Consider the following 57,671-nt stretch of genomic DNA (forward strand, 5'->3'; position numbering starts at 1 on the left):
GAGAAGGTCAGTTTTTCAGGTACCATTTTGGATAGCGGCTGTTGGTGCTTGGTGAACGGTGTAAGGTCCTGAAACTATAGCACTTTCAGCCGCTTTCTTTTATCCCCTCATGAGAAATCCGGGCTAGGCTACGGCTGCGTACTGCTGGAAGACTGCTGCGCCACGCTGTCTCCCGACTTTTGTACCCAGGCCACCATCTGGAATGTGAAGAAGTGCTTTGGTTTCGTCACCGACTCAAAACGCCTGATCAGCGCCATGCAGGCGACTGTTTCGGTATGAACATCTCGCGCTCTGAACCATCGATCTCGGCCAGCCGCTCGCGCGCATTTGTACCGGGCGCCTCCTGCCGGGTTGCCGCAACCGGGAGCGGCAAACTGAACGGACTGCGTTTTGCGGTAAAGGACCTGATTGATGTGGCGGGATACATTACCGGCGGCGGCAACCCGCACTGGCTCGCCGAGCAGGTGCAGTCGACACGGCATGCCAGCGCCGTTGCCAGACTACTAGCGGCGGGTGCCAGCGTGCGTGGCAAGACGGTCACCGATGAGCTGGCCTTCAGTCTGGAGGGCGAAAACTGGCACTACGGTACACCTGTCAACCCACGCTGCCCCGACTGCCTGCCCGGAGGCTCCTCAAGCGGTTCGGCGGCTGCGGTCGCCGCCAGGCTGGTGGACTTTGCTCTGGGTACCGACACCGGCGGATCAGTACGCATACCCGCGTCATTCTGCGGACTGTTCGGCATGCGCCCCAGCCAGGGTGCCGTTGCAATGGACGGCGTCATTCCATTTGCTCCCAGCTATGACACCATCGGCTGGTTTACCCGCAGCGCCGAGATGCTGGCCAGCGTGGGCGAGGTACTATTGGACAACGGCGAGGTAGCCACGTCCCACTCTGCGCCAACCCTGCTGATCGCCAGTGACGCCTTTGCCCTCTGCGATCCGGCGGTCGCCACGTATCTGCAAGGCGCTGCTACGGCACTGGGTGCAACACAGCAGATCGAGGTGTTCAACGGCGACTGGCAAGCCTGGCTAAGCAGCTACCAGATACTGCAGGGCGCAGATATTCGCATGACACTGGGTCCCTGGCTGGAACGCGTGCAACCCCAGTTCGGTCCCGCCATTGCGCCGCGTTTTGCCCAGCTAAGCGACATCAGCGATCAGCAAATACGTGAGGCTGGTGCACGACGCACGAAGTATCGCCAGCAACTACAACAGCAACTGACGAACAACCAGATCTTGCTGCTGCCAACCTCCCCCACCACGGCACTGGCCAAAGCATCGAGTGCCGAGCAGCGCGGCGACTTCTACGCCCGCTCGTTGAGTATCAGTGCTATCGCCGGTCATGCCGGGCTACCGCAGGTCAGCGTACCGCTTGGACTGCTGCACGGTAAACCGACCGGCCTGTCGTTCATTGGCGCACAGGGCGCTGACAGCCAACTGCTGCAAGCGCTGCCTGCCTGGGTCAGAGTACTGGAGGACAGCGGATTCGGCGCCAACTTACCTGCCGCGGAAACACTGGCATGACCCTTGCTGGATAATTTTGTGCGTCTACCCATGGCTGTCTCTCCAGCGCGCACATGAACTAACCGGACTTCATGCCAGATGACCCCGCAGTTGACCATCATGCCCAGAGCCAACGCCGGCCGCCCTCACCGCTCAGCTTGGCAGGTGAGCTACGTGCCTCATTGGCAAGAGTCTGCCTTTCCCTTTCAGCTCAACTGAGCTGCATCGTCGTACCGAAAAAACCTTGCACTGCCACCGCCTGAAGCGGTGACCAATACGACTGCATGCCAGCCGCACCGGCTGGCACTGAACAAGGCATAGCCATGAGCATTCAATTACTCGACCATATCGATTACCTCGCCACCTTTGATGATCAGCGCCGCGAGATCCGCGATGCAGCCATACTGATCGACGGCAACAAGATCCTCTGGGTTGGCGCCAGCGCCGACAAGCCGGATGTCGTCGCTTGCCAGACCCACAACCTGCGTGGCCACGTGGTGATGCCAGGCATGGTCAATACACACCACCACATGTACCAGAACCTGACGCGCGTGATGGCGCAGGACGACGAGCTGTTCACGTGGCTGAATACTCTCTATCCCATCTGGGCCAAGCTGGATGACGATGCCATCCACGTCAGCAGCAAGGTCGCCATGGCCGAACTCATGCTATCCGGTTGTACTACCGCTGCAGACCACCTGTATATGCTGCCCAATGGCTCGACGCTCGATAGCCAGATCGCTGCGGCAGAGGAAATGGGCATTCGCTTTCACGCCTCGCGTGGCGCCATGTCGCGCGGACAAAGCGAGGGCGGTCTGCCTCCGGACAATTGCGTCGAAAAGGAAGAAGACATACTACGCGACGCCGAGCGGCTGATTCAGCGCTATCACGACCCGGCAGCGCAATCGATGCTGCGCATTACGCTGGCGCCATGCTCACCATTTTCAGTCACCCCCGGCCTGATGAAGGACGCCGCGCAGTTGGCGCGCAGCTATCCCGGTGTGCGCCTGCACTCACATCTGGCAGAGGAACTGGACGAGGAGGAGTACTGCCAGCAGATCTACGGTATGCGCTCCGTCGCCTTCGCCGAATCGGTCGATTGGATCGGCGACGACGTCTGGTTTGCCCATGGCATTTTTCTAGATGATGCCGAGATCGCGCTGTTCGCCCAGACCGGCACCGGCGTCACTCACTGCCCCAGCGCCAACATGCGCTGCGGCCAGGGCATCGCCAAGGTACGCCAGATGCTGGATGCCGGCGTTCCAGTTGGGCTGGGGGTAGATGGCTCGGCCTCCAATGACTCCAGCAACCTGTTTCTTGAAGCGCGCCTGGCGCAGCTGCTGCAGCGGGTGGCGCCGGCACGTTATCGCTCGGAAGCACCCGGCGGACGCGGTGGCTTTGGCGGAGATCCGGGCGCGCTGTCGGCCCGTGAAGCACTGGAGATGGCAACTCGCGGCGGCGCTCGTCTGCTCGGGCGCGACGATATCGGCCACCTGGCCACCGGCATGAGCGCAGACATCATCGCCGTGAGTACCGAACACTTGTCCTTCGCCGGCACCCAGCGAGACCCGCTCGCAGCACTCATCATGTGTGGTCCTTTTACCACCAGCCACAGCTGGATAAATGGGCGTTTACGGGTAACCGACGGACGCCTGATCGATCACCAGACCCCCATCCTCCTGCGTGAACACGAGAGGGTAATGCAACGAATTTATCTGTAACAGCAACAGAGCCCAGACAGAGCTGCGTATACTACTAAGCTGGAACAGGGGCACGTGTCTGTGTGCCCAGCATGACGTTAAAATCCCGCAGAGGAATGCTCAATGAAGATGTTTGCCCGTTTCATACTGTGCGCGCTGGCGCTCAGTACTGTTATTGCCGCACCCACTTACGCCGATACCGCCGTTGCCCCGGGCTACGAAGAAGAAGCTGCTCGCGCTTCCGCCTTGTTGCAAAAGGCCGTAGCCATGTACAAAGAAGAGGGTAATGCCGCATTCGCCAAGTTCAGTCGTCAGGGCGAGTTTACTGATGGCGACCTGTACGTTTACGTACTGGACCGTAACGGCTACATGCTAGCCGCCGGTGGCCCGTCTGCCGCACTGATTGGCCGGGACGTTTCGCCCCTGCTGGATGAGGAATTGAAAGAACACCTGGCGACCGCCCTGCAGCAGCCGGATTCAGATCAGATCCACAGTGACGAATACCGCTGGAAGAACTGGCGTGACGGCAAGGTAGAACGCAAGCGCGTTTACTATCAACTCTATGACGACAAATCCTTTGCCGTAGGCTATTTCGTCAACCGCTCCAGCCCCGCCGCCGCAGAGCAGCTGCTGGACGATGCGGCGCAGGCTATGCAAGCTGACGCCGAGGGCACGATAGAGCGTATCAATCGCCTGGACCCCGAGTTCAATCGTGATGACCTTTACGTTTTCGTAGCCGACCTGGACAGCCAAACCATGGTTGCCCACGGCTACAACCGTCGCCTGGTCGGCATTCATTTCCCGGATATGAAAAATCGTGAAGGGATGCTCGTGGGGCAAAAGCTGATTGACGCCGCTAACGCGGGCGAGACCTCAGTTAGCTATGTATGGCCCAACCCGGTCACCGGCAACAATGAAGAGAAAGAAACGCATATCCGCAAAGTAGGCAACTATCTGGTCGCGGTTGGTTACTACCAAGAGATCAGGTCTGCTGGGGAGTAAAGCTCAACAGAACTAAGCCACTAGGCTAAAGACAGAACCGGCCCCAAGCATTTGGGCGCCGGTTTTTTATTGTCTTTTATTCGTGCTTGGCAATACCTCGAACCTACAGCCAGGAAACAGGTCAGATGCTACAGCACAGCAGAAAAGAGGTGCGTCAAAACGCTCGCGCTGCCGACTGTGCAATCGATAACAAGAAGAGGCAATTATGATTACGCACTTTATGCACGACGGAAAACTTGCCTGTGGCCGTGAAGGCGACCTGACCAGCACAACGCTGCTAAAAAAGGTTAAATGCCGCAACTGCCGTAATACCGAAGTATTCAAACAGGCTCGCCGCGATCAACGCAACGCTGCAAGACGTGCCTCACGAAGCGCCAGTACCGCACACAGCGCCATCGCCTGGCGTGCTGGCTGGAGCAAACAGCTGGCAGAGCTCAAAGGGCCTCAACGCCTGCCCCGCGGCTTTGGCAACCAGCCTTTCGTTTGAATCAGTCAGCCAGGTGGCAGCGCTATTTGCCACCTGCCTTGGCTGTATTGAACGCCTCGCGCAACAGTTCTGGTAATACCTGCCCAGCCAGCCCGGGCAACACCCACTCTCGGCCTATACCCAGCGCCTTCGGCTCAGGATTAACATGAACCACCCCCGCCCCGCTACGTAAGGCGATCTCTGGAATCTGCGCAGCGGGATGCACCACGCCGGAGGTGCCGACCGACAAGAGCAGGTCGCAGTTGGCCGCTGCGGCAAAGGCAGCGTCCATCACCGGCACCGGCAAGCTTTCACCAAACCAGACCACACCAGGCCGCACCGCGCCACCGCACAGGCTGCACCGGGGCGGCGCCAGGCGACGTCCTTCTGCTGGCTCCTGCGGCGCTGCATCAGGCAGCGAATAGTCTTCATTACAGTCAAAACAACGCGGCTGTTGCAGACTGCCGTGCAGGTGCAAAACCTTAGTGCTGCCAGCCCGCTCATGCAGATCATCCACGTTCTGGGTAATCAGCGTCAGCTTAGGAACATGCTGAGCCAGCTGCGCGATCGCCCAGTGCGCCAGGTTGGGTTGGCTGGCCAATAGCTGCATACGGCGCCATTCATACCAGCCCCACACCAGCTCAGGATCATCAATGAACGCGTCTGGCGTAGCCAAACGGGCTGCGTCAAAACGCGACCAGAGTCCGGTCAAGGCATCGCGAAAAGTAGGGATGCCACTTTCTGCCGACACACCGGCGCCGGTGAACACAACGACCCGTTGAGCTGCACGCAGCTGCGCTGGTAATGCCTGGTCAAATTTCATCTAATGCGCCTGAATTGAGCCTTTGACGCATACTGACAGAGCGCGAATTAGCCGGCAAATACATAGCCTGCCAGCGGCACGCCCATGGCAACATCGCGAAAGGCACACACACCCAGGTCACGGCCAGCGGCGCCAGCTACCACATGCAAAGGCAACAGATGCTCTGCATCAGGGTGCGCCAAACGCGCTCCAGGCGCCTGGCGCCAGTGCGTTAGCGCCTGGTTGCGCTGTGCCTCGGGCAACACCACAATCTCTGCCAACCATTGATCAAACGCCAGAGCGGCCGGGCTTGAGTGAGCCAAATTGGAGCGCATCAGCGGAATGTTATGAAAGCTCATGCCGCTGCCGACAATCAGCACGCCCTGTTCCCGCAGGGGAGCAAGTGCCTTACCTAGAGCAATGTGACCGGCCGCGTCCATATCAGCCTGCAGCGATAATTGCAGGACGGGAATATCCGCTTGCGGGCAAACCAGCTTCAACGGCACAAATACGCCATGGTCCAGTCCGCGCTGATTATCAGTCGCTACTGCCATGCCCGCCTGATCAAGCAACGCGGCCACTTCAACGGCCAACTCGGGCGCGCCAGGTGCTGGCCATTGCAACTCGTAGGTGTGCGGTGGGAAGCCGTAATAATCAAACAACAGCCCAGGGGCTGCATTAGTGTTCAGAGTAAATACCGCTTCTTCCCAATGGGCGGAAACCACCAACAGTGCTCGCGGCGCTACACCCAAAGTAGGCAGTAGCTCGCGAAGCCAGGCCTCCATCCTCTTCCATGTGTCGGCCGGCTCCCACTCCATAAAGAAGCAGGGACCGGCGCCGTGGGGAAGGAAGACGGTCGGCATCATCACATTAGACATGCTCGACTCCTCGTATACAGGATCAGATAGGTAGACGCAGGCGGGCATCCAGCGAGAAGCGATCACCGCCGCGCAGGAAGATGCCGAAAGCCGTCAAGGCCCAGAACAGCGGGTATTCAACGCCACCGTTAGTCCAGAAAAAGCCATTAGCCATGTGCACCGTAAGCGCCACACCCAGCATAAAGGTGATTGCCAGTGCCGCCGGACGAGTCAGCAGGCCAAGGACCAGCGCCAGGCCACCGAAGAACTCGACCAGGCCAGCCAACAAGGCAAACAGTACACCCGGCTGCATGCCCAGGGTTTCACCGAAAAACTGGCCGGTGCCTTGCAAACCATAACCACCAAACCAGCCAAACAGCTTCTGCGCACCGTGGGGCATCAGCATCAAACCCGCAGTAATACGAATCAGCGGGTAGCCCAGGGGCGCTAAGCGCGCGATGAAGGCTGGACCGGGGGTAGCAGTACTGCCTGTATTCTGATTATTCATGAGCGTTCTCCATCGGCACTTTGCCGAAAAACAGGTTGTTTGTGTTACTGGAAAACATCCTATAATCGTTTCCAATTTCACGTAAGACAGCTGAAAAGGAACTCATGGTTGATAAATCGGAAACCCTAGGCGGCGCACTGGAAGATCTGCAGGCATTCTGCGCCGTCATTGAGTTCGGCAGTATTTCCGCTGCAGCGCGCCAGCTGCAGGAAACCAAGGGTGGCGTCAGTCGCCGTATATCTCGTCTCGAGAAGCGTCTGGGCGCTGCGCTGCTGGCACGTACCTCGAGGGCGGTGAGTGCGACTGAAGAAGGTACCGCCTTTTACCTGAAAGCACGCGACGCCCTATCGCTATTGAGCGAAGCAACCCACGATGCACGTCAATCCGGCTCGGTGCCACAGGGGCATTTGCGTATCACGGCGCCTATGGACCTGGGGATCGACGTACTCCCCCCCATACTGGTCCGCTTTCGCGCGCAACACCCGCAAATCAGCATTGAGCTGCTATTGACTGATAGCACGCTAGACCTTGCCGCCAACCGCATAGACCTCGCACTGCGGGCAACACCTGGCAATCTGCCCAGCATGAACTATCGCGCATCCATCCTCTGCGCCTTCACCATGAACCTTTACGCCGCACCCAGCTATCTCAGCGAAAACGGCTCACCGCAAAGCCCGCAGCAACTGCCTGAACACGCCCTGGTCGCAGGCCGCGAGCTGGCGGGTGTGACCAGTCTGGCAATGCAAGACCAGCGCGGTCGCAACACCGAGTTGTTAGTGCAGCCCAGTGTTCGTACCAGCGACTATGCCAGTGCGCAACGCCTGCTACTAGCCGGCGCGGGTATTGGCTCACTGCCTGACCTGGTCGCTGCCAGTAGCCTTGCCAGTGGCGGATTAGAGCAGGTCTTACCTGACTGGCATCTTAGCCGGGGAACGCTCTACGCCATCAGTCTGGGCGGCGCCGAAGCACCCGCGAGGGTTCGCGTGTTCCGTGAGTTTCTACGCAGTGAACTAGTGCAGCTCCAAGGGAAAAGTCAGGCGTAAACCTGACCAAAGGAAAGATAGCCATTACACTGACCTCATACACTCAAGGCTGGAACCCGCATGCAGATTGAGCTGATCGAAATACGCGACCACTTGAGTCGCTTTCCGCCATTCGATGAACTGCCCGAAGAGCAGCTCAACGATATTGCTCGTCAGGTAGAGATCGCCTACTTCAAGGCAGGTACAGAGATTCTCACCTTCAACCAGGAGATTCACGAGCTGCACTATGTGCGCAGTGGCGCGGTTGATATTTTCCGCCGCAACGGGGATCTGTATAACCGGCTGACGGAGGGCGGCATTTTCGGCCACTTCGGTCTGCTAAGGCATAACCGCGTGCGCTTTCCGGCACGCGCTATCGAAGATACCCTGCTCTACTACATTCCCGGCGTACTCTTCGACCAGCTCTGCGAGCAATATGAAAACTTCGCCGACTTTGTCGAGGCCGAAGGTCAGTCACGGCTCAAGGCAGCGGTCGATAATGGCCGCGCCAGTGAGCTGATGAAGATCAAGGTGCGCAAGCTGATCTCGCGGCTGCCGGTCACCGTACCGCTGACTACGACGGTCCAACAGGCCGCACAAGTGATGACCGAACAAAGCGTTTCATCGCTGGTCGTAGTCGACCCGCAGACCAGCTGGCCCAATGCCGAGCGCGTGCCTGTCGCCGAGCCACATCACGCCGTCATGGTCGGCATCATGACCGACCGCGACTTCCGCACACGCGTATTGGCCGAGGGCCTGCCACTGGATACACCAGTAGCCAACATCATGTCGCCCAATCCCATTACCGTGCAGGGCGACGATACCGTGTTTGAGGCCATGCTCAGCATGCTGCGCAATAACATTCACCACCTACCCGTGGTGCAACGCCGGCGCCCTATCGGCCTGATTAATCTCAGCGACATCATCAAGTACGAATCACAGAGCAGCCTGTATCTGGTCAGCAGTATCTACAACAAGCAGTCGGTCAAAGAGCTGCAAAGCCTGCTGCCGGATGTACGCGCCACCTTTGTGCGTATGGCCCGTGACGAAGCCAGCGCACACATGATTGGCAGTGCGATGTCGGGCATTGGCCGCAGCTTCAGCCAACGCCTGCTCGAGCTCGCCGAGGATCAGTTCGGGCCACCGCCGGTGCCCTACTCTTACATGGCACTGGGTTCCATGGCCCGCGATGAACAGCTTGTAGTGACGGACCAGGATAACGCACTGGTGCTGGATGACAGCTTTGATCCCAAGCTGCACGATGAGTACTTCCTCAAGCTGGCTACTTTCGTCAGCGATGGCCTGGCGGCATGCGGTTACACCTACTGTAAGGGTGGAATCATGGCGACCAATCCCAAGTGGCGCCAGCCGCTCAAAGTATGGCGCCGGTACTTCACTGACTGGATCAACAACCCCAAGCCCGAGGCCTTGCTCAACAGCTGCATTTTCTTCGACCTGGATAGCGTCTACGGTGAGTCCGCAATGGTAGAAGAGCTGCAGGAGCTGCTCGCCGAGAAAGCCAGCCGCAACGAAGCCTTTCTCGGTGCCTTGTCGCGCAACGCCCTGAATCGCACACCGCCACTGGGTTTTTTCCGCACCTTTGTGATGGAAAAAGACGGCGAGCATAAAAACGTGATCAATCTGAAGCGTCGCGGCACCGCGCCGCTGACCGACCTGATACGCGTACACGCGCTGGCCTGCGGCTCACGTGCGCAGAACTCATTCGAGCGCCTGGACGCGATCGCCGCGACTAAACTGATGCCACCCGAGGCGCTGGAGCGTTTGCGTTACGCACTGGAGTTTCTCTCGCTGGTGCGAATCAAGCATCAAGCCCTGGCTATCGAGGAATCGGTCGAACCTGATAACGACATCGAGCCGGAAAATATCTCTGCCGCCGAGCGACAAGCGTTGAAGGACGCCTTCCAGGTGCTAAGCAATGCGCAAAAATTTCTGCGCTTCCGCTACCCACACATGCCGGCCACCCGCCCACTATGATCCGCTTTACGCCAGGCTCGCCCGAGCCAGGACAAGCCCCGCCGGACTGGCAAGGTCAGTTGGCGCAACTGGCAGAGCACGCGCAACATCCAGCCCTGCAGGCCTTCTATCAGGCGGGTTGCCCCGCAGCTGACTGCGCTCTGGATGACGCGCCACTGATCGCACTGGATATCGAAACCACCGGCCTCAATACCCGTCACGACGCCATTGTAAGCCTGGGCATGGTGCCGTTTAGCCTGGAACGGATTCGATGTCGTGATGCGCTCTACCAAGTAGTCAAACCCACCAGCGAGCTAAGCGACGAATCCATCACCTTCCACCGCATCACTCACTCGGATATTCATCAGGCGCCGCGTGTGGCCAGCGTCATTGAAACCGTGCTGGAAGCACTCGCTGGCAAACTGGTAGTCGTACATTACCAGGCAATTGAGCGCGGCTTCCTGGATCAGGCCTGCCGGCAAGCACTAGGGGAAGGCCTGCAGTTTCCGGTGATTGATACCATGGAGCTGGAAGCCCGCTTGCATCGCGGTGATAGCGAACCCAATGTATTTCAGCGCATGTTCGGCAAACGCAAACAGTCCATCCGCCTGGCCGACAGCCGCCTGCGCTACAACCTGCCGCTCTATCAAGCGCACCACGCGCTGACCGACGCGATTGCTACGGCGGAGTTGCTGCAGGCTCAGGCGCTAACCCATTACAGCCCGCAGGTGGCGGTCAGTCGGCTGTGGAGTTGATTTCGCAAGCACGGGTAACACCTGACGCAGGCCATATCATCTGCGGCTCACCAGCATACGGCCACAAAAAAGCCGGACCCAAATGGCCCGGCTTTTTCTGCACCGCGTTAATCTTACTTGCGCGGCTCGCTCATCAAACCTTTGACGATCGCGATACAGCCAACCAGTAACACCACGGTAAACGGCAGACCGGTAGACACCGACATTGCCTGCAGCGCGGCAAGACCACCGCCCAACAGCAATGCGATGGCAATCACGCCTTCACTGATTACCCAGAACACACGCTGTGGTACAGGTGCGTTGACCTTGCCGCCAGCGGTGATGGTGTCGATGACCAATGACCCCGAGTCAGATGACGTAACGAAGAACACAATCACCAGCACGATGCCGACAAAAGACGTGATTTCCGTCAATGGCAGCTCACCCAGCATGGCAAACAACTTAAGTTCCAGTGCTGCTTCCTGCACACCGGTGAAGCCATCAGTCACGAACTGGCCAATAGCAGTGCCACCGAACGCGGTCATCCAGAGCACGGATACCAGTGAGGGCACCAGCAATACGGCAATCAGGAACTCACGCACGGTACGGCCACGGCTAACCCGCGCAATGAACATGCCGACGAAAGGTGACCAGCTGATCCACCAGGCCCAATAAAACGCAGTCCAGCCCTGAGTAAAGTTAGCGTCCTCACGACCGATCGGATTAGACAAAGCAGGCAAGTTGGTAACATAGGCCAGCAGGTTATCGAAGAAACCGGTGGCAATCGCCAGTGTCGGCCCAACAACAATAACAAAGCCCAGCAACACGATAGCCAGCACCATGTTGATCTCGGACAGACGTTTGACGCCTTTATCCAGACCAGCCAACACCGATAACAGTGCCAGACCGGTAATACCGGTAATCAACAACACCTTGGTCACGTTGCCAGAGCTAAAGCCAAACAGGTAATGCAAGCCCGCTGTTGCCTGCTCAGCCCCCATACCAAGCGAAGTAGCCAGACCGAACAAGGTCGCAAAAACGGCCAGGATATCGATGATATGCCCCGGCCATCCCCAAATACGCTCACCCAGAATGGGATAAAAGATAGAGCGAATAGTCAGTGGCAGACCCTTGTTAAAGGAGAACAGGGCAAGCGCCAGCGCGACGACCGCATAGATCGCCCACGGATGCAGGCCCCAGTGAAAGATAGTTGCGGCCATACCCAGGCGCGCCGCTGCATCGCTATCACCCACGGCACCGGCAAGCGGGGCCCAGTCAGTGCGCAAGCCGTCTTCACCCACTGCTACACCGCCAAGAGACGAAGAGAAGTGCGACATGGGCTCGGAGACCCCATAAAACATCAAGCCAATGCCCATGCCCGCAGCAAAGAGCATGGAGAACCAGCCCAGATAGTTATAGTCCGGCTTGGCATCCATACCACCAAGGCGCACTTTACCCAACGGCGATACAATCAAAAACAGACACAACAAAACGAATATGTTGGCAGCACCGATAAAGAACCACGCCATGTGCCCAGTAAGCCAACCACGCAGAGCGGTAAACAGCGGAGCGACTTCACTCTGCAGCGCCAGGGTCAACACCACAAACAAAACGACCACCAAAGAAGAAATGGTGAACACCTTGCCGTGGATATCGAGATTGAAGATGAAGTTGCCAGAAATATTGTCCTGGCCGATGACATAATCGGTGTCAATCAGGTTGGAATCGCCGCTAGGCGCTGGGATGCCATCTTGAAGAGGTGGCTCCTTTGATGGGTCGTGATCATTCAATGGTTCTTTTGCCATTTGAAGTGCTCCGATGTGCTAATGGCGCGGTAAAAACAACCGCGTTCTGATTACTACTCCCAGCGCACAGGCGACAGGGCAGCAACAATTGACAGCCCCACAAGGGACCTATGAAGTGTAAAACACGTATTGGCATTGCAGCGTTTTCCGCATACCGGAAAGCCTCACTGCACGCTATTCCTAATGTAATACTGCGCACATAATAGCCATTGGTTAGCCATTAGGGAAATCGCGCTGCAGCCAATAGCCTACCTTTTCGCCGCTATTGGCCTGCTATTCACGACCTTATCCCGCTTTATCCTGCAGCACAGAGGCGCCAGCAAAAAGCATGATGATCTGCTCATGGGCCAGTTCCAGAATATTATCGCGACGCTCCGGCTCGGCTATAAAGTCGAGCGAAAGGTGGAACAGGTTGCGGCTGAGCAGCGCGGCAATCTGGTTGATTCGTGCTGCGCTAATACTTGACGGCGCCAACCCCAGCTCCTGAATATCGGCCGCCATATCCTCGGCAAAACCGTTCATCTGCTCACGTAACTCAGCACGCAGCAGCTCCGATGGGCCATGCAGCTCACGCCCGGCAATAACGACCGAATCGCGGTGTTCAAGGACGTAATCGAAATAGAGCTTAACCGTCTGTTGCGCCACCCGCCGACCACGCAGTGCGGCCTCCTGCGTCGAGTCTGTCGTGTTATCAGCGATGCTCTGCTGCGCCGCCTGCCGACGCAAAGCCCGCAGCGGACCACGCAACCTGTCGTTGCCTTCGCGCAGCAATTGCAGACCCAAATCATCCATATTGCGGAAGTGGCGGTAAAACGTGTTGGGATTCAGGGCGGCTTCACGGGCTAACTCGCGTAGCCCAAGGCTGGAAATACAGCGGCTGCTCGCCGCCAAACGTATTGCTGCATCCATCAGGGCACGCTTGCCCGGAGCCTCCGTGGATTGGCGGCGCCTCTTTTGACTATCTGTCATGCGACTCCAGTTTCATCCTGGCTTTCAGCGTGACTGCGATTCAAGTATCTGCAACACCAAGTTCGCATTGAAACCATACTCTTTCATGAGCGCCTTCAACTCATCGTTGAAGGCGAGCTCCTCCTTTAAGCCGGCATCCTGCTTCAGGCTTTCCAGCTGCGCCAGCTGGTCGGCAAGCAAGCGCTCAGCCGCACGAAATTCGGACAATTTGCTCATAAGCTACCTGTTAAAGGTGATTAAAAAGAAGGGGTACATGGACTTCACTGAATTCTACACCAAGTCGCCGCAATTGCAGTTGTCATCAGTACTGCGGGTGCGCATGCCGATGAACTGCATGTTAGTCTTGTTTGATTAACCACAGAAGTGGAGAGATTCCGATGCCGTCAAAGCCCACCGCGCTTAACCTGCCACCGCTGACCAAAACTGCCGAGGGTGCGCAGCGGCGAGTCGGGGTAGAGCTGGAAATGAACGGCCTGGAGCTCGGTCAACTAAGTGCGCTGGTTGCCGAGCATTGCGGATGCACTATAGAGCAAACCAGTCGTTACGAACGCACTCTCAAGGGTGACCCGGCCGGTGACTGGATTGTCGAGCTGGATTCTGCCCTGTTGAAGAAAATGGGACGTACCGAGCGCCCTGAAGATCCGACCTCTGCCGAACTTGTCAGCTCCGCAGAAGACGCCATCATGTGGGTTGCCGAGTCTCTGGTCCCCTATGAACTGGTCAGCCCGCCACTGCCGCTGGATCGCTTGAACATTATCAACGAGTTGATTGCGCTGCTACGCGACGCTGGAGCCAAAGGCACCGCCGACCGCCTGACCAACGCCTTTGGCATGCAGTTCAATCCTGAGGTTCCGGCCACCGACGCTCGCACGCTGACCGCTTATCTGAAAGCCTTTCTATGCCTGTACGACTGGATTAACCAGCGCGCCAGCATCAACTTTGCCCGCCGCGTCACCACCTACGTAGACCCTTTCCCCGGCGCTTACGTGCGCAAGGTTACCGCAACCGACTACTGGCCGGACTTGCCTACACTGATCGATGATTACCTGCTGCACAACCCAACCCGCAACCGCGCGCTAGACATGCTGCCGCTGTTCCGCCACCTCGACGAGCCCCGCGTGCTAGCGCGCACCCAGGACGAACTGATAAAGCCACGCCCCACCTTTCACTATCGCCTGCCCGATTGCCTGATCGACCAGCCTGGCTGGGACCTGACTCCGGCCTGGAACGATTGGCTTGAAGTAGAGAAACTGGCTAACGATCACGAACGCCTGCAAGGCTGCTGCGGTGCCTATCAAACCTATCTGGGACAGGGTATCGGGCGACTGCTCGACAGCTGGCCCGAACACTTGACCCGCAACTGGCTACCAGACGTCCGATGAGTAAACCGGTCATTGCCATTACCGGCCCGAGCAAAGGCGCCGCGGGCCCTCGTTTTCTGGTTGCCCAGGCTATTCGGTATTACGGCGGCGAGCCACTGCAGCTTAAACCCGGGGACGAGAAGCGAAACCAGTCCTATCAGGGCGTCGTGGTCACCGGTGGTCACGACATCGATCCTGTGCTCTACGCGGCAGAACCCGAGGTAAAGCCCAAATACGATGCGGCGCGCGATACCTTGGAGTCAGCCATTATCGATGATGCGCTCGCCCGGGAACTGCCGCTACTCGGCATCTGTCGCGGCGCGCAACTACTCAATGTGCGCTGTGGCGGCGATTTATTTCAAGATCTCAAATCACGCCGCAAGCTGACCTCCAACCGCCGCACACTGCTGCCGCTGAAGACCCTATGCCTGGAGACCGACAGTCACCTGGCGCGATTGCTGGGTGTTGAACGTGGCAAGATCAACAGCCTGCACAATCAGGCCATCGACAAGGTGGGTGAAGGATTGGTGATCAGCGCACGCGACCTGGACCATATCACTCAGGCCATCGAAGCGCCGGGGCGACGCTTCGTGATCGGAGTGCAGTGGCACCCGGAGTTTCTGCTCTTCATGCGCCGTCAGCGGCGGCTGTTTCAGGCCTTGGTGACGGCTGCGCGGGAAGTGGGATAGCAGAGCGATACCAAACCAGTTAGTGGCGCTTCTTTTAGCCCTACAAAACTTGGCAGAATTGCCCCTCTTCGGCGTAAATACACTCACCGACACCGTGTATTGAATGCCTGCCCAGCCCCAGCAGTACGCAACCTTGAACACAACTGTGTCGGTGACCTACCTGACATTCCGTCCCAACCAATTCAAGTCGGAGTAGCCCATGCCAACCGATCCGTTGAAAACCCTTTCCGACCTGGTCAGCGATGCCCATGCGCAAATTCAAGCGGCGCATCAGCACATCAACCCGGTGGTAGAAGTGCGCCAGAGCATGCGTGATGCCGGCATACCCGCAGATGTGCTCACCCTGGACTGCTTAAGCACCCAGCGTCGCATAACCCTGATACTGCACGACCAGCAGCCCGGCGTGGTGTTCTACCAGTTCGTGACGCGGGAAGAGGAGGTCGGCGGTGAATTCAAGCAAATTCTTCTGGCGGACATGAGCAGCGCCACACTATTTGATTGGGTGCAGGATTATTTCGGCTGAATTTAGCCGATCTTTCACCGCAAGATCGTATGTAAATAGGTGTGGCGGTCAACTTCTGGCGCCGGCAAGCCCGGCAAAAAACCCTTGCGACCCTCGGCGTGCGTAACGTCCACCATCAAATCCGTCATCACCGAATTCATACCAGAGGCGCAAGCGGTACATTCATCTTGTAGTAGCCGCTCTACCGCATCGGCATAGTCAAACTAACCGATCCAAAAGCCTGCGCTATAGCGCTACCGTCCAACGCTTGCGCGCATGCAAGTAAGCATGCTGTATCGCTATAACCCAGTTGTTCAGATATCTGCGCGCGGGTGAGGCCTTGCATCTCCAGATAGCCATCCAGCTCGGCGCGCACGGTATCCAGCAACTGACGAAAGGTCAGCCCCTGCTCCTGCATGCGCCGCCGCAAGGTTCGCGCCGTTTGATGCAGGCTGGCCGCCAACACCTCCAGCGTCGGCGTTTCGCCTTGTAGCATCTTCTGCCGGGCCAATACCGCCACCTTGCCAGCAACACCGCCAAAGCGCTCCTGCTGAGCCAGACGGCGGTCCAACTCAACGCAGACCACCTCGAACAAGGTCTGATTGCGCCCCAGCATAGGCAGCGCCAGGCTAGCCTGGTCAAACCAGAGCTGGTTGGCGCTCGCAGCAAAGTCCACCTGATCTCCGAACAGCGCGACATACTCCTGCGCGTAATCCGGCCGCGGGTGGCGCAAGCTCACCCGCAACGGCATGAGGTTATGGCCACAGGCTTCGCGCAACTGGGTAATCGCCATGGTCATGTAATGTTCGACCAGATAGCGCTCCAGCGACGGCGGCACGTCCAGGCTGATCTGCACGCCAAGCTGCTCGCCCGACTGCACATACTTAACCCTGTCCATTGACGACGCCAGACCGGCGTAGCGCACCCAACTATCCAGCGACTGCCGCACATTAGCGGCAAAAAGGCCCACATAGGCCAGTACGTGCCAGTCCTGTCGGGTGAAGAAAGAAAACAGGTGCAGACCGATGGCCGGGTCGTGTTGAGCGGCGCAATGCCAAAGCTGCTCCAGCTCAACCAGGCTGAAGTCCTCCTGCACAGCCCCTTGCTGATCAAGAAAGCGCTGCAGCACCTGACCAACAGGCCCGTGGTGATAACGCTGCACAGGGCTTTTGGCCGTTTCGACGCGATTTTTGTCCTTACCACGCATGTTGGATAAATCCGATTTGGCTTTTCATTGTTATGTCCTGACTACAGCCAATGCTTAACGAGGTTAGCATGCAAACAACAATAACAAACTTGAATCCCACGGTGATCGTCGCTGGTATCTTCTTCGCCTTCATCTTGCTTGAGCTGGTGCTTGGCCGCTTTTTTCAGCCTAAAGGCGAGCGCCGTGACGCACTGTTGGAAACCATAGGGTCGACTCTGCTGCTAGGCGTCACTGTTCCAGCTATCACCTTCGCCTCTGCAGCACTCATGGGTCTGTTTCTGCCCCAGTGGAAAGATAGCCTGGCGGGTATCCCGTGGATCGCCGGCTTCGCCCTGTTTCTGTTGCTCGATGACATGACGCAATATTGGTGGCACCGCCTGGCCCACCGCGTGCCTTGGCTCTACGATCTGCACCGCGCGCACCATTCAGCCAAGTACATGAGCATCCGCATCGTGTATCGCAATAACAGCTTCTACTACCTGCTGATGCCTGGCATCTGGCTTTCTGGCATGTTGATCTACATGGGCTTGGCGCATGTGTACTTCGCTTACCTGATAATCAAACTGAGCGTGATCTTTGGTGCCCACAGTAGCGTTCCCTGGGACGCCAAGCTGTATAAGATCAAGGCCTTGCGACCGCTGATGTGGATTGTCGAACGCACTATCTCTACGCCCGCCACCCACTCGGCACATCACGGCCTCAACGCTGACGATGGCGTAACCAACTACAAGGGCAATTTCGGCAATCTGCTGTTCTTCTGGGATGTATTGTTCGGCACCGCGAAGATTACGCGTCGCCGCCCGACCGAGTACGGCATCGAAAACATCCGCCCGGCCAGTTGGCAGCAGGAGCTGTTCTGGCCGCTGGTTCGCAAACCTGCTCGCAGCAAAAAGCCGGCAGCCCAGCCAAGCAAGGTTTCTTCATGAGCACGCGCATTGTCCTGATTGCCGGCTCCAATCGCCCGGACGCCCAGAGCAGCCGGGTAGCACTTTACCTGGCGGGACGTCTGCAGCACCTTGGCGCTGAAACCGACATAATTGACCTGGCTACCACGCCGCTGCCGCTATGGCCCGCAGAGTCGACAAATAACCCCTGGCAGGGTTTGGCCAACAGGTTACGCGCAGCGCAGGCAGTGGTGGTGATTACCCCGGAATGGCACGGTATGGCCTGCCCGGCGGTCAAGAACCTGTTCCTTTACGCAGGCCGCCGCGAGCTGGCACACAAACCGGCACTGTTAGTGGCTGTCTCCGGCGGTCAGGGCGGCGCCTACCCGATTGCCGAGATGCGCAGCTCAAGCTACAAGAACTGCCGTCTGTGCTATCTGCCTTAGCATCTGATCGTGCGCCACGTGGAACGGGTCATGAACCCGGGAAACCCCGCCAACGAAGACGACCAGCGTATTCGCGCCCGCGCCGACTGGGCCATGGGGCTGCTGCTGGACTACGCCGAGGCGCTCGCGCCACTGCACGAGCGCCATCGGAGGCCACCGGAAGACTGGCTGAACGGTATGTAACCAACTAAAAAAGCGTCAGCAGCCGGATCGCTCTCGAAGATAAACGCCGCTATGATGGCACGCGACTATCCGAGGAGATGGAACACCGTGCTGTTCAAGGAAAAACTGCTGCTGGCCAACTGTGACTCGGTGCACGCCCACGGCCACGAAGAGTTGCGCAAACGCTTTCTGACCGGCCTGGCCTTTGCTGACGGTGTGGTGTTGCCACCCAACACCCTGATCGACAACCTTGAACTGGCCAACACCCTCGGCCAGATGAACGTGATCAAGTACCTCAACGAAGAGGGCAAGGGCAAATTTGTCATCCGTGGCTTCGGCCTCTCGCGCTTCGCTACACTGCAGGAGTACTACGACGCCCTGCCGGACAACTTTATCCTCTCCAGCCTGCCGGGTCGCCCGCGCAAGGGCGAGCTGGATCTGCATCAGCGCACCCTGATGCAGGACCGCCTGCGCAAGCTGCAGGGCGCGCTGAGCGAATTGCAGCCAGTGCTCGACGACGTCAGTGTGCCCCGTGATGCATTGCAGCAGGAAGTGATGCGTCGTCTCGACGATCTACCCGGCTTCGGCGGCTACTTTGAGCATGACGGCGACTACCAGCTGTTCCGACTCGGCGGGCTGAGCAAGTATTCGCGCTCCGACTGGTACCTGTACGCAGAACAGTTTTTCAGCCAGCGTGGTCAGACCGGACTTGAGGCACTGCGCTTCGAATTGATCGACCCGGCCTACAACTCGCTGTTCGCCAATGCGTCTGAGGGCTTTCTGCAGGATAATATTCGCTTTCTTCAGGGCGTTCCCGAGCAGATTCTGGATTCCAGCATTACCTTCAAGGCTCTGCGCAGGGAAATTGAACTGGTTCAGTACCCGATCAAGGTGTTTAACTTCATCTCAAGTCTGGGCGCAGGCGAGGTACTCAAGTTCCTCACCGACGAGGCACTCGGCTATCTTGAGGACAAGATGATGGAAAACGGCGAATCCTACATGACCCGCCGCAACTGGTTTGGCCTGTATCCGCGCATGCGCAGCTTCATGGGATTGGAGATCAAATGAGCACGGTTTACGAAAACCCCTGGTTCAAGGTTGTCCGTGAGAACGGCTTTCACTGGGTTGAGGAAAACGGCGCCAGCAACGGCGCGGCCATTCTCGCCGTACTCGATGGCCACAGCGCACTGCTGGTATGGGTGCAACGTCCCGCCCAAGGCGAGCGCATGCTGGAAATCCCCCGTGGCTACGGCGAACCCGGCGAAAGCAGCCTGCAGTGCGCCTGCCGGGAACTGCAGGAAGAAACCGGTTACCGAGCCGCACCTGAGCAACTCACGCGGCTTGGCCGCTATCGCCCTAATTCTGCCATTCTGACTAGTTGCGTCGACCTCTATCTGGCCGAGCTGACCTCCAGCGATCAAGTCGGCCGCCCCGACAGAGAGGTGCTCGCAGTCGAGGAGGTGCCGTTGGGCTCGCTGCCCGCAAAACTTCAGGACGGCATCCTCGACGATGGCTTCACCTTGGCTGCGCTGGCGCACTATTACGCGCGCGCGCAGGCCTGAGGCGGTTAACTGCCCAGATCCAGTCCGCTGATCCGCCGTACCGGCGTTTGCACGGCTGCCTCGAACACACCGGGGCGGCTTTCCAGCAAGGTAAACTGACGGCTGGCTCGGGTAATCGCGGTGTAAACCAGCTCCTTGGTCAGTACCGGATTGCGCGCCTCCGGCAATACCAGTACCGCATGTTCGAACTCCGACCCCTGGCTTTTATGTACCGTCATCGCAAACACGGTTTCAACCTCGGGCAGACGACTGGGCAGAACAAAGCGAATGTTGCCGCTCCCACCGTTACGCGCAAACGCCACGCGCAATGCATCGGTTTCAGCCTGCCCCGCGATCAGTGCCGGCTCGCGAATCCGCAGGGCGATACCTATGTCGCCGTTCATCAAACCCAGACTGTAATCGTTGCGCGTCACCAGTACCGGACGACCTTCATACCAGAGCTGCTCGCTGCGCAGCAGGCCGCGCCGCTGCAATAACGCAGCAACCCGCTGATTGACCGCTTCTACCCCCCACTCGCCACGCCGCACGGCGCAGAGCAACTGAAAGCGATCAAATGTCTTAAGCACCGCGCGCGCCCAGTCTTGCCAGAGCGGATCAAGGGCAGCGGTCGATGAAGCCGGACGCTGCTGATCAAGCACCTGCAGGTATGCAGCGTAGCCCGGCAATCCAGCGTCATTGTTACTGTCACTACCCAGCGCCAGTGCGGCAAAGCCAGGATCACTGGGGCCAGACAAGCGCTGATTGCGGATATCAGTGAAATGCCCTCGAGTAAGCAGCTCGCGTGCCTGCTCGGCAGCGCAGCGATTGACTGCGCGCGCCAGCTCACCAATACCGCTATCCGCACCAAAGCGATGCGAGTGACGCAACATCGCGGTTTGCTGCGCCAGCGCGTGCTGCCTGTCGTCCCCGAGGTGCAACTGCGCCGCTGCCAGCGACTGGCCACTGACTTGTTCCAGCCAATCACGGGTCTGCTCGCTGTAATAACCGGCATCCGCATCGCGGCATAGATCGCCCAGCACGGCGCCAGCCTCTACCGAGGCCAGCTGGTCCTTGTCGCCCAGCATGATCAGACGCGCGCCGGGCGGCAATGCGTCCAGTACTCTGGCCATCATCTCTAAATCAATCATCGAAGCTTCATCGACTACCAGCACATCCAGCGCCAGCGGATTACCGGCGTGATGACGAAAGTGACGGCTATTGGGCAGACTGCCGAGCAGTCGATGCAGAGTACCAACCTCGGTCGGAATGGCGTCTTTCACCGCGTCATCGACCGGCAACTGCCCCACTTGCTTGCCGATGGACTCGGTCAGGCGCGCAGCGGCCTTGCCCGTAGGCGCGGCGAGGCGAATACGCAGCGCTTGGCCAAGCTCCACGGCTGGCGTCTGCAACAGTGCCAGCAGCCGCACAACGGTGGTGGTTTTACCGGTACCGGGGCCACCGGTAATAATGCTGAAGCGGCCGCGCGCCGCCAGCGCGCAGGCGATGCGCTGCCAGTCCGGATGCTGCTGACTATCGGCAAACAGCGCCTGTAGTCGTGAGGGCAAGTCATCCGATACGGGCATCGGCTGCAGGCGTGCGCGCAGCCCTTCAACTACCTGCCGCTCGTATTGCCAATAGCGTCGTAGATACAGCCGCGAGCCAATCAGCACCAGTGGCCGGCTGCCCTGTTGCGCCGCCACGGCAGTATCGACAACCTGGCTCTGCTCCAACTGCTGCTGCCACTGCTCTAGGCTCAGCCCAGCCAGTAACTGCGAAGGCAGCATAAAGCTACCGGCGGCATCACCCTCAGGCGGTAACGACAGGGCAAAATCCGGCGCCTGCAAGGTTGTCGGTAGATCCAGACAAACGTGACCATGACCCAACTGATGACTCACTAGGGCGGCGGCCAGCAGTGCGCTAGCCGGAGTATCCGGCACCTGCTCCAGTAGAAAGCCGGCAAACGCCATATCCAGCGCACGCAACCAACCATTACCCTGCCAGGCATGCAACAGGGGTAACAGCGTTTGGCTGTCTGCCAACGGATCATCATCCGGCGCCGAGCCGAGCAAGTCGAGTTGGTCATTCATCATGCGCTAGCCTCCCGTTCAGGCTGACCGGCAAACAACCGGTCCAGCGCTTCGATCAATGCTCGCGGCGGGCGATCCTGCCAGAGCCCGCCCGTGTCTGATTCGATGCCGCGCACAAACCAATAAAGCGCGCCGCCGATATGCTGGTCGTAATCGTAGTCTGGCAAACGCGCGCGCAACTGACGATGCAGCGCCAGAATATAGAACACGTACTGCAGGTCGTAGCGGTGTTCTGCCATGACCCGGCGCATGGCATCTTCGGTATAGTCCAGCGCGCCTTGGCCCAGCCAGTTGGATTTGTAATCGACTACGTAATACTGGCCCTGATGCTCGAACACCAGGTCGATAAAGCCCTTGAACAGGCCGTTAAGACGATCACGCTGCAGCGGCGGCCGGCTCATACCGTCCAATGTATGGGCGCAGACCAGTTGATCTATCTGCTGCACATCTACCCGCGTCGCACTGAACATGAATTCCATCTCACTCTGATACTGCCCGCGTTGCACATCAGCCAGCGCCAGCGCGGTACCCGGGATTACCCCCGGGCGGCGCAGTAGTTGCGACAGCCACTCGGCAAGACAGGGCGTCCACTCGCCCCACCCCCGGCGCTGGCAACGTGGATACAGCCAGTCAAGTGCTGCTGGCGGCTCAGCCAACGCGGCAAAGCCTTCGGCGGCAGCCAGCTCCAGCAAGCCATGAATAAAGGTACCGGGCTGAGGCCCGCGCGGAAAACGATGAATTGTCGCCGGCTCACCCGCACGCAAGGGCACAAAGCGTGAGTGCCGTTCATCATCTGTCATGCGCTCGGCCAACGCGCTATCGGTTGGCACGACAGCTTGCTCGGAGCTGATGGTGAGCGCGCTGTAGGAGCCTATCCACCAGGAAGCAAAACGGGCGTGCGCAGGCATACGCGCACTCAGTTCAGCACTCTCTGCGCGCAGCGGCTGATAACGCTGTAGCTGCGCTTCCGGCGCCGGGGTTACTGTCACTACCTTGCCGTCTGGTTGCCAGGCTTGCAGCCAGGTCGGCAATGACTCACTGCTCGGCAAGGACGCACCACCGGCCAACAGGTAGGCAACCGCACTGCGATGCAATACCGACTGCTTACTCTGGCCGCTCTTTAGATCGGCAAGCCCAAGCCAGCAGGCGTGCCGGGCACGCGTCAATGCAACGTAAAGCAGGCGCAGGTCTTCACCCAGACGCTCCTGATCCGCCTGGCGCAGGGTATCGTCATCGGGTTCCAGCTCCAGCCGCGAGCGCTCGCCATCGTGCACCCGCACCGGCTCGCCTTTCTTCGCCGGACGGCTATGGCTGATAAAGGGCAGGAACACCAGCGGATATTCCAGCCCCTTGGATTTGTGAATGGTCACCACCTTGACCAGCTCTGCGTCACTTTCCAGCCTGAGCACTTGGTCTTCTCCGGCGCCCTCACCGGCCTGCTGAATCAGCTCGTGCAAATGGCGAATCAAGGCTTGCTCGCCATCCAGTTCACGCGCCGCACGCTGCAGCAATTCAGCCAGGTGCAGCAGGTTGGTGAGGCTGCGCTCGCCATCAGCCAGCAGCAGCAAGCGGGCCGGCAGCTGAAAGTCGTGCAGCAAACCATGCAGCATCGGCAGGACGCCCTGGCGCTGCCAGCGGCGACGATAATCACGGAACTGATCGACGCGCTGCTCCCAGAGTCGCTCGTCCTGATTGAGCAATTCCAGGTCAGACCAACCCAGGCCCAGGGTGGTGCTGGCCAGGGCGGCGCGCAGCAGACGGTCATTGCCCGGCTCAGCACAGGCTCGTAGCCAGCGCAGCAAGTCCTGCGCTTCCTGGGTAGTGAGCACCGAGTCCTTGTCTGACAGGTACACACTCCGCACGCCCCGTGCCGCGAGTGCCTGCCGAATCGCCTGCGCCTCGCGCCCAGTACGTACCAACACCGCCATGTCGGCGGGACGCACTGTCTGCATGCCGTGCTCTGGGTGCACAAAGCCTGCTTCGCCACGCTGTCCAGCCTGCAATAATTCAGTCATGGCGCTGGCGCAACGTTCGGCCATCAGCTGCCGATATAGCTCAGCACTAACCGGCTCTTCGCTCGGCAGATACCAGGCGGTAAGCGCGGCCGCAGGCTGACCAGCCAGGCTCCAGACCTCTTTGCGGCCCCGCGCCTTGACCGGCTGAAACGGCAACGGGTTGGCACCATCACGCTGAAACAGAAACGCGGCGCGGGGAAATTGCGACTCGGCATGCATGAAGACGCGGTTTACCGCCGCCACCATGGCGTCACTGGAGCGAAAGTTGGTATCCAGATTCTCGTGTCGCCCTGCGGTGGCAGTACGGGCACTCAAGTAAGTAAAAATATCCGCACCACGGAAGGCATAGATCGCCTGCTTGGGGTCGCCGATCAACAGCAATGCGCTGTCCTGATCGTTATCTGCCACGCGATAAATACGATCAAAAATACGGTACTGCAGCGGATCGGTATCCTGAAATTCGTCGATCAGCGCGACCGGAAACTGCTGACGAATGACCTGCGCCAGGCGCTCACCGTTGCTGCCCTGCAGCGCGGCGTCGAGCCGCGTGAGCATATCGTCGAAGCCCATCTGTGCGCGGCGGCGTTTTTCCGCCTCGAAACGCAGTTTGATCCAGGCTGCAGCATGGCGCAGCGCTGCCTGCTCTGGCCCACGAATGGCGTCCAGTGACGCTTTTAGCTCAACCATGGCATCCAGTGCCGGGTGCTGCGGCGGCGACCCGGTTTTCCATATTTCCGCCAGGCCATCAGGTGTCAGCCGCTCAAAGCCCTTGCCGATATCCAGCGCGAGCTGATCTTCATCGCTAGCCCAGCTACGCAGCTTATCCAGCCAGCCAGCCAGATGACCGCGATTCATTTTGGTGCCATTAAACGCCTTGGCCTCACGCGCCTGCTCCAGCAACGGCGCCAGCTCCTCCAGCCAAGGTAGCCAGGGCGCCTTTAGCTCTGCCAATTGGCGCGCAGCCTGCTGCAGGCCGGTTTCGATCAGGTCTTGCAGCGGTTGCGTGGAATCCGGCAGCGGCTGATCCAACAGGATTCGCGCCTTGCCCAGTAACAGGTCTGGCTGTTGCCAATGACTATCCACCCAACCCAGAGCCGCGCCACTGAGGTGATAGCAGTGCAGCCGCCAGTAATCACGCGCCACCTCGGCAAGGAGTTCGCGCTGGTCGGTTTCCAGTGTCTGGGTAAACAGGCTGCCGCTATCAAACGCGTGCTCACGCAGCATACGCTGACACCAACTGTGGATGGTCGAGACTGCAGCCTGATCCATCCACTGCGCAGCGATATCCAGCTTGCGCGCACTACCCGGCCACTGCTCTCGCGGTGTCTGCGCCAGCAGTGCAGCTAAAATCGGGTCAGGCGCTACCAGCTCATCGCGAAACGCCTGCGCCGCCTCAACCAGGCGTGCGCGAATCCGATCACGCAGTTCCTGGGTGGCGGCATCGGTGAAGGTCACTACCAGAATATCGGGGGGCAACAGTTCACGACCAAAGGCCGTCTGCTCATCGCCGTGCCCCAGCACCAGACGCAGGTAAAGTGCGGAGATGGTAAAGGTTTTGCCGGTACCGGCGCTGGCCTCAATCAAGCGACTGCCGCGCAGCGAACAACGCAGCGCCAGTGGTGTGTCATCGACACTCATTGTGCGTCCTCCCCGGCCACGCTGAACTCCAACCAACCTTCATCCTGTGCAATCACCAATGGCCGATACAGCGCTTCGGCCCAGCCGGCGAACTCTTCATCGGCAATCAGACTGGCAAAGTCAGGATAGCTGCGCTGCAACGCGACGTTCTTGTCACGCTCGCCGAGCGCGTAACTCGAGCCCTCGTAACAGGCACGCGCCTTATCCCACTGCTTACTTTCATCCGCTTCCTGCAAAAAGGCGAAGGCGGTTTCTACTGCCACAGGCAAAGGGCGGCAGAGCCCGGCCAACCAACCCAGCAGCCAGTCGCGTAAAATCGCTACCGCACGCGACTGCTCCAGCGGCAGCAACTGAATGCTGGCGTCGGCACTGATCAGGCAGGTGGTGAGACGATGCCCGCTGGCGGCCGCCAGCAGATGCAGGCTCAGTTCATTCAGCAACTTGCGCCAGCGCGGCGTTTTACTTTTGCCTTTACCGTCGAGCGCCTTGCCAGTGAGCAACTGCAAGCGGAGTAGGCCGCCAAGCTCAGTGGACTCACGTGCCCCTGCCAGCCAACTGACAATCTCGATGCCCGGCGCACTCGCCGCCAATGCCAACGGATGCGGCAGTACGCGGTCCCAGAGCAGCGCCTGTTGCCGATAACGTTCGAGCTGGTCGTGCAATGGGCTCAACAACTGGTCCCGCGTCAGTTCACCAAAGCCGGCCAGCGGTAGCTCGCCACGTTGCTGGAGTCGCTCCGCTTCCTGGAGCAGCAATGCTTGCCAGTCGGCCTCCGGTGGCGCCTGTTGCACGCGCTCCAACAACCACTGGCTGAGTTGATGCTGCTGCAGGCCATCCAGCGCAAAGGGCTCATCGTCCTCGGCGCTGATGTCCTGCTCTTGCAGCCAAACCTTGAGCCGGGTATTGAAAAAGTGCTCCACCGGATTGCGCAAGAAACGCTGTAGCGCTGCCAGTTCGATCGGCGCTTCCAGCGCCAGTGCCGGCAGTCCCACATTATCCTGCTGCGTGCGGGCGCCATCGTGCAGCGCACGCCATTCACTGGCGTAGCTGAACAACGCCGAGTCGGCAGAAAAATAACGTCGACTGAATGGCTGCAGAGGGTGTTCGGTGGTCAGGGCCGCAAGCAAGTCTCCGCCATCGGGCAAACACCACCCGGCCGCCAGATGGTCACGCAACTGACCGACCAGTACCGACGGCGGACGTTCGCTGTTGTCGCGGATGCTACGCCCGACCCAACTGATATACAGCCCATCACGAGCCGACAGCAGCGCTTCAAGCAGCAGGTAGCGGTCATCCTCGCGGCGCGAGCGATCACCGGGGCGGTAGTCGCGCCCCATCAAGTCAAAGTCCAGTGGCGGCTGCGCCCGTGGGTAATCACCGTCGTTCATACCCAATAGACAAATCCGTTTAAACGGAATCGCGCGCATCGGCATCAGGGTGCATACATTCACCGCGCCGGCCAAAAAGCGCTGGCTTAGCTGCGACTGGCCAGCGCCGTCCAACCAGGCCTCGGCTACCACGTTGAGCGGCAGTGGACTATCCAGCTTGACCGCTTCACATAGCTCAAGCCAGTTGGCAAGGCTCTCGTGCAATTGCGCCAGCAGCAGTTGATCACGCTCGGTCTCGGCGCTAAAAAAGTCTTCCAGCAACTGCCGCAAACGCTGCCCCCAAACCACCGGCGCGGCGGGCTGGCGTAGCTGCTGCTCGTGCTCATCCAGACGCTGCAGCAGTTGACTCAAAGGTCCAATCAACGCAGCGTCCAGCCCGCCGATTTCGTCATAGGGCTCGATACCCTGCCAGGCAGTCGCCCCCCCGCCGGCGTAACCGAGCAACATGCGGCGTAATCCGAAGCGCCAACTGTTGGCTTCCAGGCCAGCCGGCATACCCAGTGCTTCGCGACGCTGCTGATCCAATCCCCAGCGCACCCCGGCGCCCTCAATCCAGCGGTGCAAGGTGGGCAACTCAAGCTCATTCAGCTCGAAGCGGTTACGCAACGCGGGCACGTCCAGCAAATCAAAGACTTCGCTGACCGGCAGACGACTGTCCGGCAGGCGCAGTAAATGCTCCAACGCAATCAGCAGCGGCTCCTGACCCCGCTGGCCCTGATCGGCTAGCGTATAGGGAATGGCGCGCGGGTCATCAGGGCTGTACTGGCCGAATACCGCCTGGATATGCGGCGCATAGGTATTTACATCTGGCACCATCACGATAATGTCGCGCGGCTTCAACGTCGGATCGTTGGCGAAGGCGTCGAGCAATTGGTCATGCAGGATTTCCACTTCGCGCTGCGGGCTGTGGGCAAGGTGAAAGCGCAACGAATGGTCCTGCTCGGCCTGCAGTGCTGGCCAGTGCTCACGGGTTTCAGTGAGTGGACGCAGTTCAAGAATGTCGCTCTGCAGTTGCGCCAGCAGATGACTGCCCTGCGGCTCATCAAACAGGTCTACGCGGCCACCATTGATAGCGGCAAAGCGTGCCTCGTAGGCGGCGCGTTCATCATGCTGATCCAGTAGATTGATGTAGTCGCGACCTTGCTTACCCCAGGCCGCCAGCAGCGGGTGCGCATGCTGGTGCAGGGTGCTGTCGTCGAGCTGAACCGGCGCGCCAGGGCGGCGTTGCTGGCGACGATACTGGTGTCGCAACAGATCCTGATCGGCAACGATATCGCCCCAGTGGAACTGGCAGGGGTTAAGTACACCCAGTAGCACCTGACTGAAGCGTCCGATCACCGCCAACGCCTCCAGTGTCTGGGCCGGCAACGATGAAATACCAAATACAATCACCCGGCGCGGCAGGCTTGCCGGGCGCTGCTCGGTATTCAACAGGTGCTCAACGAAGCGCGGGTGAATACCGGCACGGCTATCACTCAGCCGCTCGATTCCTACATCCGCCAACACCGCGCGCCACAGCGCCGGCTGCCAGACTTCTTCGGCTTCCAGCTGACGAAATCCCTCACGCGCCAGACCAATACGGTCCTCGCCCGCGGCCCAGTCATTCAGCCAGTCGGCACGGTAAACCTGATATTGGTCAAACAGATCAGCCAGCCGTTCGGCCAACTGATAGCGCTTGCGGCAGTCGCTGTCATCGGCCAGAAATCGTTTCAGCGGAACGAATTCTGGCTGCTCAAGTAGCTCTGGCAGGAGTCGCATCAACCGCCACAGCAGCGGTTGTTTGTCGAGCGGCGACTGCTCTGGCACCGCATCGCGGCCCAGCACGCCCCGGTAGCTGTCCCACAGAAAACGCGCCGGCAGTTGCACATCCAGCGCGGCGGCAATGCCGCTGCCGCCCTGGTCCGTATCGGCCGCGAGTGCCATCTGCAGCCACTGGGCGATACCGTTGCTTTGCACCAGTATCACTTCATTCTCCAGCGGCCCGAGGGGATGCGTGCGCATCCAGTCGACCACCAGCTCACGCAGGGTTTCCAGGCGATTGCCATGGATGATCATCAAACCGGGGGCGAGCGTGTCGGCGTCCTGCATGGCGGCTCCTGTCAGCGGGGGAAACGACGGCAGTCTGACATAGCCCTGCGACAAAGCCAGTCGCAGAGCATAGCAATCAGTTTATCTGCCGGTTATACCTGGCTACCCAGGTAGCGCCTTTCCCAGGGCGTTATCTCATCCATGAAGCTTTCCAGCTCCATGCGCTTGGTGGCCAGGTAACCGTTGACGAATTCGGCACCAAATAGCTCGCGGGCGACTTCGCTGCGATCCAGACGGTTGATGGCCTCGTGCAGTGTATTAGGCAGCACCAACTCATCAGGCGCCGTGAACTCGCCCTGCGCTGGCGCGCTCGGATCACAAGCATGATCTATCCCGTATAGCCCGGCCGCGAGCGATGCCGCAACGGCGAGATAAGGATTAGCGTCGGCACCAGGCAAACGGTTCTCGACTCTGCGCGCGACCGGCTCGCTGGCCGGAATACGCAGACCAGCGGCGCGATTGTCGTGCGACCAGCAGAGATTGTTGGGTGAAGCGTAGGCATGGCAGAAGCGCTGATAGGAGTTGACGTAAGGCGCCATCAACAATGTCAGCTCAGCCATACAGTGCTGCAAACCACCGATGAAATGGTTGAAAGCGGCGGTTGGCTCCTGCGTGGCTGCGTCAGTAAAAATATTCTGCCCGCTGTGCCGGTCAACAATGCTCTGGTGAATATGCATCGAGCAGCCGGGAACCCGCGCCAGCGGTTTGGCCATGCATACAGCGATCAGCCCGTGTTTGAGCGCCACCTCGTGCAGCATGTGCTTGAACAGAAAGGTCTGATCGGCAATCAGTACCGGATCACCGTGCACAAAGTTGATCTCGAACTGACTGACGCCCATCTCGTGCATAAAGGTGTCACGCGGGATACCCAGTGCCGCCATGCCAGCACTGATCTCATCAAAGAAAGGCTTCAGGCCATTGCTGGTGCTGACACTAAAGGCGCCCGCCCCCACCTCGCGGCGACCATCCAGGCCGACCGGTGGCTGAAACGCCTGGGTATCGTCACGGTTGGGCTCAAACAAAAAGAACTCCAATTCGGTCGCCACCACCGGGGTCCAGCCGCGCTCGGCGTACTGGTTGACCACACGGCGCAACAGCGCGCGGGTAGACAGCCCGGATAGTTGGCCATCCAACTCGACGGCCTCGCAAATCGCCAGTGCGCGGGTCTGATCCAGCCAGGGCAACACATGCACCTGGTCGGCATCCGGGCACAGCACCAAGTCGCCATCGTCATGTCCGTAGAACTCGGCCTCAGGATAGCCACCCATGATGCACTGCAGCAGTACGCCGCGCGCCAGCTGCAGGCGACGCTCGCTGAGAAAGCCCTCCACTGTCATCACTTTGCCACGCGGGACACCATTCAAATCAGGCGTTACACACTCAATATCAGCCACACCCGCCAACCGCTCGGACATGGGGACTGCAGACAGTGGAGAACTCATGGCGCGACTACCTTTGCTGGCCGGTTTGCCGAAAATGGCGTTGCCGGATCATACCCCATCTACTTGCGGCGAGACCAACCACAGGGCGCCCTCTTACCCGCAGCTCGCTGGTTTGCACTGGTGGCTGATTCAGAATACTTGCCAAATGAACGAACATTCATTCACTATATAAGCCGCTACGCTGTGAACGACAGCAACTATAACGACAATAAAAAGGTATACCCATGACAGTTACAACCCGCCTCCGCTCCAGGCTAAGCCTTGGCTTGCTCGCACTATTGCTATCTGGCTGTTTAAGCAGCGGAGGGGGTAATGACTCAGCCAGTGAGAATAGCCCTCCCTCGTCTGCCGATAACCGCCAAAACAGCATCTACTTAAGGGCCGCCGCTATCGGTGTTGCTGATCTGGATGCCGCTCTACAGGTCTATACCGAAGGCCTGGGCATGAGCGAAGTTGAGCGCGTCACCCGGGACGACCGGATTGAGGTTGTGTTGGAGTCCGCCGACAAGCGCGGTTCATATGTCGTTCTGATGAGTTACACCGACGACCTTGGCCGCAATACTCTGCAGAATCCAGGCAAACTGGTGTTCTATGCCAAAGACCCGAGCGCCTTTGCCAGCCGTTTTGTCTTGGCCGGCGGGCGCATAACAGTGCCACCCGCCCCACAAGCCAGCGTTGGCGGCATTGTTGTTGGCTTCGGTCGTGACCAGGACAATAACCTGATTGAGATCACCGGCAGTGAAACGGCCCAGGACTCCTACTTCGGCGCGTTCGGTATCGGCGTCTCGGACCTGGAAAGCGCGCGCAACTTTTATGTTGATACACTCGGCTTCCTCGAAAGCCAGTTTCTCTCAATACCCGGTCAATACGACGAGTACATTTTGACCTCACCGGTTCCGGGCAGCTCGGCACTGGTGCTCATGCACTGGACCAATGCCACCCCACGCAACTACATCGACAACCCGGTCAAGCTGGAGCTGGCCAGCGCTCAGCCGCAACGCCTGAGCGATGCCATTACCGAGGCTGGCGAAACCGTCAGCCTGGAGCCGGCGGCGTCCACAGATGCGGACCTGAAGGGCGCGCTGGTTGGCTATGCAACTGATGCCGACGGCACGCTGCTGGAAATCCGCCAGTCGCTTCGCGCGTACCTGAGCGGCGCCGCGATCGGCGTCAGCAGTCTGGATGATGCGCTTGCCTTCTATCTTGAAGGGCTGGGCATGCGCGAGATTGAGCGGCGTACCCGCGAAAACCGCGAGGAAGTAGTGCTCGAATCCGCCGATGGCCGTGGCTCGCAGGTCATTCTCATGGGCTTTACCGACGGTGTGACTCGCAACTACCGCCAGAATCCGGGCAAGCTGGTGTTCTACGCCAAAGACCCTACGGCGTTTGCGCAGGATATCCGCGATGCCGGTGGCGTTGTTCTGGTTGAGCCTGTGGATCAGGGCCCTGCGCTCGGCAATGCGGTAGTCGGTTTTGGTCGTGATCTGGACAATAACCTGATCGAGATCGTTGGCGACGCTGCCGCCACCGAGTCCTACTTTGGTGCCTTCGGTATCGGCGTGAGCGATCTCGCTGCTGCCAAGGCATTCTACGCCGACACGCTCGGCTTCAAGGTGTCGCTCTTCTTGCCCATTGCCGGCCAGTACAACGAGTACATCCTGCAGGGTTATGGCGGCTCAGCCTTGGTGCTGATGAACTGGACCAACGGCTCAGTCCGCAACTATACCGACAATCCAGTGAAACTGGAGATTGCGACAGCATCACCAGAGGCCTTTATCCAGACCATAGACGATGCCGGCCAGCGCATCATTCAGACGCCAGAGATTTCCGAGGAAGTTGGCCGCAGCGGACAGCTGGTAGGTTACGCCAAGGATGCCGACGGCACCCTGCTGGAGCTACTACTAGCGCCCTGGGGGCAATCAACGACCACACCCTGACAAAAAAAGGCCAGCTGTTCAGCTGGCCTTTTTTGACGGACGCTGTGTTTAGAAACTCAGCGCACGATCACCCTGCTCATCCTTGATACGGGTCGGCAAACCCATCTCATTGAGCAGGTTGATGAAGGGCTTGGCATCCAGCTCTTCGACGTTAACCATTTTCTCTACATCCCAGGCACCATTGGCGATCAGAATGGCCGCGGCCACCGGAGGCACACCAGCGGTGTAGGAAATACCCTGGCTGCCCACCTCGGCATAGGCCTCGGCATGATCCGCCACGTTGTAGATAAATACTTCCTTGTCCTTACCGTCTTTTTTGCCTTTGACCACATCACCGATGCAGGTTTTGCCGGTGTATTCGGGCGCCAGCGAAGAAGGGTCGGGCAATACCGCCTTGACCACTTTCAGCGGCACCACTTCCAGCCCTTCGGCGGTAGTCACTGGCTGCTCCGACAACAAGCCCAGGTTATTCAGCACGGTAAACACGTTAATGTAGTGTTCACCAAAGCCCATCCAGAAACGTACGTTCGGTACGTTCAGGTTCTGCGACAATGAATGCACTTCATCGTGACCGGTCATGTAGCTGGTCTGCATACCCACTACCGGCAGGTCATCAGTACGCTTGACCTCAAACATCTTATTACTGATCCACTGGCTGTTCTGCCAAGACCAAACCTGACCGGTAAACTCACGGAAGTTGATTTCCGGGTCAAAGTTGGTCGCAAAGTATTTGCCGTGGCTACCCGCATTAATATCGATGATGTCGATTTCATCTACGCTGTCGAAGTATTCGTTAACCGCAATACTGGCATAGGCGTTGACCACGCCCGGATCAAAGCCAATGCCGAGAATGGCGGTGATCTTGTTTTCAGCACAGAGCTCGCGACGCTTCCACTCGTAGTTGGCATACCACGGCGGCGTTTCGCAGATCTTTTCCGGGTCTTCATGAATGGCGGTATCAAGGTAGGCAGCACCGGTCTCGATACAGGCCTGCAGGACCGACATATTGATGAATGCCGAACCAACGTTGATGACTATTTGCGACTGGGTCTTGGTAATCAACGCCTTGGTGGCGGCTATATCAAGCGCATCCAACGCATGGGCCTGCAGCTCACCGGCCGTTTTCAGACTGTTCTTTTCGCGCACGCTGTCGACCAGTGCCTGGCACTTGTCGAGGGTCCGCGAGGCAATATGAATATTGCCCAGCACATCATTATGTTGCGCGCATTTGTGCGCGACCACTTGAGCGACGCCACCGGCACCGATAATAAGAACGTTTTTTTTCATCACTCTTCCTCGCAACGCCTCCTTGGATAAAGGCTGGGGTTGTGCCTCAGGAGAGGCTTTCTAGGTAATCCTGGAAACCGAATTCACGGACCAGTTCCACTTCACCATCAAGCTGCTTGATTGCAATGGCGGGCATATTCACGCCGTTGAACCAGTTCTTCTTGACCATGGTGTAACCGGCCGCATCGATAAAGGAGAGGCGATCGCCAACACTGAGCTCGCGATCAAACTGGAACTCACCGAAGATGTCTCCGGCCAGACAGGACTTGCCACACACCATGTACTGATGGGCGCCGTCACAGGGTTCCATTTTAGCGTCCTGGCGGTAGATCAGCAGATCGAGCATATGTGCCTCAATCGAACTATCAACCACCGCTAGCTGCTTACCGTTGTAGAGGGTATCGAGCACTGAAACTTCCAGCGACGTACTCAACGTAATCGCCGCTTCGCCTGGCTCGAGGTAAACCTGAACACCATACTTCTCGGAGAAAGCCTTTAGCCGCGCACAAAAGTCGTCTACCGGATAATCGTCACCGGTAAAGTGAATACCGCCACCGAGGCTGACCCACTCGACCTGCTGTAACAGATGACCGAAACGCTCTTCGATCTGACCCAGCATGTCATCGAACAGAGAAAAATCACCGTTCTCGCAGTTGTTGTGAATCATGAAACCGGAAATCAGCGGCAGCACAGCGGCAATTTTTTCCGCATCCCATTCACCTAAACGACTGAACGGACGAGATGGGTCGGCAATGAGGAAATCAGAGCTGCTCACGCCAGGATTCAAGCGCAGACCGCGCACTGTGTTCTTGGAGGCGTCGCTAAAACGGGTCAGTTGGCTGATGGAGTTGAAGATAATCTTGTCAGCATTGCTCAGGACTTCTTCAATTTCGTCGTCAGCGTAGGCCACGCTGTAAGCGTGGGTTTCACCGCCGAATTTGAGGCGGCCCAGTTTGACCTCGTTCAATGACGAAGAAGTGGTGCCATCCATGTACTCACTCATGAAGTCGAACACGGACCAGGTGGCGAAGCACTTGAGTGCCAACAGGGCCTTGGCGCCGGAATGCTCTCGCACGTAGGCGATCCGCTCCATGTTCTGCTTTAACTTACTCTTGTCGATGAGGTAGTAAGGCGTCTTGATCAATTCGGTTGTTACCTCCAGCGGTCTAAAGCCCGGTGCACCCGGACATTTTAAAGCGCGCGATTATAGGTTATCGAAGCAACGGCTTCGATAAAAACCACTCTGAATACGCGCGATTGCCCCCCAAGGGTACACCCGCGATGCTTCAATTTCACTTCAGCACCCAATCCAATGCAAAAAAAGCATCAAAATGACAATAAAAATGCATTAGTCAGATATATATAAGACTGTCTATAGTTTTGTCAGCGCCAATCGTTCTTTCCGATCACAACAAGAGCGCGTCTAACCAGACGACGCCAGCTAAATCCTGGGAGACACCCGATGCGAGCACGCACGTTCATCTACTGCATTAGCGCAATAGCCGCCACCGTCAGCCTCACTGCACAGGCCACCACCAACCCTGCGACCGCCAGCACCGCCGCCAGTAACCAGGCGGTATTGCAACAACTACCCTTTGCCGACCAGCAAGCCTTTACTGATGCTCAGCGCGGCTTTGTTGCGCAACTACCGGACGGCAAAGTGACCAACGACGATGGCTCCGTCGCCTGGGATATGAGTGCTTACCGCTTTCTCGACCAGGAAGCCGCACCGGATACCGTCAACCCAAGCTTGTGGCGCCAGGCGCAGCTAAACAACATTCATGGTCTGTTCAAGGTAACCGATGGCCTTTATCAGATTCGCGGTATGGATTTGGCCAACATGACCATTATTGAAGGTGACACAGGGCTGATCATCATTGATCCACTGCTCTCACCTTCTACCGCTAAAGCGGGCCTCGAACTCTACTACCAGAACCGCCCAAAGAAACCGGTAGTCGCTGTGCTCTATACCCATAATCACGTTGACCATTGGGGCGGAGTCAAAGGCGTGCTGGACGAGGCTGACGTGAAGGCAGGCAAGGCGCACGTTTATGCTCCGGCCGGGTTTATGGAGCACGCGGTATCTGAAAACATCATCGCAGGCCCGGCGATGAGCCGACGCGCCACCTACCAATTTGGTGCGACACTACCGCCCGGAGAGCGTGGACATGTCGACACAGGGCTGGGCAAGGCCCTTTCTCACGGCTCACGATCACTGATCGCGCCGACAGATACCGTGCCGGACAACGCCAACCTGACTATCGATGGTATCGAAATACAATTCCAGATGGCGCATGGCTCCGAAGCAGAGTCGGAAATGATGATGTACTTCCCCAAGTTCAAGGTATTGGATACCGGCGAAGTCACCAGCCAGCACATGCACAACGTCTATACCATTCGCGGCGCGGCAGTGCGCGATGCCAGTGCCTGGTCGCACTATATTGATCTGGCCCTGGAGCGCTTTGGCGACAAGACTGATGTACTGATCGGCCAGCACCACTGGCCAGTATGGGATCAGGAGGCAACCAAGCAATTCCTCTCGGTACAGCGTGACATGTACAAGTACATTCACGACCAATCGGTACGCATGATCAACAAGGGCTATTTGCCCGGCGACATCGCCGAACAAATAAAATTGCCGGAAAGCCTTGATCAGCAATGGTACGCGCGCGGTTACTACGGCACCTTAAGCCACAACGCCAAAGCCATCTACCAACGCTACATGGGCTGGTACGACGCCAACCCGGCCAACCTCAACCCGCTTCCCCCTGAGCAGAATGCGGCAAAAACCGTGGCCTATATGGGCGGCGCCGACAAGGTTATCGAACAAGCCCGCAAGGACTTTGATAACGGCGAGTATCGCTGGGTGGCGTCAGTGATGAACCAGGTAGTGTTCGCCGAACCTGAAAATCAGGCGGCCCGTGAACTCGGCGCAGACGCATTGGAACAATTGGGTTATCAGGCAGAAGCAGGTACCTGGCGAGGAGCCTATCTCACCGGTGCCATGGAGCTGCGCAACGGGCCAAGCGAAGCCACTGAAGGCTCGCTATCACCCGACGTACTGCAGGCGCTGGATACCGGTATGTTCTTTGACCTGATGGCCGTGCGCCTGGATGCCGACAAGGCCGCAGGCAAGCACTTGGTGATCAACTGGCAGCTCAGCGATACCGAGGAAAACTACCGGTTGAACCTGGAGCACTCTACCCTGACTTATCGCGAAAACGAGCAGGACGATGCAGCCCAGGCAACGGTGGTCATGACCAGAGAAACACTGAACCAGATCTTGCTGCGCCGCACCACGTTCCCGGATGCGGTCAAAGCCGGCGAAATCACCATATCGGGCGAGCCAAGTGCGTTCTTCGGGTTGCTGCAGATGCTGGAAGTGCCTTCAGGCAACTTCCCTATCGTAGAACCGGTAAAGCACTGATAGGCAACAACCCCCGCCTTTCGGCCACAAGCCGAGGGCGGGATTTTTCATGGTTGCTGGATAGCAACCAATAGTCGCTCGGCAAAGAATCGCCGTTGCTTACTCAAGTTGAATAGTCTCGGTGCAAACAACCAGCTCTGGGTAATCCCCATAAGCTGCGTATAAACCATCAGCGCCAACTGCTCTGCAGGCTGAGATTGCGGTATAGCCCCCTCCTCCTGCGCCGCCAAAAGCAATTCCTGCAAGGTGCTTATCATGCTGCGTGTCAGCTTGCGCTCACGCTTAAGCGTGGCCGAAACAGCTTCGGTCATTTCTGTCTTGTTCAACAGGATCTCAAAAGACTGACGGAACCAGGCGTCCTCTACCAACAAATCAAACCAACGCGTGACAAAGCGCTCTATGGTTGCCAGTGGCAGTAGCTCGCCATTGCGCGCCTGCGCAACTAACTGCTCAAGCGGTTCCTGAGAGTATGCCAACACCGCTTGAAACAAGTCTTCCTTGTTCTTGAAGTGCCAATAAATAGGGCCCCGACTGTAACCCGCTTCAGTGCCAATCATCGCCAGGGTGGTATTCGAGTAGCCATTACGGCTGAACAGTGTCAGCGCGGCTTCAATGATTTTCAGGCGGGTTTTTTCCGCGTCTTCTTTGGTTCTGCGCATGGGTGTTCCAACAGGCGTTACCGGCAGCCAGTGAATGAAATGACTACCGGTAACAGTCAGGCTAAATCAGAGAGCACCATCAGCTGCCATCTGCATGTACTCGGTATCAAACCGCAGCTTGATATTACCGGTATCACCCAGCGTCTTGTCGTTCGGCATTGCGATACCGACAAAATCAGCCGAATCAGCACCCTCGCCTAGCAGGCCTTTCTGGAAGGAAAACTGACGTACGCTATCCATCGCATCTACCGCCTCAGGGCTGCGAATGAAAGCCAGCGCGTCAGCCGGTTGCCAAAACATTTTCATGCCCGCCAACTGCGCTTCATACCCAGCCTGATCGGTACCCGAGGCTTCGCCGAGGAAAGCACGCGCCTTCTGACCCGCCTCACTGTCGGTGCCCATCTCAGTCATCAGCTCAAACCAGGCGCCGACCAAAGCCTTACCCAGCGCCGGATTGTCTCTCAGCGTCTCGCTGTTAACGATAGTCAGATCCTTGATATGGCCAGGAATCTGACTGGAATCAAACACGCGATTGGCATCTGGCATGCTCAGTACTTCATCAAGCAGCGGATTCCAGGTGACTACGTTTTTCACATCAGGCGTACTGAAGGCCGCAACCATATCAGCATCACTGGTGTTGACCACGGTGACGTCGCTCTCACTCATGCCCACCGAGTCCAGCGCGCGCGCCAACAGGTAATGCGAAACGGACAGCTCAACCAGGTTAACCTGCTCACCCTCGAGGTCTTTCAGATCACTGCTACCTTTCATCACTATGCCGTCGTTACCGTTGGAATAGTCACCTACAATCAGCGCGGTGGTATCTACACCGCCTGCGGCTGGAATCGACAACGCATCCATGCTGGTAGCAACGACGCCGTCGAACTGCCCCGTGCTGTACTGGTTAATGGATTCGATGTAGTCGTTGATCTGCACGATCTCGACTTCAATACCGTATTTGTCAGCCCATTTTTTCATCAGGCCTGACTCATCAATGTATTTCCACGGAATCCAACCGGCATAAATACTCCAGGCCAGCTTGAAGCTATCCTTCTCTTCAGCCGATGCCGCCGGCACCATAACCGTGGATGCAGCCAAAGCGATCAATGCTCCGGAAACGACCTGCTTGAAACGTCGTGCAAAAGGTACGGACTTTTTCATGGTTCTACTCCAGATGATTTTAGTTATCGCCCTTGATGTAGGAAGACAGCAAAAACTGGGCCGCTTAAACACGCGGCCCAGTAGAATCAGAAAAACTTGAGGTAGCGGTCCAGTTCCCAGTCAGATACATGCGTGTGGTATTCAGTCCACTCCTGGCGCTTGTAAGCGACAAAGCTATCGAACATTGCCTCGCCCAGAACCGCCTTGGACAGTGGGTCAGCCGCAAAAGCTTCAACCGCCTCGCCCAGGTTCTGCGGCAGCATCTCTATGTCCATTTCACGGACCTGCTGGTCGGTGTAGTTGTACATGTTCTCGCGGTGCGGTGCGCCGGGGTCCATGCTTTCGCGGATACCCTCAAGACCGGCCGCCAGCATCATTGCCGCACCGAGATAAGGGTTGCAGGAAATATCGGCGGCCCGACACTCAACGCGACTGCCTTGAGACGGAATACGCAACATATTGGTGCGGTTATTGTTGCCGTAGCATACGAATACCGGCGCCCAGGTAGAACCAGACATACTGCCTTTGCGAACCAAACGCTTATAGCTGTTCACCGTGGGTGCGATGACGGCACTGATCGCCTTGGCGTGCTTCATAACACCCGCGATGAAGTGGTAAGCCATCTCGGTAACACCACAGCCGTGCGGATCATTTCCGTTAGCAGGGTCGAACAGATTCTTGCCGGTTTCGATGTCCGCTAACGACATATTGTAGTGCGCACCGCTGCCCGTGCGATTTGCCGAAGGCTTGGCCATAAAGCTGGCGAAACCACCGTGTTTGCGGGCGATCTCATTCGCCATCAGACGGAAGAACACCAACCGATCTGCCATACCGACCGCATCGGTATAGGTGAAATCCGTTTCAAACTGGCCGTTCGCATCTTCATGGTCAAAGGAGTAAACGTCCCAACCCATGGCATTCATCGCTTCAACCAGCTCACCGACGATCGGCAGGTTATCCATCAAACCACGGGGGTCGTAACAAGGCTTGGCTAGCGTATCGCGGCCACTGATAGGCTCGAAACCGCCATCTTCAGTATCCTTGAATAAAAAGAACTCCGTCTCGATACCTAGGTTGAACTTCAACCCCATATCGGCGGCCTTTGCTACCTGGCGCTTCAAGATGTTGCGTGAACAAGCTTCGAAGGGCGCGCCATCCAAATACAGGTCACTGGCAAACCAGGCTAACTCGTTGTTCCAGGGGCACACCGTCATAGTCGCGGCATCAGGCATAGCCGCAACTTCGTTATCACTTATATCCTGCGGCACACCGTCGAGTGCAGCACCAGTAAACAACTCAGACCCTTTCATCATTCGCCCAAGGTGCTCCAAAGGAACAAACTTGCCTTTGATCATGCCGTGGATATCGACATAACCACCAAGGGCGTACTTCACACCTTTTTCCTGCAGCGTCTGTTTGAGTTGCTCGGTTGTAGCTTGCTGGCTCATGCTGATACTCCAATGATTCTGGCCGCACCCACTGCGGCAACTGGTACGAATCTTCCATTCAACATACATGCCAGCATGCATGTATAAGAGATAAAAACAGATTAGCCATGCGTTAAAACGCCAACTATCGGCTCTTGGGATATACCAATTTATGCAAAAAAATCAGTTATTTGCGAAACACTTCAGTGTCGAGGAATTTAAGCTGCAAAGCGGTGATACGCTGTTTGATGCGACCATCAGTTACGTTCAGGTAGGCGAACTAAATGCTCAAAAAGATAACCTGATCCTGCTACCGACGTACTACGGTGGAGCACACTCAGGCAACCTGCCCTTCATTGGTGCGACGGGACCGCTGGACCCCAGGCGCTACTGCATCGTAATTCCCAACCTGATTGGTAACGGCCAGTCCAGCTCACCGAGCAATTCACATCCCAGTCAGCGCGGTGCAGATTTTCCGCACGTTAGCTTGTACGACAATGTTCAGTTGCAGCACCAACTGATCGAGAGCCGCTTCGGTGGCGCAGAGATTGCGCTGGTAGCTGGATGGTCGATGGGAGGTATGCAAGCACTGCAATGGGCATGTCTCTACCCGAAACAGGTTAAGCGCGTAGCCAGCATCTGCGCCACGGCCCGCTGCTGGCCACACAACTTCGTCTTTCTCGAGGGAATAAAGGCAGCGCTGACCTGTGACGCTGTATGGCAAGAGGGTCGCTATAAGAGCCCCCCAATCGCGGGACTTAAAGCCTTTGGTCGTGTATATGCCGGTTGGGCGTATAGCCAAGCGTTCTTCCGCAACCAAACCTATAAGGAATTGGGCTTTGACTCAATTGAGGCACTACTGAGGTTCTGGGAAGAAGACCATCTACAGCAGGATGCGAATGACCTACTAGCAATGCTATACACCTGGCAGAGCGCAGACATTAGCAACAACCCAAGATTCGGCGGTGACATGCAAGCCGCTTTGGGCGCGATACAAGCACACAGCCTGATCATGCCCGGGAGCACGGACTTGTACTTCACCCAGGAAGACGCGAAAAGCGAAGCAGATCAGATATCATCAGCCACATTCAGCTTATTGGAATCGGACTGGGGGCACTGTGCCGGGGCTCCAGGCAGAAGCCCGTCAAATACCAAGCAGATTTTCTCAGCTCTGAGTGATCTGATGAATCGAGGCTAAGCTCGCTGCAAGCTGCAAGCTGCAAGCTGCAAGCTGCAAGCTGCAAGCTGCAAGCTGCAAGCTGCAAGCTGCAAGCTGCAAGCTGCAAGCGTTAACAGGATGGGGGTCGGGTTTAGCCAGTCAAGTTTTATTTGAACTTTGGGTGGGCTTTGGGCTTGGGCTTGGGCTTGGGCTTGGGCTTGGGCTTGGGCTTGGGCTTCTAGCTTTGAGCTTTGAGCTTGCGGCTTGCGGCTTGCCGCTTTCCCACGCACAAAGTAAAACCCCCGACCTGTTTCCAGATCGGGGGTTTCGGTGTTAGCGCTTGACGATGATCTGGCCGGCACTCCGGTACTCTCATCATCACTTTTTTAAGCCAAAAAAAATGCCCTGATCATTTTTGATCAGGGCATTCGGTATAAGCGCTTGACGATGACCTACTCTCACATGGGGAGACCCCACACTACCATCGGCGATGCATCGTTTCACTACTGAGTTCGGGATGGGATCAGGTGGTTCCAATGCTCTATTGTCGTCAAGCAATTCGTTACTGCCCGGCGAACCGAACAGCTTAAAAGCTTGAATACGTGATAGAAGAACGGTAAATCGTAATCTCGACAAGTTCTAGAACTGTCATTCTGTGTGTCCTGATAACACCAGATTGCTTGGGTGTTATATGGTCAAGCCACACGGGCAATTAGTATTGGTTAGCTCAACGCCTCACAGCGCTTACACACCCAACCTATCAACGTCGTAGTCTTCGACGGCCCTTTAGGGGAGTCAAGCTCCCAGTGAGATCTCATCTTGAGGCAAGTTTCCCGCTTAGATGCTTTCAGCGGTTATCTTTTCCGAACGTAGCTACCCGGCAATGCATCTGGCGATACAACCGGAACACCAGGGGTTCGTCCATCCCGGTCCTCTCGTACTAAGGACAGCCCCTCTCAAATCTCAAACGTCCACGGCAGATAGGGACCGAACTGTCTCACGACGTTCTAAACCCAGCTCGCGTACCACTTTAAATGGCGAACAGCCATACCCTTGGGACCGGCTTCAGCCCCAGGATGTGATGAGCCGACATCGAGGTGCCAAACACCGCCGTCGATATGAACTCTTGGGCGGTATCAGCCTGTTATCCCCGGAGTACCTTTTATCCGTTGAGCGATGGCCCTTCCATACAGAACCACCGGATCACTAAGACCTACTTTCGTACCTGCTCGACGTGTTGGTCTCGCAGTCAAGCGCACTTTTGCCTTTATACTCTACGCACGATTTCCGACCGTGCTGAGTGCACCTTCGTACTCCTCCGTTACTCTTTGGGAGGAGACCGCCCCAGTCAAACTACCCACCATACACTGTCCTCGATCCAGATAATGGACCAGAGTTAGAACCTCAAAGTTGTCAGGGTGGTATTTCAAGGTTGGCTCCACGCAGACTAGCGTCCACGCTTCAAAGCCTCCCACCTATCCTACACAAACAAATTCAAAGTCCAGTGCAAAGCTATAGTAAAGGTTCACGGGGTCTTTCCGTCTAGCCGCGGATACACTGCATCTTCACAGCGATTTCAATTTCACTGAGTCTCGGGTGGAGACAGCGCCGCCATCATTACGCCATTCGTGCAGGTCGGAACTTACCCGACAAGGAATTTCGCTACCTTAGGACCGTTATAGTTACGGCCGCCGTTTACCGGGGCTTCGATCAAGAGCTTCGCCGAAGCTAACCCCATCAATTAACCTTCCGGCACCGGGCAGGCGTCACACCCTATACGTCCACTTTCGTGTTTGCAGAGTGCTATGTTTTTAATAAACAGTTGCAGCGGCCTGGTATCTTCGACCGGTCTCAGCTTACGGAGTAAATCCTTCACCAAAACCGGCGCACCTTCTCCCGAAGTTACGGTGCCATTTTGCCTAGTTCCTTCACCCGAGTTCTCTCAAGCGCCTTGGTATTCTCTACCTGACCACCTGTGTCGGTTTGGGGTACGATTTCTAGTTACCTGAAGCTTAGAAGCTTTTCCTGGAAGCATGGCATCAACCACTTCTCTTTCTAAAAGAAAGATCGTCATCAGTTCTCGGTCTTAAGCGCCCGGATTTACCTAAGCACTCAACCTACCACCTTAAACACGGACAACCAACGCCGTGCTGGCCTAGCCTTCTCCGTCCCTCCATCGCAGTAACTAGAAGTACGGGAATATTAACCCGTTTCCCATCGACTACGCCTTTCGGCCTCGCCTTAGGGGTCGACTCACCCTGCGTCGATTAACGTTGCGCAGGAACCCTTGGTCTTCCGGCGTGGGAGTTTTTCACTCCCATTGTCGTTACTCATGTCAGCATTCGCACTTCTGATACCTCCAGCCAACTTCTCAATTGACCTTCACAGGCTTACAGAACGCTCCTCTACCGCTCATCATAAGATGAACCCGTAGCTTCGGTGTATGGTTTGAGCCCCGTTACATCTTCCGCGCAGGCCGACTCGACTAGTGAGCTATTACGCTTTCTTTAAAGGATGGCTGCTTCTAAGCCAACCTCCTAGCTGTCTAAGCCTTCCCACATCGTTTCCCACTTAACCATAACTTTGGGACCTTAGCTGACGGTCTGGGTTGTTTCCCTTTTCACGACGGACGTTAGCACCCGCCGTGTGTCTCCCGTGCTGACACTCGCTGGTATTCGGAGTTTGCATCGGTTTGGTAAGTCGGGATGACCCCCTAGCCGAAACAGTGCTCTACCCCCAGCGGTGATACACGAGGCGCTACCTAAATAGCTTTCGAGGAGAACCAGCTATCTCCGAGCTTGATTAGCCTTTCACTCCTATCCACAAGTCATCCGCTAACTTTTCAACGGTAGTCGGTTCGGTCCTCCAGTGCCTGTTACGGCACCTTCAACCTGCCCATGGATAGATCGCCCGGTTTCGGGTCTATACCCAGCGACTAAACGCCCTATTAAGACTCGGTTTCCCTACGCCTCCCCTAGACGGTTAAGCTCGCCACTGAATATAAGTCGCTGACCCATTATACAAAAGGTACGCAGTCACAGAACAAGTCTGCTCCCACTGCTTGTACGCACACGGTTTCAGGTTCTATTTCACTCCCCTCACAGGGGTTCTTTTCGCCTTTCCCTCACGGTACTGGTTCACTATCGGTCAGTCAGGAGTATTTAGCCTTGGAGGATGGTCCCCCCATGTTCAGTCAACGTTTCACGTGCGCCGACCTACTCGATTTCACAACTAAGAGCCTTTCGTGTACGGGGCTATCACCCACTATGGCGGCACTTCCCAGAGCCTTCCACTAAACTCAAAATTGCTTAAGGGCTACTCCCCGTTCGCTCGCCGCTACTTGGGGAATCTCGGTTGATTTCTTTTCCTCAGGGTACTTAGATGTTTCAGTTCCCCTGGTTCGCCTCACACACCTATGTATTCAGTGTGTGATACCTAGCTTATGCTAAGTGGGTTTCCCCATTCAGAGATCTCCGGATCAAAGGTTATTTGCCACCTCCCCGAAGCTTTTCGCAGGCTATCACGTCTTTCATCGCCTCTGACTGCCAAGGCATCCACCGTGTGCGCTTATTCACTTGACCATATAACCCCAAACAATCTTAAGCACCGCTAATAAATTAGCCGGCCTAGATTATTAAGTGATATTAGGTTTACTACAGAATTAACGACAATTCCGGAACTTGCACTTGAGATTACAAGTTTACCTTAGCCATACAACATGCAGTGATACATGCTATATGTCTGTACTTCTATCACATATCCAAATTTTTAAAGAGCGTCTGGTTCAGAGACCAGACATCAATGATCCAGCAAGCTGATCATTCATGTATGAACTCTGAGTTCCAATCTATGGCGAAATACTTGTCTGCTGCGTCGTCCTGGTGGAGCCAAGCGGGATCGAACCGCTGACCTCCTGCGTGCAAGGCAGGCGCTCTCCCAGCTGAGCTATGGCCCCGTTCAGACCTTCACACCTCGACAATTGGTGGGTCTGGGCAGATTCGAACTGCCGACCTCACCCTTATCAGGGGTGCGCTCTAACCAACTGAGCTACAGACCCAATCGCCTTTCTTTATGAATCAAGTAATTCGTGTGAGTGCTTGAAGAGCGTCGTGTGATCTATCGATTAAGGAGGTGATCCAGCCGCAGGTTCCCCTACGGCTACCTTGTTACGACTTCACCCCAGTCATGAATCACACCGTGGTAACCGTCCTCCCGAAGGTTAGACTAGCTACTTCTGGTGCAACCCACTCCCATGGTGTGACGGGCGGTGTGTACAAGGCCCGGGAACGTATTCACCGTGGCGTTCTGATCCACGATTACTAGCGATTCCGACTTCATGGAGTCGAGTTGCAGACTCCAATCCGGACTACGAGAGACTTTGTGGGATTAGCTCCACCTCGCGGCTTGGCAACCCTCTGTATCCCCCATTGTAGCACGTGTGTAGCCCTGGCCGTAAGGGCCATGATGACTTGACGTCATCCCCACCTTCCTCCGGTTTGTCACCGGCAGTCTCCTTAGAGTGCCCACCATTATGTGCTGGTAACTAAGGACAAGGGTTGCGCTCGTTACGGGACTTAACCCAACATCTCACGACACGAGCTGACGACAGCCATGCAGCACCTGTGTCTGAGTTCCCGAAGGCACCAATCCATCTCTGGAAAGTTCTCAGCATGTCAAGGCCAGGTAAGGTTCTTCGCGTTGCTTCGAATTAAACCACATGCTCCACCGCTTGTGCGGGCCCCCGTCAATTCATTTGAGTTTTAATCTTGCGACCGTACTCCCCAGGCGGTCAACTTAGTGCGTTAGCTGCGCCACTAAGAACTCAAGGTTCCCAACGGCTAGTTGACATCGTTTACGGCGTGGACTACCAGGGTATCTAATCCTGTTTGCTCCCCACGCTTTCGCACCTCAGTGTCAGTATCAGTCCAGGTAGTCGCCTTCGCCACTGGTGTTCCTTCCTATATCTACGCATTTCACCGCTACACAGGAAATTCCACTACCCTCTACCGTACTCTAGCGAAGCAGTTATGGATGCAGTTCCCAGGTTGAGCCCGGGGATTTCACACCCATCTTACTTTGCCACCTACGCGCGCTTTACGCCCAGTAATTCCGATTAACGCTTGCACCCTCTGTATTACCGCGGCTGCTGGCACAGAGTTAGCCGGTGCTTATTCTGTCGGTAACGTCAAAGTTACAGCGTATTAGGCTATAACCCTTCCTCCCAACTTAAAGTGCTTTACAATCCTAAGACCTTCTTCACACACGCGGCATGGCTGGATCAGGGTTTCCCCCATTGTCCAATATTCCCCACTGCTGCCTCCCGTAGGAGTCTGGACCGTGTCTCAGTTCCAGTGTGACTGATCATCCTCTCAGACCAGTTACGGATCGTTGCCTTGGTGAGCCATTACCTCACCAACAAGCTAATCCGACCTAGGCTCATCTGATAGCGCAAGGCCCGAAGGTCCCCTGCTTTCTCCCGTAGGACGTATGCGGTATTAGCGTCCGTTTCCGAACGTTATCCCCCACTACCAGGCAGATTCCTAGGCATTACTCACCCGTCCGCCGCTCTCAAAGGAAGCAAGCTTCCTTCTACCGCTCGACTTGCATGTGTTAGGCCTGCCGCCAGCGTTCAATCTGAGCCATGATCAAACTCTTCAGTTAAATACTGATTGGGTTTTGTGAAAACCCTAAACTTGGCTCAGCTTTACAAAAAACTCTAGAATTCACAGAGTAACTTGCTTGGCTGATAATCTTTCGGATCATCACATCCATTCAGCAAGCACCCACACGAATTACTTGATTCAAATTGTTAAAGAGCGATTCGGTCAGCGTCTCCGCCTAACCAAGGCCGCGTATTCTACGCTAACCTTCTGTTCCGTCAAGCTTTTTTTTGAAGTTTTTAACCGCTTCAAAAACCGCTTGAGTGACTCGTTCCGGCTTTGCCGTTGCGTGTCAGGGAGGCGCATTCTACAGGAGCCAAACCCCTTGTCAACACCTTCCGTCAAACTTGATGAGAGCTTCTCATCGTTCCGATTCAGACCTTAACTTCAGCCCCGAACCAGAGCGGCGCATTCTACGCCATCTCGCCAGCCTGTCAACCCTTATTTTCAAGCTAACTTATTGATTAATAAGCGCTTTACTTAGAGCTTCCTGCTCAGCGAGAGGGCGAATTATAGAGATCTCAGCACGGCCGTCAAGCCTTTTTCAACACAATCTGCGCAAACTTCTTTTTCCCTGCCTGGCAGACGTAGGAAACACCCAGCTTGAACACGAAATCGCGATCAACCACCTCACCATCTACCTTGACCGAACCGGCCGCCAGCAGGTCGCGAGCAGCTGCCGCATTCTTCACCATGCCCGCACGATTCAACACGGCCGATATGGGCAGATCGCTATCAGCGTCCAGATCAACCTGGGGCAGATCAGTGGGCAGCTCACCATCCTTCAAGCGATTGCCTGCCGAGCGATGCGCATTGGCAGCAGCCTCTTCGCCGTGGAAACGCGCAACCAGCTCTTCTGCCAATTTGATTTTGATGTCCCGCGGATTGGCACCCGCCTCTACATCAGCTCGCAATTGCGCTATCTCTTCCATACTCCGGAAGCTGAGCAACTCGAAGTAACGCCACATAAGACTATCCGGCATGGAAACCAGCTTGTTGTACATTTCGCCGGGCGCGTCATTGATACCTATATAGTTGTTCAATGACTTGGACATCTTCTTGACGCCATCCAGGCCTTCCAGAATAGGCATGGTCAATGTTATCTGCGGCTCCTGCCCATACTGACGCTGAAGCTCACGCCCCATCAGCAGGTTAAACTTCTGATCGGTTCCGCCCAACTCGACGTCGGACTCCATAGCGACCGAATCGTAGCCCTGCACCAAGGGGTACAAAAACTCGTGGATAGAAATTGACTGCCCGCTCTTGTATCGCTTATCAAAATCATCGCGCTCAAGCATCCTGGCCACGCTGTGCTTGGCTGCCAGCTGAATCATGTCAGCCGAGCTCATCTTGTCCATCCAGGTAGAGTTGAACATCACCTCGGTCTTCGCCGGATCCAGAATCTTGAAGACCTGCTCCTTATAGGTTTCGGCATTAGCCAGAACCTGCTCACGTGTCAGCGGTTGACGCGTCACATTCTTACCCGACGGATCACCGATCATTCCAGTGAAGTCACCAATAAGGAACAGGACCTTGTGCCCCAGGTCCTGAAACTGACGAAGCTTGTTGATAAGCACGGTATGCCCCAAGTGCAAATCCGGCGCAGTAGGGTCGAAACCAGCCTTGATGCGCAACGGCGTGCCGCGCTCCAGCTTGGTACGCAACTCAGACTCAACCAGAATCTCATCTGCGCCGCGCTTAATCAGCGCCAACTGCTCGTCAACGGGCTTCATAGGTCCAGATATCCTGTGTTTTCTAGGTAAAAGAGAGGCCAAAAATTAGCGGGACAAACCATACAACATTAGCGATCAATTACAAACTTGCGGGGTAGCGCGCAAGGGATGGACGCAAGATTGACGCTGCAAATCTGACAGACGGATTTAGCAAAGGCTTGCCAAGAAGGCTTTTCAATTATAATTTAGTAGGTTAGTACACTTTATATAGAATATTATACAAGAGCGCTTATGGGTTCCCAAGAGAAGAAATCACCGCGATATCCCAAAAGCCACATAGTGGCTGCTAGTGGTATCGCCGCAGCGCTGAGCATTTTTCTGCTCGTCATTCCAACCACAGATGTAGAAGCCAAGAGAACCTTTGTTCAGCTTGAGCTGCAAGCTCCCCAATCAAATAGCGATCATGCCTCCCATCAAGAGTTGGATGCACTGGTCAGTGAAACGGTCACTTTACCGAAGGCGCTCGACATCGCCAGACAGGCGACAGACACCCCGGTAGCATCGCCCTTACTGCAAGCTGGCGCGACGGATGAAGAAACTGCTCCGTCTGGCCCCCAGTGGCAAAGCCTAACCGTTGCCAACGGCGACACACTTTCAGTGCTTTTCGAAAAAGCAGACCTGGGCGTCAGCACTCTGCATGAGGTGATCAACAGCAGCCCCGAAGCCAAGCGCTTCACTCGCCTTAGAATCGGCCAGGTGCTTGAGCTTCAGACCAACGAGGCCGGCGAGCTGCTCGCAATGCAATCCAAGCTCAGCGACCTCGAAACCATCCGTATTGAGCGGACTGAAGACGGGTATAGCTATAGCAAAGAGCTGATTGAACCTGAAGTTCGCGAGCGCTACGTGCAGGGCACCATCGATAGCTCCCTGTTCCTTGCAGCACAGCGTGCCGGACTTAGCCACAACCTGACCATGGAAATGGCCGGCATTTTCGGTTACGACGTCGACTTCGCCCGCGACATCCGACAGGGCGACCAGTTTGAAGTGCTATATGAGCAGTTGAACGTTGGCGACAAGGTGGTGGGCAGCCGCAATATTCTCGCCGCGCGTTTTGTTAATCGCGGCAAGGCCTTTACCGCGGTGCGATATACCGATCACAACAACTTCACTAGCTACTACCGCGCAGATGGTACCAGCATGCGCAAAGCCTTTATCCGCACGCCGGTCGACTTCGCGCGCATCAGCTCACGCTTTAATCCTGGGCGCCTCCACCCTGTTTTGAACCGTATACGCGCGCACAAAGGCGTCGATTATGCCGCCGCAACCGGTACCCCGATCAAGGCAACCGGTGATGGCCGCGTGGTTTCCGCAGGACGTAAGGGCGGATACGGCAACGCAGTGGTTATCCAGCACGGCCAGAAATATCAGACGCTATACGGTCACATGGTCCGTTTCGCCAGCGGCATCACCGCCGGCACTCACGTCACGCAGGGGCAAGTCATTGGCTACGTCGGCATGACCGGCCTGGCTACCGGCCCGCATCTGCATTATGAGTTCCGCATTAACGGTCGCCACGTTGACCCACTGGGCGTCAAGCTACCCGTTGCCGATCCCATCCCGCAAAGTGAGCGCACTGCGTTCCTGGGCATAAGCAACAAGCTGATGGCGAGCATGGACCAACGTCGCCCCACACAGATCGCCGCGCAGGAACAGTAAGTGTGCGCACTCTATGTCGGTATCATGTCAGGCACCAGCCTGGATGGTATCGACATTGCCCTCTCCCGATTTGATCCCAAAAAGCAGCATGCTGACTGCCTGGATGCTATTTGCTGTCCCCTCCCCGAAGATCTGAAACAACAACTCCTGAGCCTTTGCAGCAGTGCGGACGACGAGATAGTGCGTGCCGGGCGAGCTGGAATAGCCTGGGCCACACTAGCCGCTGCAGGCGTAATACAACTGCTCCGACAAAACCAGCTCCACCCCTCCGATATACGCGCCATCGGCAGTCACGGACAAACCATTCGCCACCACCCCGAGCTAGGCTTTAGCCAGCAGATTGGTGCTCCTGCGCTACTGGCGGAGCAAACCGGCATTAACGTTATCAGTGACTTTCGTAGCAGAGATCTGGCCGCTGGCGGCGAAGGCGCACCGCTGGTACCAGCCTTTCATAGCTGGCTACTGAGCGACCCGGAACACACGCGCACCCTGATCAACATTGGTGGCTTTGCCAATCTCAGTATCATGCGACCAGGTATGACACCCGCCGGCTTTGATAGCGGGCCGGGTAACGCCTTGATGGATAGCTGGATTCAACAGCACAAGGGCTTGGCGTTTGACGAGGGTGGAAGCTGGGCAAGAACAGGACGCGTAATACCCGAGCTACTGCAGGCAATGCTGAGCGATCCATACTTCTCACGAAGCGCTCCCAAAAGTACCGGCCGCGAGTATTTCAATCCGCACTGGCTGAGCACGTTTATCGCTAGCCAACCAAAAGAGCTGCACTCCGAAGACGTGCAAGCGACCCTGCTGGCATTAACAGCTCACTCCATCGCAGACAGCGTTGCAGTCGCAGCTAGCGAGAGCACTTCGGTCTATTTGTGCGGCGGTGGCGCACGTAATACGCTCCTGCTGGAACAGCTACAAACGCTACTCAAGCATCGGCAGGTGCGGACCACGGCGGCTTTGGGAGTTGATCCAGACTGGATGGAGGCCATAGCCTTCGCCTGGCTCGCTTGGCGTTTTGACGAACGCTTGCCCGGCAATTTACCCAGCGTCACAGGTGCCAGGGGTGAACGCATACTCGGCGCGCTCTACCCTGCTTGAACATCGTCTTACCTGTGGAATTAAACCGAAAAGGATGAACCGCAACCGCAAGTCGTTGCAGCGTTGGGGTTATTGATCACAAAGCGCGATCCTTCCAACCCCTCCTGATAATCTACTTCAGAACCGGCCAAGTATTGAAAGCTCATCGGATCGACTATCAGCTTGACCCCTTCGCGCTCAACAATGGTGTCGTCCTCGGCTAGCTCATCATCAAAGGTGAAACCATACTGAAATCCGGAACAGCCGCCGCCGGTAACGAATACCCGCAGACTCAATCGATCGTTCCCTTCTTCTTCAATCAGGTTACGTACCTTAGTTACCGCGTTATCACTAAAGATCAACGGGGTAGGAATATAGACTTCAGCGGTAGACATACAACCTCCAGCAACGAGTGCCGCAGCACAACAATTTCGCCATTATCCTTTTTCCCGAGTGTTTTGGTCAACTATTCTCCGAATCAAGCTGCAGGCCCTGCTCAACAGCCAGTTTCTGATCAGCCTCTTGGCCCAAATAATTCAGCTGCCCACTGATTTGTGCGCCCAACACCATCTCCATATAACGATAATGCAGGTCGCCACTAATCCGTGCCTTGGCGTCCAGTTCGAGGTGCTCCAGCGCGTGCACATCGCCAACCACCTGCCCATTGATAAGCACATGGGGCGCCGTGATGATGCCTTCGACGTAGCCATGCTCGCTAACCCTGACTAACCCCTCTTCCGCTTGGATATTACCCAGCACCCGTCCATCGATCTGAACTGCGCCAGAGAACCGCAGGTCACCGGTAATTTCCGCCTCTTGCGCAATGATGGTCGTCTTGCCACCGAACTGACTGATATCCGCCTTCTTGTGCTTGTCTGCTCCCCACATCAGGGTGTCGCTCCTGTGACTGTCCAATCAAAAACCTGTTCGACCAGGATTTTACCGTCTTTACTTGCTGCCAATTTAACCTGCTGCGGGACAAAACCCTCCGGCAGTCGCAACGTTGCCTGCTCGGCATTAGCTGGCACCACTTGAAAGTATCGAAAATCCAACACCAGCCCCACATCATCAGTGACAGCGCTCAACTGCTCCAGCTTTAGCGTAACAGCTTTGCCGCCCTGCTTACCGACCACTTCCAGCTGCAGCTTTGCCTGAACGGTATCGCTCTCGTTACCAACACGACTAACCATTACCTTGTAACGGAAAACACCGTCTTCTTCTGTGCCATGCAACTCAAATGCCTGAATTCGTATACCAGGGTCCATCGCGGCGGGCGCCAGCACACCTTGATATTGCGCGAGATTCTGCTGCAGCTTAAACAACTGCTCCTCTAGCTCGTGAACCATTTCGCGGCCTTCCACCGCAGCGTCCTTGGCCACTAGCAAATCGACTTCCAGCTGGTGATAGCGTTGCCGCCAGTCTTCAACCTCTTTGACTAACTGACCCTGACGCTCGATCAATGCCTGGCGTTCAAGCAAATAAGGCTGCTGCGATCGCATGGCGGCCTCCCAGCCTTGCCATGCACTAACCGGCACCAGAATCAGCAGCACAATAATCACCCCGCGCTTCCAGCGTCGAAAGGCCTTGGAGTCGCGGGGATGAATGGTGACACTGTGCTCTCGCAGCGGGCGCCGCCGCTTGAAGTTGAGCATCAGGGCATCATGGCCGGATGTGCCAGACCGGCACGCTCATCCAAGTTAAAGAGAATATTCATATTCTGCACGGCCTGCCCGGAGGCGCCTTTCACCAGATTGTCGATCACCGACAGCACCACTACCTTGTCCCCACCCTGCGGGCGATGCACAGCGATCCGGCATACATTGGCGCCGCGCACGCTGCGCGTCTCCGGATGACTTCCAGCGGGCATGACATCAACAAAAGGCTCGTCTGCGTAGCGCGCTTCAAACAAGGCCTGAAGATCGATACTGGTATCGGCAACGGTGGCATAGAGCGAGGAGTGAATGCCTCGAATCATGGGCGTCAAATGCGGCACAAAAGTCAGCCCAACCGGCTGACCGGCAGCCAGTTGCAGGCCCTGACGGATTTCCGGCAAATGCCGGTGACCTGCCACGCCATAGGCTTTCATGCTCTCGGTCGCCTCGCAAAATAGCGAGGGCACATTGGCGCCCCGACCGGCACCACTAACGCCTGACTTACAGTCAGCAATCAAATGTGCAGTATCCGCAATCCCGGCTTCCAGCAGAGGCAAGAAACCCAGCTGAGTGGCGGTTGGATAGCAACCGGGCACCGCAATCAAGCGAGCAAGCTTGATCGCCTCGCGATTAACCTCAGGCAGCCCGTACACAGCCTCAGCCAGCAGCTCAGGGGCACCATGCGGCTGGTTATACCATTTGCTCCACTCCTGCGGGTCACGCAAGCGGAAGTCTGCGGACAGATCAATGATCTTTACTCCCGTGAGCAACAGCTCCGCCGCCATTGAGTGCGCGACGCCGTGCGGAGTAGCAAAAAACACCACGTCACAGGCACCTAGTTTTTGTACGTCCGGCACGCTAAAACGCAGGTTGTCATAATGGCCGCGAAGGTTGGGATACATCTCGGCAACACTCACCCCGTCTTCAGATCGGGATGTAATGATCTCGACATGCGCCTCGGGATGCTGGGCTAACAGCCGCAGCAACTCTACCCCGGTGTAACCGGTTCCGCCTACAATGCCTACTTTGATCATCATTACTTCCTGAATTCGGTTAAATGGTGTTTGAATAATCCGTCTGCCGCACTTGGGCATCAAGTACCAGCGCGCGCAGCGTCACCCTATGATAAAAGCGCTGGCAGAAATTACCAGCGCGACCCCACTCCAGACAGGAGCAACTCGTGTACCTATGGATCAAGGCCTTTCACATCATGGCCATTATCACCTGGTTCGCCGGGCTATTTTATCTGCCACGCCTTTTCGTCTATCACGCGCAGAGTGAAGATAGTATCAGCCGCGAGCGGTTCAAGGTGATGGAGCGCAAACTCTATCGCGGCATTATGAACCCCTCGATGCTGGTTGCGCTGGCACTGGGCATCTGGCTGCTTTACCTGCAACCCGTCTGGCTTAGCCAAGGCTGGATGCACGCCAAGCTAACACTGGTCGTGCTGCTGGTAGGCTATCACCACATGTGCGGCGCCATGCTCAAGCGTTTCGCGGTTGATGCCAATACTCGCTCACACGTGTTCTACCGCTGGTTTAACGAGGCGCCGGTATTGGCTCTGGTCGGTATCGTCCTATTGGTTGTGCTCAAACCGTTCTGAACACGCCTAATAATCTGATGTTACCTGCTGGATCAATCAGCGCGCACCGCGCGCTCGTTGGCCCAGGCACGCAAGGCGTCAAGTTTCTCTGCCATAACAACGGACAAGGGTGAAGTCTCGCTCAACGCCTTGAGCACATGCCCATTGCCGACCGCCTGTTCGCCAGCTGCGGCGCTGTATACCGCGCTAACCACTGCTTGCTCTATCTCCGCGCCCGAAAAACCGTCACTCGCCTGCGCCAGCGCCGCAAGATCAAACTGCTCGACGGCCAATTCACGCTTGGCCAGGTGGATATGGAAAATATCCGCCCGAACCTGCGCACTCGGTAAATCGACAAAAAACAGCTCATCGATACGCCCTTTACGAATTAGCTCCGGGGGCAGCTGAGTCACATCATTTGAGGTCGCGACCAGAAATACCCGCGAACGGCGCTCGGCCATCCAGGTCAGCAGCGTCCCTAGCAGGCGCCGCGATACGCCCTGATCGCCACCTTCCGGCGCCAGCCCCTTCTCTATCTCGTCAATCCAGAGCACACAGGGCTCCAGCGCATCGGCCAATTGCAGGGCATCACGCAGGTTTTTTTCGGTTTCACCGATGTACTTGTTGTACAAACCGGCGACATCCAGCCGCAATAGCGGTAATCCCCACAACCCGGCAACGGCTTTGGCTGCCAGGCTTTTTCCTGCGCCCTGCACACCGACCAACAGCACACCACGTGGAGTATCCTTGAGGCTTGGGTCACCGTTGAAGGCATGCTCTCGCTCGGATAACCAGCGTTTCAACTGGCTCAAGCCTCCCACATCGGCAAAGTGCGCGGTGTCCTGTTCATAGCTCAACACCCCCTGCATATCCAGGAGTTCGAACTTGGCCTTGTTTAACGTTGGCAGGTCTTCCTGAGTAATGGCACCATCATCGACGATCAGCTTGCGCGCCAACCGCCGTGCCTCTTCGTGCGTCGTCCCCCGCAGGTTGCGCACCACCTGCTGTAAAGTCTGATTATCGGTGCGCACCCGCTCGCCGCGATTCTGCTCGCTCCAACGCGTGGCCTCTTCACGCACGATGGCTGCCAGCTGCTCATCTGACGGCATGCTCAAGCTAATGCGCGCAGCAAGGCGGCTAAGCTCCGGCGGCAGCGGCACAGAGTGGCTAACCAGTACCAGCGTAGGCGCCACTTTCTCGGTCGCCATGGCAAGCATTTTGATCAGCCGCACAATGCGCGGCGAGTCGAGAAAGGGATGCACATCGCAGAAAACATAGAGCGCCGGCTCACCTGCACGACGAATCTGTTCCAACGCGGTTTCTGCGTCGCGTGTATCCTGCTCGGCATCCATGTCCGCGCCAAACCCCAGCCGGCTTAGCCCATCGATATGATTCCAGGTGTACCAGGTCTGTGCGCGGCGCACAGCCAGCGTGCCTATGGTCTGGAGCACTCGCTGCTCTTCCCAGGACTCGATGACCACCAAGCGTACCCGCGAATCCAATACCAACGCCAAATCATGAATATCGTTTTTCAAACGCACACTCCCTTGCTGCATTTTTCCGGGGCTGCGCCAAGCCGCCGCGGGTTGAACTAGTGCCATTCTAACCGGCTACCGTTACACTGACCGTCTACCGCCCGGACACACCGGGATCATGTTGCATTATAAGGAGCTCAGCGTGGACTGCCTGTTCTGCAAGATCATAGACGGCAAGATTCCGTCAAAAAAGATATACGAAGACGAGCACAGCTTCGCCTTTCATGACATCAATCCACAAGCGCCGGTGCACTTTCTGGTCATCCCGAAAAAGCACATCGCCACTTTGAATGACATGACCGAGGACGACAGTGCGCTTGTTGGGCACTTGATTTTTACCGCGCAAAAGCTGGCAAAAGAGTTGGGCTGCGAGGCGGGCTTTCGTACCGTATTCAATTGCAACGAACAGGGCGGCCAAACGGTCTACCATATTCATCTGCACGTACTTGGTCAGCGTCAGCTGTCTTGGCCTCCGGGCTAAGCACGGACCTGAAACGCGATTCCAATACCCGCTTCCTGCACGTTGCACTTGCCACCGAGGAACAGACAATGAGCACATCACGTCATTACAGCTTTCTTGATCGGCTGCTGAACCAGGCCGATCAGTCATTGCGTACGCTGATACCAGGCGCGGCCCAGCCAAACCGGCCATCACCGGCCCAGCACTTGGCCAACGTGCCCATGCACGAGGAAGAGCGCAAACATATCGCGGGCCTGATGCGCATCAACCACACCGGCGAAGTCTGTGCACAAGCGCTTTATCAGGGGCAAGCGCTGACCGCGAAGCTACCCGATGTGCGCGAAAAGATGGAACATGCCGCAGCCGAAGAAATCGACCACCTGGCATGGTGCGAACAACGCCTGACCGAGCTGCATAGCCGGACCAGCGTATTCAACCCGTTATTTTATGGTTTGTCAT

General features: G+C 56.9%; 43 protein-coding genes, 2 tRNA genes, 3 rRNA genes and 1 pseudogene (1 of these 49 running past the window's edge). 22 read left to right on the forward strand and 27 right to left on the reverse strand.

The features are described from left to right. Positions 1–275: 275 nt before the first annotated feature. The 4 genes from EF096_RS14240 (at position 276) to EF096_RS14255 (ending at position 4,691) form a co-directional block, all read left to right on the forward strand. Positions 276–1,523 carry an amidase gene (locus EF096_RS14240; protein ID WP_123890478.1) on the forward strand — a complete coding sequence of 416 codons (1,248 nt, stop codon included), beginning with the start codon at positions 276–278 and terminating at the stop codon, positions 1,521–1,523. A 302-nt stretch (positions 1,524–1,825) separates the two neighbouring features. Then, positions 1,826–3,223, forward strand: coding sequence for an 8-oxoguanine deaminase (locus EF096_RS14245; RefSeq protein ID WP_123890479.1), 1,398 nt, complete (start codon positions 1,826–1,828; stop codon positions 3,221–3,223). Between the two features lie 102 nt (positions 3,224–3,325). Further along, positions 3,326–4,204: a cache domain-containing protein gene (locus tag EF096_RS14250; RefSeq protein ID WP_235869749.1), complete on the forward strand. Its 879-nt coding sequence runs from the start codon at positions 3,326–3,328 to the stop codon at positions 4,202–4,204. Between the two features lie 205 nt (positions 4,205–4,409). Next, positions 4,410–4,691 carry a hypothetical protein gene (locus EF096_RS14255; RefSeq protein WP_123890480.1) on the forward strand — a complete coding sequence of 94 codons (282 nt, stop codon included), beginning with the start codon at positions 4,410–4,412 and terminating at the stop codon, positions 4,689–4,691. 22 nt (positions 4,692–4,713) lie between these two features. Here EF096_RS14255 and EF096_RS14260 read toward each other — a convergent pair whose 3' ends face one another. From EF096_RS14260 to EF096_RS14270, 3 genes are read right to left on the reverse strand one after another with little or no spacing between them, the layout of a single operon-like run. Beyond that, a complete protein-coding gene (locus tag EF096_RS14260) occupies positions 4,714–5,493 on the reverse strand; it encodes an SIR2 family NAD-dependent protein deacylase (RefSeq protein WP_123890481.1) in 780 nt (259 codons plus the stop codon). A gap of 47 nt (positions 5,494–5,540) precedes the next feature. Next, entirely contained in the window at positions 5,541–6,350 is an 810-nt protein-coding gene (locus tag EF096_RS14265) for a DODA-type extradiol aromatic ring-opening family dioxygenase (RefSeq protein ID WP_123890482.1), read from the reverse strand. A gap of 22 nt (positions 6,351–6,372) precedes the next feature. Next, the gene (locus tag EF096_RS14270; protein WP_123890483.1) at positions 6,373–6,837 is read right to left on the reverse strand and encodes a DoxX family protein; all 465 of its coding nucleotides are present in this window, start codon (positions 6,835–6,837) and stop codon (positions 6,373–6,375) included. A 104-nt stretch (positions 6,838–6,941) separates the two neighbouring features. Here EF096_RS14270 and EF096_RS14275 point away from each other — a divergent pair, with 104 nt between their 5' ends. From EF096_RS14275 to EF096_RS14285, 3 genes are read left to right on the forward strand one after another with little or no spacing between them, the layout of a single operon-like run. Continuing rightward, a complete protein-coding gene (locus EF096_RS14275; protein ID WP_123890484.1) occupies positions 6,942–7,880 on the forward strand; it encodes a LysR family transcriptional regulator in 939 nt (312 codons plus the stop codon). A gap of 60 nt (positions 7,881–7,940) precedes the next feature. After that, on the forward strand, positions 7,941–9,854 hold the full coding sequence (locus EF096_RS14280) for a DUF294 nucleotidyltransferase-like domain-containing protein (RefSeq protein WP_123890485.1): 1,914 nt from the start codon (positions 7,941–7,943) through the stop codon (positions 9,852–9,854). Next, positions 9,851–10,588 carry a 3'-5' exonuclease gene (locus EF096_RS14285; protein WP_123890486.1) on the forward strand — a complete coding sequence of 246 codons (738 nt, stop codon included), beginning with the start codon at positions 9,851–9,853 and terminating at the stop codon, positions 10,586–10,588. The genes EF096_RS14280 and EF096_RS14285 overlap by 4 nt, the downstream gene beginning before the upstream one ends. A gap of 113 nt (positions 10,589–10,701) precedes the next feature. On the opposite strand, the gene EF096_RS14290 is transcribed toward EF096_RS14285, so the two are convergent. From EF096_RS14290 to EF096_RS14300, 3 genes are all read right to left on the reverse strand, one after another. Further along, positions 10,702–12,372, reverse strand: coding sequence for a BCCT family transporter (locus EF096_RS14290; protein WP_123890487.1), 1,671 nt, complete (start codon positions 12,370–12,372; stop codon positions 10,702–10,704). Between the two features lie 285 nt (positions 12,373–12,657). Next, on the reverse strand, positions 12,658–13,341 hold the full coding sequence (locus EF096_RS14295; protein ID WP_123890488.1) for a TetR/AcrR family transcriptional regulator: 684 nt from the start codon (positions 13,339–13,341) through the stop codon (positions 12,658–12,660). Between the two features lie 24 nt (positions 13,342–13,365). Continuing rightward, the gene (locus EF096_RS14300; protein ID WP_123890489.1) at positions 13,366–13,557 is read right to left on the reverse strand and encodes a hypothetical protein; all 192 of its coding nucleotides are present in this window, start codon (positions 13,555–13,557) and stop codon (positions 13,366–13,368) included. A 161-nt stretch (positions 13,558–13,718) separates the two neighbouring features. On the opposite strand from EF096_RS14300, the gene EF096_RS14305 reads away from it, so the two are divergent. The 3 genes from EF096_RS14305 (at position 13,719) to EF096_RS14315 (ending at position 15,914) form a co-directional block, all read left to right on the forward strand. After that, complete coding sequence (locus tag EF096_RS14305; protein ID WP_123890490.1) at positions 13,719–14,723, forward strand: amidoligase family protein; 1,005 nt, start codon at positions 13,719–13,721, stop codon at positions 14,721–14,723. Then, positions 14,720–15,391, forward strand: coding sequence for a gamma-glutamyl-gamma-aminobutyrate hydrolase family protein (locus tag EF096_RS14310; protein ID WP_123890491.1), 672 nt, complete (start codon positions 14,720–14,722; stop codon positions 15,389–15,391). The genes EF096_RS14305 and EF096_RS14310 overlap by 4 nt, the downstream gene beginning before the upstream one ends. Before the next feature lie 199 nt (positions 15,392–15,590). After that, complete coding sequence (locus EF096_RS14315; protein ID WP_123890492.1) at positions 15,591–15,914, forward strand: hypothetical protein; 324 nt, start codon at positions 15,591–15,593, stop codon at positions 15,912–15,914. A 181-nt stretch (positions 15,915–16,095) separates the two neighbouring features. On the opposite strand, the gene EF096_RS14320 is transcribed toward EF096_RS14315, so the two are convergent. Further along, positions 16,096–17,100: an AraC family transcriptional regulator ligand-binding domain-containing protein gene (locus EF096_RS14320; RefSeq protein WP_235869750.1), complete on the reverse strand. Its 1,005-nt coding sequence runs from the start codon at positions 17,098–17,100 to the stop codon at positions 16,096–16,098. Positions 17,101–17,168: 68 nt separating this feature from the next. Here EF096_RS14320 and EF096_RS14325 point away from each other — a divergent pair, with 68 nt between their 5' ends. The 4 genes and pseudogenes from EF096_RS14325 (at position 17,169) to EF096_RS14340 (ending at position 20,154) form a co-directional block, all read left to right on the forward strand. Next, positions 17,169–18,026, forward strand: a complete 858-nt coding sequence (locus EF096_RS14325; RefSeq protein ID WP_123890493.1) for a sterol desaturase family protein — start codon at positions 17,169–17,171, stop codon at positions 18,024–18,026. Beyond that, positions 18,023–18,613: pseudogene (locus EF096_RS14330) on the forward strand (NADPH-dependent FMN reductase). The gene EF096_RS14325 and the pseudogene EF096_RS14330 overlap by 4 nt, the downstream one beginning before the upstream one ends. A gap of 51 nt (positions 18,614–18,664) precedes the next feature. Continuing rightward, entirely contained in the window at positions 18,665–19,660 is a 996-nt protein-coding gene (locus EF096_RS14335; protein ID WP_123890494.1) for a hypothetical protein, read from the forward strand. Next, the gene (locus EF096_RS14340; protein WP_123890495.1) at positions 19,657–20,154 is read left to right on the forward strand and encodes an NUDIX hydrolase; all 498 of its coding nucleotides are present in this window, start codon (positions 19,657–19,659) and stop codon (positions 20,152–20,154) included. The genes EF096_RS14335 and EF096_RS14340 overlap by 4 nt, the downstream gene beginning before the upstream one ends. Before the next feature lie 5 nt (positions 20,155–20,159). On the opposite strand, the gene recD is transcribed toward EF096_RS14340, so the two are convergent. The 4 genes from recD to EF096_RS14360 all read right to left on the reverse strand — a co-directional run bounded on the left by recD (position 20,160) and on the right by EF096_RS14360 (position 30,791). Next, the gene (gene recD / locus EF096_RS14345) at positions 20,160–22,220 is read right to left on the reverse strand and encodes an exodeoxyribonuclease V subunit alpha (protein ID WP_123890535.1); all 2,061 of its coding nucleotides are present in this window, start codon (positions 22,218–22,220) and stop codon (positions 20,160–20,162) included. After that, a complete protein-coding gene (recB, locus tag EF096_RS14350) occupies positions 22,220–25,873 on the reverse strand; it encodes an exodeoxyribonuclease V subunit beta (protein ID WP_123890496.1) in 3,654 nt (1,217 codons plus the stop codon). Before recB ends, recD begins: the two co-directional genes overlap by 1 nt. Then, positions 25,870–29,349, reverse strand: a complete 3,480-nt coding sequence (recC, locus tag EF096_RS14355; protein WP_123890497.1) for an exodeoxyribonuclease V subunit gamma — start codon at positions 29,347–29,349, stop codon at positions 25,870–25,872. The genes recB and recC overlap by 4 nt, the downstream gene beginning before the upstream one ends. 92 nt (positions 29,350–29,441) lie before the next feature. Next, a complete protein-coding gene (locus tag EF096_RS14360; protein WP_123890498.1) occupies positions 29,442–30,791 on the reverse strand; it encodes a glutamine synthetase family protein in 1,350 nt (449 codons plus the stop codon). Positions 30,792–31,015: 224 nt separating this feature from the next. On the opposite strand from EF096_RS14360, the gene EF096_RS14365 reads away from it, so the two are divergent. Continuing rightward, positions 31,016–32,728 (forward strand): VOC family protein, encoded by a 1,713-nt coding sequence (locus EF096_RS14365; protein ID WP_123890499.1) that lies wholly within the window; start codon positions 31,016–31,018, stop codon positions 32,726–32,728. Positions 32,729–32,776: 48 nt separating this feature from the next. Here EF096_RS14365 and EF096_RS14370 read toward each other — a convergent pair whose 3' ends face one another. Further along, positions 32,777–34,015 (reverse strand): saccharopine dehydrogenase family protein, encoded by a 1,239-nt coding sequence (locus EF096_RS14370; protein ID WP_123890500.1) that lies wholly within the window; start codon positions 34,013–34,015, stop codon positions 32,777–32,779. Positions 34,016–34,061: 46 nt separating this feature from the next. Beyond that, on the reverse strand, positions 34,062–35,159 hold the full coding sequence (locus EF096_RS14375; protein ID WP_123890501.1) for a carboxynorspermidine decarboxylase: 1,098 nt from the start codon (positions 35,157–35,159) through the stop codon (positions 34,062–34,064). A gap of 318 nt (positions 35,160–35,477) precedes the next feature. Between EF096_RS14375 and EF096_RS14380 the strand changes: the two genes are divergently transcribed. Further along, positions 35,478–37,442: an alkyl/aryl-sulfatase gene (locus EF096_RS14380; RefSeq protein WP_123890502.1), complete on the forward strand. Its 1,965-nt coding sequence runs from the start codon at positions 35,478–35,480 to the stop codon at positions 37,440–37,442. A 47-nt stretch (positions 37,443–37,489) separates the two neighbouring features. Here the strand turns inward: EF096_RS14380 and EF096_RS14385 are convergent, their stop codons facing one another. From EF096_RS14385 to glnT, 3 genes are all read right to left on the reverse strand, one after another. Further along, positions 37,490–38,101, reverse strand: coding sequence for a TetR family transcriptional regulator (locus EF096_RS14385; protein ID WP_123890503.1), 612 nt, complete (start codon positions 38,099–38,101; stop codon positions 37,490–37,492). Between the two features lie 66 nt (positions 38,102–38,167). Continuing rightward, positions 38,168–39,181: a putative urea ABC transporter substrate-binding protein gene (locus EF096_RS14390; protein WP_235869752.1), complete on the reverse strand. Its 1,014-nt coding sequence runs from the start codon at positions 39,179–39,181 to the stop codon at positions 38,168–38,170. A 167-nt stretch (positions 39,182–39,348) separates the two neighbouring features. Further along, complete coding sequence (gene glnT / locus EF096_RS14395) at positions 39,349–40,710, reverse strand: type III glutamate--ammonia ligase (protein ID WP_123890505.1); 1,362 nt, start codon at positions 40,708–40,710, stop codon at positions 39,349–39,351. A gap of 151 nt (positions 40,711–40,861) precedes the next feature. On the opposite strand from glnT, the gene EF096_RS14400 reads away from it, so the two are divergent. Next, positions 40,862–41,887: an alpha/beta fold hydrolase gene (locus tag EF096_RS14400; protein ID WP_123890506.1), complete on the forward strand. Its 1,026-nt coding sequence runs from the start codon at positions 40,862–40,864 to the stop codon at positions 41,885–41,887. 400 nt (positions 41,888–42,287) lie between these two features. Here EF096_RS14400 and rrf read toward each other — a convergent pair. From rrf to tyrS, 6 genes are all read right to left on the reverse strand, one after another. After that, a 5S ribosomal RNA gene (gene rrf, locus EF096_RS14410) occupies positions 42,288–42,403 on the reverse strand. A 136-nt stretch (positions 42,404–42,539) separates the two neighbouring features. Further along, positions 42,540–45,429 (reverse strand): 23S ribosomal RNA (locus tag EF096_RS14415). Positions 45,430–45,727: 298 nt separating this feature from the next. Further along, positions 45,728–45,803: transfer RNA gene (locus EF096_RS14420), tRNA-Ala, on the reverse strand. A gap of 25 nt (positions 45,804–45,828) precedes the next feature. Next, a tRNA-Ile gene (locus EF096_RS14425) sits at positions 45,829–45,905 on the reverse strand. A gap of 67 nt (positions 45,906–45,972) precedes the next feature. Continuing rightward, a 16S ribosomal RNA gene (locus EF096_RS14430) occupies positions 45,973–47,509 on the reverse strand. Together the 16S, 23S and 5S rRNA genes with 2 tRNA genes alongside form the textbook arrangement of a ribosomal RNA operon. Before the next feature lie 532 nt (positions 47,510–48,041). Then, positions 48,042–49,241 (reverse strand): tyrosine--tRNA ligase, encoded by a 1,200-nt coding sequence (gene tyrS, locus EF096_RS14435; protein ID WP_123890508.1) that lies wholly within the window; start codon positions 49,239–49,241, stop codon positions 48,042–48,044. Between the two features lie 231 nt (positions 49,242–49,472). On the opposite strand from tyrS, the gene EF096_RS14440 reads away from it, so the two are divergent. Both EF096_RS14440 and EF096_RS14445 read left to right on the forward strand, forming a co-directional pair. Further along, a complete protein-coding gene (locus EF096_RS14440) occupies positions 49,473–50,897 on the forward strand; it encodes a peptidoglycan DD-metalloendopeptidase family protein (RefSeq protein ID WP_123890509.1) in 1,425 nt (474 codons plus the stop codon). Further along, on the forward strand, positions 50,898–52,004 hold the full coding sequence (locus EF096_RS14445; protein ID WP_256671414.1) for an anhydro-N-acetylmuramic acid kinase: 1,107 nt from the start codon (positions 50,898–50,900) through the stop codon (positions 52,002–52,004). A 20-nt stretch (positions 52,005–52,024) separates the two neighbouring features. Here EF096_RS14445 and erpA read toward each other — a convergent pair whose 3' ends face one another. The 4 genes from erpA to argC all read right to left on the reverse strand — a co-directional run bounded on the left by erpA (position 52,025) and on the right by argC (position 54,669). Beyond that, positions 52,025–52,378 (reverse strand): iron-sulfur cluster insertion protein ErpA, encoded by a 354-nt coding sequence (gene erpA / locus EF096_RS14450; RefSeq protein WP_123890510.1) that lies wholly within the window; start codon positions 52,376–52,378, stop codon positions 52,025–52,027. A 67-nt stretch (positions 52,379–52,445) separates the two neighbouring features. Next, complete coding sequence (locus tag EF096_RS14455; RefSeq protein ID WP_123890511.1) at positions 52,446–52,871, reverse strand: bactofilin family protein; 426 nt, start codon at positions 52,869–52,871, stop codon at positions 52,446–52,448. Further along, positions 52,871–53,635, reverse strand: coding sequence for a DUF6776 family protein (locus tag EF096_RS14460; RefSeq protein WP_123890512.1), 765 nt, complete (start codon positions 53,633–53,635; stop codon positions 52,871–52,873). Before EF096_RS14460 ends, EF096_RS14455 begins: the two co-directional genes overlap by 1 nt. Continuing rightward, positions 53,635–54,669: an N-acetyl-gamma-glutamyl-phosphate reductase gene (gene argC, locus EF096_RS14465; RefSeq protein WP_123890513.1), complete on the reverse strand. Its 1,035-nt coding sequence runs from the start codon at positions 54,667–54,669 to the stop codon at positions 53,635–53,637. Before argC ends, EF096_RS14460 begins: the two co-directional genes overlap by 1 nt. Before the next feature lie 146 nt (positions 54,670–54,815). On the opposite strand from argC, the gene hemJ reads away from it, so the two are divergent. Further along, positions 54,816–55,238: a protoporphyrinogen oxidase HemJ gene (hemJ, locus tag EF096_RS14470; protein WP_123890514.1), complete on the forward strand. Its 423-nt coding sequence runs from the start codon at positions 54,816–54,818 to the stop codon at positions 55,236–55,238. A 32-nt stretch (positions 55,239–55,270) separates the two neighbouring features. On the opposite strand, the gene EF096_RS14475 is transcribed toward hemJ, so the two are convergent. Further along, entirely contained in the window at positions 55,271–56,752 is a 1,482-nt protein-coding gene (locus EF096_RS14475; protein WP_123890515.1) for an AAA family ATPase, read from the reverse strand. 142 nt (positions 56,753–56,894) lie between these two features. Here EF096_RS14475 and EF096_RS14480 point away from each other — a divergent pair, with 142 nt between their 5' ends. Both EF096_RS14480 and coq7 read left to right on the forward strand, forming a co-directional pair. Further along, positions 56,895–57,233, forward strand: coding sequence for a histidine triad nucleotide-binding protein (locus EF096_RS14480; protein WP_123890537.1), 339 nt, complete (start codon positions 56,895–56,897; stop codon positions 57,231–57,233). A gap of 68 nt (positions 57,234–57,301) precedes the next feature. Then, positions 57,302–57,671, forward strand: partial view of a 2-polyprenyl-3-methyl-6-methoxy-1,4-benzoquinone monooxygenase gene (gene coq7 / locus EF096_RS14485; protein ID WP_123890516.1) — the 5' portion only. Its footprint extends 278 nt past the window's final position; only the first 370 of its 648 coding nucleotides appear in the window; it begins with the start codon at positions 57,302–57,304; its stop codon lies beyond the right edge, outside the window.

This window comes from Pseudomonas neustonica, assembly GCF_003797945.1.
GTDB lineage: Bacteria > Pseudomonadota > Gammaproteobacteria > Pseudomonadales > Pseudomonadaceae > Halopseudomonas > Halopseudomonas neustonica.

Coding starts and splice junctions, on each gene's coding strand:
- recD (WP_123890535.1), bottom strand. CDS start 22,220: ATGAATGACCAACTCGACTTGCTCGGCTCGGCGCCGGATGATGATCCG.
- EF096_RS14390 (WP_235869752.1), bottom strand. CDS start 39,181: ATGGTGCCGGCGGCATCGGCTGAAGAGAAGGATAGCTTCAAGCTGGCC.
- EF096_RS14275 (WP_123890484.1), top strand. CDS start 6,942: ATGGTTGATAAATCGGAAACCCTAGGCGGCGCACTGGAAGATCTGCAG.
- EF096_RS14250 (WP_235869749.1), top strand. CDS start 3,326: ATGAAGATGTTTGCCCGTTTCATACTGTGCGCGCTGGCGCTCAGTACT.
- EF096_RS14455 (WP_123890511.1), bottom strand. CDS start 52,871: ATGTGGGGAGCAGACAAGCACAAGAAGGCGGATATCAGTCAGTTCGGT.
- EF096_RS14365 (WP_123890499.1), top strand. CDS start 31,016: ATGACAGTTACAACCCGCCTCCGCTCCAGGCTAAGCCTTGGCTTGCTC.
- EF096_RS14440 (WP_123890509.1), top strand. CDS start 49,473: ATGGGTTCCCAAGAGAAGAAATCACCGCGATATCCCAAAAGCCACATA.
- EF096_RS14380 (WP_123890502.1), top strand. CDS start 35,478: ATGCGAGCACGCACGTTCATCTACTGCATTAGCGCAATAGCCGCCACC.
- EF096_RS14360 (WP_123890498.1), bottom strand. CDS start 30,791: ATGAGTTCTCCACTGTCTGCAGTCCCCATGTCCGAGCGGTTGGCGGGT.
- EF096_RS14240 (WP_123890478.1), top strand. CDS start 276: ATGAACATCTCGCGCTCTGAACCATCGATCTCGGCCAGCCGCTCGCGC.
- EF096_RS14320 (WP_235869750.1), bottom strand. CDS start 17,100: ATGCGTGGTAAGGACAAAAATCGCGTCGAAACGGCCAAAAGCCCTGTG.
- EF096_RS14400 (WP_123890506.1), top strand. CDS start 40,862: ATGCAAAAAAATCAGTTATTTGCGAAACACTTCAGTGTCGAGGAATTT.
- EF096_RS14245 (WP_123890479.1), top strand. CDS start 1,826: ATGAGCATTCAATTACTCGACCATATCGATTACCTCGCCACCTTTGAT.
- argC (WP_123890513.1), bottom strand. CDS start 54,669: ATGATCAAAGTAGGCATTGTAGGCGGAACCGGTTACACCGGGGTAGAG.
- recC (WP_123890497.1), bottom strand. CDS start 29,349: ATGCAGGACGCCGACACGCTCGCCCCCGGTTTGATGATCATCCATGGC.
- EF096_RS14305 (WP_123890490.1), top strand. CDS start 13,719: ATGCCGTCAAAGCCCACCGCGCTTAACCTGCCACCGCTGACCAAAACT.
- EF096_RS14385 (WP_123890503.1), bottom strand. CDS start 38,101: ATGCGCAGAACCAAAGAAGACGCGGAAAAAACCCGCCTGAAAATCATT.
- EF096_RS14315 (WP_123890492.1), top strand. CDS start 15,591: ATGCCAACCGATCCGTTGAAAACCCTTTCCGACCTGGTCAGCGATGCC.
- EF096_RS14295 (WP_123890488.1), bottom strand. CDS start 13,341: ATGACAGATAGTCAAAAGAGGCGCCGCCAATCCACGGAGGCTCCGGGC.
- EF096_RS14260 (WP_123890481.1), bottom strand. CDS start 5,493: ATGAAATTTGACCAGGCATTACCAGCGCAGCTGCGTGCAGCTCAACGG.
- EF096_RS14265 (WP_123890482.1), bottom strand. CDS start 6,350: ATGTCTAATGTGATGATGCCGACCGTCTTCCTTCCCCACGGCGCCGGT.
- EF096_RS14460 (WP_123890512.1), bottom strand. CDS start 53,635: ATGCTCAACTTCAAGCGGCGGCGCCCGCTGCGAGAGCACAGTGTCACC.
- EF096_RS14270 (WP_123890483.1), bottom strand. CDS start 6,837: ATGAATAATCAGAATACAGGCAGTACTGCTACCCCCGGTCCAGCCTTC.
- EF096_RS14335 (WP_123890494.1), top strand. CDS start 18,665: ATGATGGCACGCGACTATCCGAGGAGATGGAACACCGTGCTGTTCAAG.
- EF096_RS14280 (WP_123890485.1), top strand. CDS start 7,941: ATGCAGATTGAGCTGATCGAAATACGCGACCACTTGAGTCGCTTTCCG.
- EF096_RS14300 (WP_123890489.1), bottom strand. CDS start 13,557: ATGAGCAAATTGTCCGAATTTCGTGCGGCTGAGCGCTTGCTTGCCGAC.
- erpA (WP_123890510.1), bottom strand. CDS start 52,378: ATGTCTACCGCTGAAGTCTATATTCCTACCCCGTTGATCTTTAGTGAT.
- tyrS (WP_123890508.1), bottom strand. CDS start 49,241: ATGAAGCCCGTTGACGAGCAGTTGGCGCTGATTAAGCGCGGCGCAGAT.
- EF096_RS14325 (WP_123890493.1), top strand. CDS start 17,169: ATGCAAACAACAATAACAAACTTGAATCCCACGGTGATCGTCGCTGGT.
- recB (WP_123890496.1), bottom strand. CDS start 25,873: ATGAGTGTCGATGACACACCACTGGCGCTGCGTTGTTCGCTGCGCGGC.
- EF096_RS14290 (WP_123890487.1), bottom strand. CDS start 12,372: ATGGCAAAAGAACCATTGAATGATCACGACCCATCAAAGGAGCCACCT.
- EF096_RS14310 (WP_123890491.1), top strand. CDS start 14,720: ATGAGTAAACCGGTCATTGCCATTACCGGCCCGAGCAAAGGCGCCGCG.
- EF096_RS14340 (WP_123890495.1), top strand. CDS start 19,657: ATGAGCACGGTTTACGAAAACCCCTGGTTCAAGGTTGTCCGTGAGAAC.
- EF096_RS14370 (WP_123890500.1), bottom strand. CDS start 34,015: ATGAAAAAAAACGTTCTTATTATCGGTGCCGGTGGCGTCGCTCAAGTG.
- glnT (WP_123890505.1), bottom strand. CDS start 40,710: ATGAGCCAGCAAGCTACAACCGAGCAACTCAAACAGACGCTGCAGGAA.
- EF096_RS14285 (WP_123890486.1), top strand. CDS start 9,851: ATGATCCGCTTTACGCCAGGCTCGCCCGAGCCAGGACAAGCCCCGCCG.
- EF096_RS14255 (WP_123890480.1), top strand. CDS start 4,410: ATGATTACGCACTTTATGCACGACGGAAAACTTGCCTGTGGCCGTGAA.